The organism is Microbacterium sp. SLBN-111, from assembly GCF_049739645.1.
Taxonomy (GTDB): Bacteria; Actinomycetota; Actinomycetes; order Actinomycetales; family Microbacteriaceae; genus Microbacterium.
Genome location: NZ_JBMGQH010000001.1, coordinates 965351 through 1021260, shown reverse-complemented (window position 1 = coordinate 1021260; position 55910 = coordinate 965351). Strand labels below are relative to the sequence as shown.

Here is a 55910-nt window from a genome sequence, read left to right as displayed (position 1 = left end):
CGAGCACCTCCACGCCCTCCGGGAGGGGCTGCAGATCGTCGCGGAGCTGGGCGGTGGGCACGGACACGATCAGCGAGGAAGTCACCCGGCCCACGCTACCCGCGGGTCCGGCGACCGCGGCCGCTCCCGAAACTGTACGGAAGAATGCCGTACACTGTCCCCATGGGCACATCCCCGAAGGACGCACGGATTGAGCTCCGTGTCACCGCCGCTCAGAAAGAGGCCATCGAAAGCGCCGCCGCAATCTCCGGGCGGACGGTCACCGCGTTCTCCACCGAGGTCCTCACCGAACGCGCGCAGGAAGTCATCCAGCAGGATCGTCGGCTGCGCGTGGATGCCGAGGCCTTCGACGCCTTCCAGTCGGTGATGGACCGCCCGCCCCGGTCCGTCGATGGTCTCCGGAACCTCCTCACGCGGACGAGCGTCTTCGTCGACGGTGACTGAGTTCCTGACCCCTCGGCCCATCGCGGCGGGGGACAAGCTCTCGGAATTCCGGTCGGGGGAAGACGTGCTCGACGTGTGGCTCCGCACGCGCGCACGCAGCAACGAGAAGACCGGCGCCTCTCGGACGAGCGTGTCGGTGACGCGGGGCGAGCAGCGGGTCGCGGGGTACTACTGCCTCTCCTCCAGCTCGCTCGAACGCGAGGACGGTCCCGCGGAGCTCACCGCCCGGATGCCGTCGAGCGTTCCGGTGGTCCTGCTGGGTCGACTCGCGATCGACCGGGAGTTCCACGGGATGGGCCTGGGCTTCTCGCTCCTGCAGCATGCGACGCTGAGGGCGCTCGAGGCCGCCGAGACCATCGGCATCCGTGCGATTCTCGTCCACGCCCTCGGCGAGAACGTCGTGCCGTTCTACGAGAAGTTCGGCTTCACGCGGTTCCCCGGGCAGAGTCGCACTCTCTACCTGCTGACCAAGGACGCACGCGCAACACTCGGCGAGCTCTGACGCTCACCGCCCCTCGGTTCAGCCGGCAACCTCCGCCGGCACCGGCCGCCGCCCGATGTGCACGCCGACCGGGACGTCGTAGGCGAGGTACTCCGCCATCAGCGCGTCGGCGTCGCGGGTGAACAGCCGTCGCGACAGCGCCGCGGCGAGCTTTGTCGCGCCCCCGACGAGCCCCGGGATCTGGTGGCTGAGCATGCCCTGGCTGATCCGCGCGCCGTGGTTGAACATGTGGATGCGCGACAGCGCCGACCCCGCCGCCGTACTCCGGCTGACGAGGCCGAAGTCGTCGTCGAGGTACGGGAACGCGGCGAGCCCGGGGTTCTCCGCCACCTGCGCCGGGGTGAGGCGATCGCTCCAGAGCGTGGCATCCGGAGCCACCGTCGACAGCTCCGGGCGACGCGAGAGATCCGCCACGATCCCGGTCGCGGCGATGACGACGTCATACCGATGGATGCCATGCGGCGTCGTCACGACGACGTCGGTGCCGTCCCACTCGACGGACTGCCACGGCGACGACGTCAGGAAACGGAAGCCGTCGAAGGCGTGCGCACGCCAGATCGCGTTCTGCGTCGCGGGCTGGTCGACGGCGGAGAGGTGCACGTTGAACGTCCACTTCTGCGCGTCGGTGAGCGAGCCGTAGTTCTCGATGAGGCCCGAGAACTCCATCCACCGGTAGGGGCTGACCTGCGGCATCGCGGGGCGCCGCATGTGCACGTCGACCGCGGCCGCCCCGTGCTCGAGCGCGGTGGCGGCGTTGTCGAACGCACCCGTGCCGGCGCCCAGGATGCCGATGCGCTGCCCGGCGAGGGCGGCGAAGTCGATCGCGTCGTGGGTGTGGTGCACGCGGTCGGCGGGGAGTCCGTCGAGCAGCGCCGGCACGTACCGCCCGCCCGCGCCCTCGATGCCGGTGGCGAGGACGATGTGCCGGGCGAGGAGCACCCAGGAGCCGTCGGGTCCCTCGAGGTGCAGGCGCAGGGGGCCGTCAGCATCCGGCGGGGTTATCGACGTGACGGCGGTGGAACCGACGACCTCGATGCCGGCGACCGTGCGGTACCACTGCAGGAACCCCTGCCACGCGACGGTCGGGAAGAAGGCGATGTCGTCCCACGCCGCCTCGCCGTACACGGCCTCGAACCACGCGCGCGGACTCACCGCCGGCACGCCCCACGTCGGCCACGCGATGTCTTTCGGGGTGCGCAGCGTGTGCATGCGGGCGTATGTGGTCCACGGTCCGGTCGCGTCGACCGGGGCAGCGTCGAGCACGACGACGTCCTCGATCCCGCGGCGGCGGAGGCCCCGGGCGAGCACGAGCCCGGCCTGTCCGCCGCCCACGATCACGACCGGGTGTTCGCCGTCGCGTTCGCCGACCCACGACCGTCCGTCGCCGGCGCTGAGCGCTTCCTGGTGCGCGGCCTCGCGTTCGAGGGCGGCCAGGCGGGCGCCCGCGTCGGCGAGCGGGGTGAGCGCGCTCACTCGACGACGACGCGCACGCCGTAGGCGTCGTCGAGCCGGAAGTTGTGGTGATCGGTGACGTTCGTGTCGTCGAGCTCGAGATTCACGAAGTCCATGCTCGGCTCGGCGAAGAACGGTCCCGCGTGCCACGTGCCCTTGAGCATCGTGATCGCGGTGCGCGGCGGGATACGGAACGCCCGCAGATCGTCGAGCGTCGGCTCGTCGATGCCCGCGGGCGCGACGGCGATCGTCCACTCGACGTCGCCGACGGCCATGAGCGTCTGGGTCGTCTCGAGGTGCCGCGTGACCCGGACGAACTCGGGCGTCTTGTCGTCGAGCGACATGAGATAGAAGCGCGGGATGCCACCGGACACGTCGAGCACGGCCTCCTCCGACGTGAAGGGGGTGCCGTCGGCCATGGGCGTCAGGATGACGCCGAACGGGGCGAAGTTCTCAGCGGTGACCGTCGCGGCGGTCAGCGAGTGGGCGGGAAGCGTCTCGGTCATACCCCGACCGTATACCTGTCAGACAAGTTGAAGGCCTGCTTGTCGGACACGTTCACGACCTCGTTACGCCCCCGAAACGCTCCGATCGTGGCGCACCCGCCGGATCAGCGCGTTGCGCAGTCCCGCCGGCGCCGACACCTGCACCTCACGCGACCAGTACCCCACGTCGTCGCCCGTCCCGTACCCGCAGTAGGTCATCTCGACCACCGGGATCCCCGCTGCCGCGTCCAGCAGTCCGGCGCGCTCGGCGTCCAGGCTGACCGCGTCGACCCACAGCGTCTCCCACGCGACCCGGATGCCATTGGCCGCCTCCGCGAGGTCGAAGACCGGACGTTCGGGGTCCAGGTCGACCTCGCGCGCCAGCGGGACGAGATCCTCCGCGAGCGCGTAGGGCACCCCGTCGACCCGCCACATCTTCACGGTGCGGAAGACCCGCGTCCCGTCGGGAAGGTCGTCGAAGCGTGCGGGGTCTCCGCCCTGGAGCACGCGGACCCCGGATGCCACGACCTCGAGCCGCGGCTCGTACCCGGCGCCGCGGATCGAGAGGGAGTGGTCGAACTGCTCGTCGATGCGGCGGCCGACGTCGGGCAGGCGACGGTTCGGGGTCGTGCGCGTGCCCTGCGTGCGGTGCACGTACCCGCGCTCCTCGAGTCGGACGAGCGCTTCGCGCACCGACGCGCGAGACGCCCCCGTCAGTTCGGCGAGCCGTGGCTCAGAGGGGAGCGTCTCGAGGTCGCCGCTCCAGAGGGCGAGGATCCGGTCGATGACGGCATCCTGGTCGGTCGCACCTGTCGTGCCGCGCGGAGTCACGAGAACACGGTACCCGGGCGGGTCAGTCGTCCGGACGCTGCAGCAGCTCGACGGCATCCTCTCGACTCGAGACCCCGAGCTTGCTGTAGATCGACCGCACCTGGGACTTCACGGTGTTGAGCGAGACGTTGCGGGCGCGCGCGATGTCGGACAGGCCGAGGTTCGAGGTCAGCAGGTACGCGAGTTCGCGCTCGGTCGTCGTGAGAACGGCGAACGCTCCCGATCCCTTGGATCGTGCGGCGATCATTGGGAGCATCTGCCGCATGATCGTGACCGTCGGGCCGAGGTCGGGGGTGTGTTCCGCGACGAGGTCGAGCAGGCGTTCGGTGTCGTCGAGAGGAATCATCAGGAACGGCGTCACCGAGCCGCCGGTACGACCGATCAGCCGCACCACGGACTCCATGCTCTGCACGGCTCGTCTCTCGCTTCCGAGCCGGAGGAAGGCGACGGCCCGGCGGGTCAGCAGCGGCGTGAGGGTGCGGAGGCAGTGCTCGTCGAGCAGCGTGACGCACGCGTTTGTGCTGTCGATGACCTCGCGTTCGCGACCCATTTGGAGCAGGATTCCCGCACGCTGCATCGGAAAGCAGACCGCGTGCCCCGGATGCGTGACGGCGGTCGAGAGGACGGTCAGCGCTTCGTCGTATTCGCCCTGGCCAGCGAGCATGTCGGCGTGCAACCCGAGGAGAAGGTCTCGCGTGATACGGAAACTGCGGGTCCGTCCCGAGCCGTGGAGGAGCTGCCTGCTCTCCGCGAGCCCGGCGGTGAAGTCCCTCTCGATCAGCATGATCGTCACGCGGATCATCGAGACGCTGAAGCGCCAATAGGGGTCGTCGGGCTGCGCCCGATGCAGCTCGTCCGCGATCTCGCGCAAATGATCCAGGTCCGCGCTGCTCACCGCGACCAGTCCGTCGCCGAGGAGCAGGCAGTGCGAGGTGTCGGCGTGTGGCCACCCCTGGTCGGTGAAGAGGGTTCGGGCCTCCTCCACGGCCTGCGCCGCCGCGGGGTATTCGGCGTTGAGGGCGAGGTTCAGCGCTTGAACGCTCAAGGCTCGGTAGCGCTGCGCGGGAGTCTCGGCGAACAACAGGGCTTCGGCGGCGTAGTGCCCCCCGATCTGCGGCCACCCGATCGCGGCGCAGTACTCCGCAACGCTGGCGAAGAGCCCCGAGCGGACCGGGCCCGAGAGGGCGGCGGGGCGGACGAGCCGACCGGTGTCGAAGTAGCGCTCGACCAACTCGAGGCCCGCGCCGAGTGCGTCATTCCGCCCTCGGGCCACCAGCATGGCGGAGAGGAGCGTTGCCCGCGTATCGGTCCACACCAGCGGCGCCGGCCCGGGATCCGCCTCCGCCAACAGGGACAAGTGCCGGGCCAGGGGCTGCCCGTGTCCCGGCTCCAGTCGCAGAGCCGTGTGGGCGGCCGCTGCGCGCAGGGCAACGCTGGGCTCGATGGAACCAGTGGAATCGCTCATGTGACCTCCGCCGGACGAGCGAAATCCGCAGCGGAAGCGTGCACGGCGATCGCGTCGTGGATTGACAGACACCCAGGACGGGCGGTCGGACGCGGTTTCGGGTTCGCGGGCGGCCGCTGGAACCGCCTACCCCCGGGAAACGATTCCATTCACGAGGATATGACAAATGTCCAGCTTTCGCCCGCGCCGTTACCCCGAAATGGGGACGGTCGTCACCCGCGGGCGGGTGTGGAGGAGGGGCCTTACGCGGCCGCGGCGACCACGGCGGAGATCGCCGACGTGAAGAAGCCCAGGCCATCGACACCGGAGCGCATCGCGGCGGAGGTGCCGGGGCCGAAGCCGGGTTCGACGGCGTGCTCCGGGTGCGGCATGAGGCCGACGACGTTGCCGCGATCGTTCGTGAGACCCGCGATGTCGTCGAGCGAGCCGTTCGGGTTGACGCCCAGATACCGGAACGCGACGAGGCCCTCACCGTTCACGCGGGCGAGGGTCTCGGCATCCGCGATGTATCCGCCGTCGGCGTTCTTCAGCGGGATGACGATCTCGTCACCCTCGTCGAAGGCGCTGGTCCACGCCGTGGAGGCGTTCTCGACGCGCAAGCGCTGGTCACGGCGGATGAACTGCTGGTGGGCGTTGCGGATCAGGCCGCCGGGCAGCAGGTGCGCCTCGACGAGCATCTGGAAGCCGTTGCAGATGCCGAGGATCGGCATGCCCTTGGCGGCGGCATCCTTCACCTCGGCCATGATCGGCGCGAACGCGGCGATCGCGCCGGCGCGCAGGTAGTCGCCGTAGCTGAAGCCGCCGGGGAGGACGAGGGCGTCGACTCCGCGCAGGTCGTGCTCCCCGTGCCACAGGGCGACGGGCTCGGCGCCCGCGAGGCGGATCGCGCGCTGCGCGTCGCGGTCGTCCAGCGACCCCGGGAAGGTGATGACCCCGATGCGCGTCGTCACTCGACGACCTCGATGTTCACGACGTCCTCGATCACGGCGTTCGAGAGCATCTCGTCGGCGAGCTCACGGGCGCGGGCCAGCGTGGCCTCGTCGACCTCGCCCTCGACGGTGAGCTCGAAGCGCTTGCCGATCCGCACGTCCGAGAAGCGGTTCTCGCCCAGTCGGGACAGGGCGCCGGCGACGGCCTTTCCCTGGGGGTCGAGAAGCTCGGCCTTGGGCATGACGTCGACGACGATGGTGGGCATTCCAGCTCCAGGTGTCGGAAGGGCAATGGATGCCATTCTACGCAGGCGCCCGACCCGACTCCGGTTCTGTGCGGACGCACCGCGGACGCTGCTCGATCGGCGCTCGCGGCGGCGCGCGTAGGGTGGCCGCGTGGAGATCCTGCGTGTGCCGCTGAGCGGCGACGTCATCCGGTCCATCGTGGCGACGGCTCGCACCCGCACGGAGTATTTCTCGGTCGTCTTCGATGCGGACGTGGAGGCCATCAACCGCGCCGCGCGGCGGGAGATCCTCCCCACCGAGCACTTCGCGGTGATCCCCGATGCCGGGATCGAGATGCCTTATACGGCGCAGCGCGAGGACGTACCAGGGGCCATGCTCGGAGAGCGGACGTTCCGCGGCATGTCCGACGAGGCGATCACGATCTGGGATGCCGTTATACCCGAGTCCGCGCGAGCCGATCCCGTCGCATGGTTCGACGGCAACGAGCTGCGCGACCCGCCTCCGCCGATCCGGATGGACGCGACGCACCTCGACGCGTTGCCGGATGCCGAGTTCTGGTCGGTGATCGACGAGCTCGGTGGCCGCCTGTGGGCGCGGACCATCGACGCGGAGGCGGCGCGATTGGCATCCGCCCCCGAGGGGGTCATCCTGCGTTGGGCGCAGACCGCGGGCGAGAAGGCGGCCGCCATCGCGGACGCGCTGGCGCGCGCCGGCGTCGCGCCGTCCTGGCAGATCAACGCGATCGGCGCGGTCCTGGGAAAGGGGCAGCGCGCGTACGACGCGGTTCTCGCGCGACCGGAGGAGTTCGAGCGCGGATGGATGACGGACGGATCGCCGCAGGTCATCTGGCTGGCCGACCAGGCCCTCGCGCGGAAGGCCGGCCGGAAAGTCCATATCGTGACGGCGTTCACGGCGCGACAGCGCGAGATCGCCGCCGAAGCGGCTCAGGAAGTGGCGGCATATCAGCGCGAGAACGGTGTCGAGCCCAGACCCCGCGAGCCCGGCTTCCGTGCCGCGCGCGCGGTGGTCGAGGTGTCGGGGGTCGTGAGGGAGCGGATCGTTCTCGTGCCGGACGGGAGCGCCATGGACGACGCGGCGCTCGTCGCCCTGACCGCCGACGGCGGTGCCGTGATCGCCGGACCGGAGTTCGCGAACCAGCAGGGAATCGGCCTGTGGGGCGGTGAAGCCTTCGTCATCAAGAGGCGGACGAGCATCGCTTTCGACGAGTACGTGCGGCGCTACGTGACCTTCCCCGAACGCTGACGCGCCTGCCGGCCGGCGCGCGGCGACCGCCCGCTGCGTCCCGCGGCGGTTCGTGGGAGCGCTCTCTTGACACTTTGGGAGCGATCCCATAACGTCGTGCGAGATCGGTGAGAGCGCTCCCACGATTCAGAGGTCGAGGGGCGTCGCGCACAGGAGCACACCGATTCATCCACCACGAAGGAGTGTTCTGTGAAATCACGTGTCCTGCGTCGTGCCGCGGTCGTCGCGGCCGTCGCCTCCACCTCCGCCCTCGTCCTCGCCGGGTGTTCCGGCAGCGGGAGCACCGCATCGCCCGACGGCGACGTCACCCTCACCATCGCGACGTTCAACGACTTCGGGTACACCGACGCGCTCCTGCAGGAGTACATGGACGCGCACCCGAACGTGAAGATCGTCCACAACAAGGCGGCGACGAGCAACGACGCCCGCGAGAACTACTTCCAGAAGCTGGGCAAGACCGGCCTCGCCGACATCGAGGCCATCGAGGTCGACTGGCTGCCCGAGGTCATGCAGTACGCCGACCTCCTCGCCCCGGTTCCGGACGACCTGAAGAGCCGCTGGCTCGACTACAAGGTGAAGGCCGCCACGAGCCCCGACGGCCACCTCATCGGCTACGGCACCGACATCGGTCCCGAGGGCGTCTGCTACCGCTCCGACCTCTTCGCCGCCGCGGGCCTGCCCACCGACCGCGCCGAGGTCGCGAAGCTCCTGCAGGGCGACTGGTCCACCTACTTCGCGCTGGGCGACAAGTACGTCGCGGCTACCGGCAAGGCGTTCTTCGACTCCGCCGGCGGCACGTACCAGGGCGCGATCAACCAGGTCGAGGCCGCGTACGAGAACCCCGACAACGGCGAGATCACCGCGACGAAGAACCCCGAGGTCAAGAAGATCTACGACCAGGTCCTCAAGGCCAGCGCGACGCAGTCGGCGCACCTCGGCCAGTGGTCCGACGACTGGTTCGCGGGTCTGTCCAACGGCGCGTTCGCCACGATGCTCTGCCCCGGCTGGATGCTCGGCGTCATCTCCGGCAACGCCCCGGACGTCAAGGGCTGGGACATCGCCAACGTCTTCCCCGGCGGCGCCGGCAACTGGGGTGGGTCGTACCTGACCGTCCCCGCCAACGGCAAGAACGTCCAGGCCGCGCAGGAGCTCGCCGACTGGCTGACGAGCCCCGAGACGCAGGTCAAGGCGTTCGAGAACGCGGGCACGTTCCCGAGCCAGAGCGACGCGCTGAAGGCGGACACGCTGCTCAGCAGCACCAACGAGTACTTCAACAACGCGCCGGTCGGCGAACTCCTCTCCGAGCGTGCGCAGGCCGTGAAGGTCTCGCCGTACAAGGGGAAGTTCTACTTCCAGATCAACGACGCCATGCAGAAGGCGCTGACCCGTGTCGAGGACGGCACGCAGAACGCGACCGACTCGTGGCAGCAGTGGGCGACTGAGGTCGACGCCCTGTCCTGACCCCAGCGAACGGATGCCAGGGGCTGCGGCTTCGCGCTCCTGGCATCCGTCGCCCGTCCCCCTTCTCGCGTGAGAGGTCAGAATTTGTCGCTTCTGCCCCGTCGCAGGCGACAAATTCTGACCCCTCACGCGGCAGAAACGGAGCACAGACCGTGACCAGCACACTCGAACGCCCCACGGGGGACGCGGCGCCGGAAGCGCGCGCCCGCGAGCCCCGGCGGGTGGGCTTCAGCAAGCGCCGCAGCGCGTGGGACCTGAAGCTCTCGCCGTACCTCTACATCTCGCCGTTCTTCATCCTGTTCGCGATCACCGGGCTCTTCCCGATCGCGTACACCGCGGTGATCTCGTTCATGGACTGGGATCTGGTCCGCAATTCGGGGCACTTCATCGGCTTCGACCAGTACGCGTGGGTGCTCAGCCAGCCGAAGTTCTGGATCGCCCTGCGCAACACCTTCAGCATCTTCCTGCTGTCGAGCGTCCCGCAGCTGATCCTCGCGATCTTCATCGCCGCGATGCTCGACCAGAACATCCGCGCCAAGACGTTCTGGCGCATGAGCGTCCTGATCCCCTACGTCATGGCGCCCGTGGCCGTGGCCCTGATCTTCAGCAACATGTTCGGCGACCAGTACGGCGTCGTGAACACCACGCTGCAGAGCCTCGGTCTCCCCGCCGTCCCGTGGCACTCGGACGCCTTCGCCAGCCACATCGCGATTGCCACGATGGTCAACTTCCGCTGGACGGGCTACAACACCCTCATCCTGCTCGCGGCCATGCAGGCCGTGCCGCGCGAGTACTACGAGGCCGCGACCGTCGACGGCGCCGGCAAGCTGCGGCAGTTCTTCTCGATCACGCTCCCGAGCCTCAAGCCCACGCTGATCTTCGTCATCATCACCTCGACGATCGGGGGCCTGCAGATCTTCGACGAGCCGCGCATGTACGACCAGTACGGCACCGGTGGCGCGGACAACCAGTGGCTCACCGTGACGCTCTGGCTCTACAACGTCGGCTGGGGCGAGTGGAACTTCGGCCGCGCCGCGGCGCTCGCCTGGATCCTGTTCCTCATCATCCTGGCCATCGGCGTCATCAACCTGTTCATCACCCGCTCCGTCGTGCGCGACGAGGGTCGCCGCGATGCGCGGTCCCGTCGCGAGATCCGCGCCCAGGCGCGTGCCGCGAAGAAGGACCTGGAACGGGATGCCACGACCCCGCGCACCCGCACCGCCAGAGAGGAGGCGGGCCGATGACCGCCGTCAACGCCGCCCCCGTCCCGATCGCCGACCCCGATCTGCCGGCTCCGCGGCGCCGCCGCCCCGTGCGCGGCTCCCGCCCCGGGTGGTTCGTGTACGCCGCGCTCGGCGCGGTGCTGCTCGCGAGCGTGTTCCCCTTCTACTGGTCGCTGCTCATCGGGTCGGGCGACTCGTCCACGATCCGCGACGCGAACCGGTCGTGGCTCCCCGGGGGCAACTTCTTCGCCAACGCCGCCGCCGTGATCGGCGACCCCGCGGTCAACTTCTGGCCCGCGCTGATCAACTCGATCATCAGTTCCGGGTTGATCGCGGCATCCGTCGTCTTCTTCTCCACCCTCGCGGGGTGGGCGTTCGCGAAGCTGAAGTTCCGCGGAGGACCGTGGCTGCTCGTCTTCGTCGTGGCGACGATGGCCGTGCCGACGCAGCTGGGCGTCGTGCCGCTGTACATCCTGTTCAGCGAGCTCGGGTGGACCGGGCAGCTCGGCGCGATCATCATTCCGGCGCTCACCAGTGCGTTCGGCGTGTTCTGGATGACGCAGTACCTGCGTCAGGCGGTGCCCGACGAACTCATCGAGGCGGCGCGCGTCGACGGCGCCAGCTCGTTCCGCACGTTCCTCACGGTGGGGGTGCCCGCGGCGCGGCCCGCCGCGGCGATGCTCGCGCTGTTCACGTTCGTGAGCGCGTGGAACAACTTCTTCTGGCCGTTCATCGTGCTCGATCGCCAGAACCCGACGCTGCCGGTGGCGCTCTCGCTGCTGCAGTCCAACTACTTCGTCGACTACTCCATCGTGCTCGCGGGCGTGCTGCTGTCGACGATCCCGCTGCTGCTGCTGTTCGTCTTCGCGGGCAAGCAGCTGGTCAGTGGCATCATGCAAGGGGCGGTCAAGGGATGACGCTTGCGCCCACGGAAGGAACCCGACACATGTCCCATTCCCGAGCCTTTCCCGAGGGCTTCCTCTTCGGTGCGGCGACCGCCGCGTACCAGATCGAGGGAGCCGCGTTCGAGGACGGGCGCACGGCCTCGATCTGGGACGCTTTCAGCCGGGTCCCCGACGCGGTGATCAACGCCGACAACGGCGACGTCGCGTGCGACCACTACCACCGCTACGCCGGCGACGTGCAGGTCATGAAGAGCCTCGGCCTGCAGACCTACCGCTTCTCGACCTCGTGGTCGCGCGTGCGACCCGACGGCGGCGCGCTCAACCCGAAGGGTGTCGACTTCTACAAGAGGCTCGTCGACGAACTCCTGGATGCCGGCATCCTCCCGTGGCTGACCCTGTACCACTGGGATCTTCCCCAGGCCCTGCAGGACCGCGGCGGCTGGACCGTCCGCGAGACGAGCGACCTCTTCACCGAGTACGCGCTCGACATGCACGACGCCCTCGGCGACCGCGTGAACGTGTGGACGACGCTCAACGAGCCGTGGTGCTCGTCGTTCCTCAGCTACACCGCCGGTGCCCACGCGCCCGGCCACTACTCGCAGGCCGAGGGCATGCTCGCCGCGCACCACCTGCTGCTCGGGCACGGCCAGACCGTCCGCGAGCTGCGCGCCCGTGACGCCTCGCTCAACCTCGGGCTCACGCTGAACCTGACCGTCGCGGATGCCGTCGACCCGAAGAACTCCGCCGACCTCGACGCCGCGCGGCGCATCGATGGGCAGTTCAACCGTTGGTTCCTCGACCCGGTGTTCCGGGGCAGCTACCCGTCCGACATCATCCAGGACTTCCGGAACGTGGATGCCGACGCCGTGCGGCGCTGGCAGGAGGCCGTCCAGCCGGGCGACCTCGAGGTCATTTCGACCCCCATCGACACGCTGGGCGTGAACTACTACCACGGCGAGTTCGTCGGCGGCACGCCGCCGCTCGTGAACCCGCCCGGGGGAGACGCTCCGACGGTGCGTCCGATCGCGTCGCCGTTCCCCGCGCACGCGAACCTGTACTGGCACGAGCGGGGCCTGCCCCGCACGACGATGGGCTGGGAGGTCCAGCCGGAGGCCCTCACGGGTCTGCTCGAGCGCGTGAGCACCGAGTACACCGCCGAGACCGGCGTCGCGCTGTACATCACCGAGAACGGCGCCGCGTACGACGACGTGCCCGTGGCGGAGGACGGCGAGACGCGCATCCACGACATCGAGCGGGTGGAGTTCGTCGAGGCCCATCTCGCGGCGATCCTGGATGCCATCGACAAGGGCATCGACGTCCGTGGCTACTTCTATTGGTCGCTGCTGGACAACTTCGAGTGGGCCTGGGGTTACGACAAGCGGTTCGGCATCGTGCACGTCGACTACGCGACGCAGGTGCGGTCCGTGAAGGACTCGGGCCTGGCTTACGCCCGCGTGATCGCGGACCGGGCGCTCGCTGTGGCCCCGGCCGACGCGCTGCCTGCGGCCTGACGCACCACGACGGTGCTCACCGCCCCGGGAGTGGTTGGGGGGAGGCGGTGAGCACCGTGCCGCTCGTCGGGACGCGAGCGCCCCAAGGGATTGGGTTTCAGCAGGCGGTGAGCGTGTTGAAGGTCACGTAGGCGTTGTTGTTGTAGAACGCGGCTACGGCGTTATCGGGGTCGACTTCCGCCATCGCATTCAGTGCGGTGATGTTGGTTTGGTCGACCCAGAGGTCGTTCGCCGGGCTGACGCGGACGTTCCAGCCGATGACCTTCGAGCCCGTCGGCACTTTGGGGGTGGCATACGGGGTTCCGGTGCCGACAACGCACCAAGACACACCCGTGGTGTCGTTGAACGTGGTGTAGCTACCCGTGCCGCTGAGAGTCGAAAACGCATTGTCCGGATCGACCTTGGCCATCCCGTGGGCTGCGGTGATGTTGGTCTGGTCGACCCAGAGGTCGTTCGTCGGGCTGATGCGGGCGTTCCACCCGATGACTCTTGACCCCGTCGGCAGCTTGGGCGTTTTGTACGGTGTCCCCGTGCCGGTCACGAGCCACGACGCCCCGGTGGTGTCATTGAATGTGGTGTACGCGGTGTTGTTGTAGAGGTCGGCGATTGCGTTGTCAGGGTCTACCTTCGCCATTCCGTAGGTTGCTGTGATGTTGGTCTGGTCGACCCAGAGGTCGTTCGTCGGGCTGACGCGGACGTTGTAGCCGATGACTTTGGAGCCCACCGGTACGTTGGGCGTCTGTATGGGCGCCCCTGTTCCATCGACGCACCACGAGACCCCAGCAGTGTCGTTGAACGTGGTGCGGGAAGTGTTGTTGTCGAATGCTGTGATGACGTTGTTGGGGTCGACCTTTGCCATTCCGTAGGTTGCTGTGATGTTGGTCTGGTCGACCCAGAGGTCGTTCGCCGGGCTGACGCGGACGTTCCATCCGATGACCTTGGAGCCCGTCGGGACCTTCGGTGTGACGTACGGGGTTGCGGTCCCGGGCAGGCACCACGACACCCCGTTCGAGACCGCAGAAAGCGTGGACGCCGACGCCGATGATCCGGTGCTCGCCAAGATGCCCGCAGTGCCGCCGTTGTTCGGCACCTTGACCGGAGCGACATTCATTCGACCGGTACCGTCGGAGGCCCCGCTGAATGAAGTCGTTCCGTCAGAGAATGTGTAGTCGCCTGTCAGATTGACGGTGATCGGAGCATTGCTGACTGGTACCCCGCCGTTCGTCACCGTGACGTAGGCACCCGTGATGGTCGAGCAGGCCGTACCTGTGTAAACGGCCTTGTCGAAAGTCAGCGTCAGTGCCGCGCTGGCGGCGGCTACGGGCGCGGTCGCGGCAGTCGCGATCACGGGAATGCTCCACGCCGCACCGGCGAGGATGGTGCGGCGGGCGATGCCGTCGTCGGGCGCGGAGGCGCGCGAAAGGTCGGTCATGAGGGCTCCTTCGGTTCGGGTTCGGGGTGCCGTCCTTCATGAAGCCAATGACTGTCGCGAAATCGCATTATCGTGTCGCGTGAGCGTCGGGGTTGTCGCCCGGCTGACGCCGCGGGTGACGGTGAGGCCACCGACTTTCGACTCCCAGGGTGACCGGGAAAGGGCGACCCACCGGCATCGCTCGCGGGTGCGCCTAGATTGTCGTGACCGCGCCCGCGGTCGAAAATCGAAGGTCCGATTCCCATGCCCGAAGCCCGTTCCTCCCGCTCGCCGTGGAAGGTGCGTCGCATTCCTCTCGAGGGTCGAGAGGTCGGCGAATGGTTTCGTCTTCGCGGATGGACCGTCGTCGGCGGCGATTCCGAAAGCTCCCACGCCTTCGTCGATGAGGCTTTCGTCGGCGACGTCACCGTTCGGCGCGTATGGCACACGGCACTCACGCTCTCTCTTTCGGCGCCGCGCACGCAGGCGGGGTCGGAAGGAGACACGCTCATCATCCACGTGGCCGGAAGCGGTGTCATCGATCTCGGCAACCGGGGGTCGACGCCGCTCGGCGCGAATGACGTCATCTTCGTGCCCCACCATGTCGGGCTGATGTATCGATCCGATGAGCCGCTCGCGCGCATCGAGGTCGACCACGTGACACGCGCCCGTTCCGACGAAATGTTTCATGCCGACAGCGATCTCATCTCTTCGGTGCTGATCACTTCGGCGGTGAACGCGCTCTTCCATGCCCACGATTCGCGGGGGCAGAGTGGATTCATCGCGGCTCCTGCGGTGGCCGCGGCGCTCAAGGCGCTCACCTCTGCCGTGCGAACGGAGGCATCCCATTCGCCATCCTCACGAATGCGATCCCGTCCGGCCGAGGTGAGCAACGAGGAGCTCTATCAACAGGCGCGCACGATCCTCGAGGCGGAAGCCGTGCGGCACGACCTGTCGATCGACGCGATCGCAGGCCGGCTTGGCACCGGACGACGTCGTTTGGAGCGGGCGTTCCAGGCCCACGGCGAGTCGCCGATCGAGGTGCTCCGCTCCCACCGTCTCCGTCTCGCTCGGACGCTCGTCGAGTCCCAGCGCGATCTGGAGATGACCGAAATCGCGTACCGGACCGGATTCCCCTCCGGGCGCGCGGTCAAGACCGCCCTGAAGAAGCATGGAGTCCGGCTCCCGCCGCAGCACTGACGAACCGGCTCACCCGGCGCGCGAGTTCCCGCGGTACGTCGTCAGCAGGTGCTGGTGTGGGCGAGCGTCCACCAGCCGAGAGACTCGGTGCCCGTCGAAGCGACTCCGGATGCCAGCACGGACCCGTTGACGACGGAGATCAGCCGGCCATCGGGCGCGAGGACGTACACGCCCGTCGCGGGTGTCGAGTTCGCGGGGAGTCCGGAGACACCGGCGCGGTAGGTGTTGCTGCTGTCGACGTAGCCGTAGGTTCCGTCGGTGTTCGCCAGAGCCCACGATCCTTGAGAGGGGCTGCCGAACGCGGCGACGCCGGTGCGAAAAGGCGAACCGCCGCCCGCGGAGATGAGGTTCCCGCTGGGCGTGAGGAGGAGGCCGCCGGGTGCCGGTGTGCAGTTGGCGGGAAGGCCCGCGGCGCCCGCGTGGTAGGTGGTCGCGGCATCCATGTATCCGTAGGTGCCGTCGGTGTTCACGATGGTCCACCAGCCCAGCGACGCCGCGCCGAAGGAGGCGACGCCGGTGCGAAGGGTGGCGCCGGTGACGGACGAGATCAGGCTTCCGCCTGGGGTGAGCAGGAGGCCGCCCGGAGCCGGCCTGCAGTTCGCGGGGAGTCCGGCCAGAGCTGCGTGATACGCATTGTTGTCGTCGATGTACCCGTAGGTGCCGTCGGTGTTCGCGACAGCCCACCATCCCTGCGAGGCGCTGCCGAAGGAGGCGACGCCGGTGCGGACGGCGGGGCTCCCGTCGGAGGGGATGAGGTCTCCGGCGGGGGTGAGGAGCAAGCCGCCAGGGGCGGGCTTGCTGTTGGCGGGGAGCCCCGCGACACTCGGGTGGTACACGTTCGTCTTGTCGACGAATCCGTAGCCGATGGCGGACAGCGTGGCGGATTTGGTCGATCCTCCGCCACTCGCGGTGACCGTGCCCGATGTCCCCGAACCGTCGAGGCGGATATCGGGAACGGAAAACGTGCCGTTCGAACCGGAGTAGCCGGAGACGGAGTTCGAGCCGCCGACGAAGGTGTATCCGGTGGACAACGAGATCGTGATCTGCAGGCCGGCCGCCGGAGCCCCGGAACTGGTGGCCGTCACGGTGATCCCGGTGATTGCCGCGCAGGTGTCGCCGACGTACCCCGTCTTGTCGAAGCTGAGCGTCGCGGCGACGGACGCGGTGGCGGCGGGAGCTGTCGTGGCGGCCGCGATAGCGGGGAGCGTCCAGGCAGCCCCGAAGAGGACGGTTCGTCGAGTGAGCCGGCGGCCGTCCGAGTCGGCCTGCCGCAAAGGGTCGGTCATGGTGGGGCTCCTGTCGGTCGGGTTCCGTATGTCGCCCGGTTGATGGAGCCCCGGGACGACGGGAGCAGAGTAGCGCCGCCCCCGCCCCTTCCTCGGCGGAGCCGGGGCGGGGCGGGGGCGGGTGAGTGGGCCGGGCGGCGGGGTGAGGCGCGGCGGATGTCGGTCTGAGCGCCGCCCTGGCCACGTCCTGCGGCCGCGGGTGGCGATCATCTCGGTCATCTTGCGTTCAGCGCCTGGTACGAATTGCTCTCGCTCTCCACCTCACCGCTTGTGGCGTCGCCACAGCGTGAGTGAGTTGGGTCTCAACATCGCGGCAGGTCGGTCCAGGAGACGGCTGCTGCGTTGTCGGGGGTGATCTGGGAGATGGCGTTGTTGGGGTTGACGCCTGTTTGCCTGCGTGATCCTTGGACCCAGAGCTCGCCGTCGGAGGAGACGCGGGCGTTGTATCCGATGACTTTTGCTCCGTCGGGGGCGTCAATTTGGACCGCGGTTTGCCCGACGATGTAGTTCCAGGCCTTGCCGCTGAAGTCTGTCCAGGAGACGGCTGCTGCGTTGTCGGGGGTGATCTGGGAGATGGCGTTGTTGGGGTTGACGCCTGTTTGCCTGCGTGATCCTTGGACCCAGAGCTCGCCGTCGGCAGACACGCGGGCGTTGTATCCGATGACTTTTGCTCCGTCGGGGGCGTCAATTTGGACCGCGGTTTGCCCGACGATGTAGTTCCACGCCTTGCCGCTGAAGTCTGTCCAGGAGACGGCTGCTGCGTTGTCGGGGGTGATCTGGGAGATGGCGTTGTTGGGGTTGACGCCTGTTTGCCTGCGTGATCCTTGGACCCAGAGCTCGCCGTCGGCAGACACGCGGGCGTTGTATCCGATGACTTTTGCTCCGTCGGGGGCGTCAATTTGGACCGCGGTTTGCCCGACGATGTAGTTCCACGCCTTGCCGCTGAAGTCTGTCCAGGAGATGGCGGCCTCGTTCGTGGGTGTCAGCTCAGCGACCGCGTTGTCGGGATTGACGCCGGTCTGTCTGCGGAGGCCTTGGACCCAGAGCTCGCCGTCGGCAGACACTCGGGCGTTGTATCCGATGACTTTTGCTCCGTCGGGGGCGTCAATTTGGACCGCGGTTTGCCCGACGATGTAGTTCCACGCCTTGCCTGACTGCGGTGCATCTAGGATTGCGGTCGCTGACGCCGCTGTCGACGACGCGATGACAGTCGCAGACCCTCCCTGCCCCGGGATGGAGATGGCCTGTAGGGGGAATCGGCCGTTGCCGCTCGTCGACCCTGTTTGGCTGTTGGAGCCGGTCGTTGTGAAGACGTAACCATCGGACAGCGAGATAGTAATCGGTACTCCGACCGCCGGCACCCCACCGCTGGTTGCTGTCACATAGGCCCCTGTAATCGTGGAGCACGCCGTGCCCGCGTACGTGGCCTTGTCGAACGTAAGTGTCAGGGCGGCGCTGGCGGCGGCTGCGGGCGCGGTCGCGGCGGTGGCGATCACCGGGATGCTCCACGCCGCGCCGGCGAGGATGGTGCGGCGGGCGATGCCGTCGTCGGGCGCGGAGGCGCGCGAAAGGTCGGTCATGAGGGCTCCTTCGGCTCGGGTTCGGGGTGCCGTCCTTCATGAAGTCGCGAAGTGACGCATTCGCGCCCGTCCGTGTCGCAAACGCGGCGGCAGTGTCGGCGCCTCGGCGTCGCGGGTGACCCGACGCGGGCCAGACGAAGGCGTGCGGGTGACCGACGGGCCTCCCGACTGGCGACACCCCGGATCGCCCTGGGACCGCCCCTAGAGTGTCCGGACCCGTCCCGGCATCCATTCCGTCGGAGGTTCACTCATGCCCGAGCCGCGGTCGCCGTGGCGTGTCCGCCGCATCCCGCTCGAGGGGGCCGAGGTCGCCGAATGGTTCCGTCTCCGCGGGTGGGTCGTGGCCGACTCCGCGGCATCCCATGCTTTCATCGACGAAGCCGTCGTGGCCGACGTCGCGATCCGGCGGGTGTGGCACACGGCGCTGACGCTCTCGCGACCCGCCTCGCGCGAGATCGACCACGACACGCTCGTCGTCCACGTCGCCGGCGAGGGCACTGTTCAGATCGGTGACGCGGAGCCCGCCGCCCTTCTGCCCAACGACGTGCTGTTCGTCTCGCGCCGCGTCTCCGTGACGTATCGCAGCGACCAGCCGATCGCGCGCATCGAGATCGATCACGGCTCGCGCGAGCGCGCGGGCGAGATCTTCCACGTGCAGGGCGAGCTCGTGTCGGCCGTCATGATCACCTCCGCCGTCAACGCCCTCTTCCACGCCCATGATTCGCGGGGGGGGGGGGGGGGTATTCAGCGCTGCCGCCGCGGTGGCAGCTTCCCTTCGAGCGCTGATCGCCGCCGTCCGGGCGGAGGCGTCGACGATTTCTGGACCCCGGATGCCACGCCCGCCGGGTGAAGCCGACTACGACCGCCTCTACTCCCACGCGCGCACGATCCTCGACGCCGAAGCGTCGCGAAGAGACCTCACGATCGACACCGTCGCCGCTCGCCTGGGCACGGGACGTCGGCGCCTCGAACGCGCATTCCGGGCGCACGGGGAGTCTCCGGCCGACGTGCTCCGCACCCATCGGTTGACGCTCGCCCGCGCTCTCCTCGCCGCGGAGGGCGATCACGGCCTGGCCGAGATCGCCGAGCGGTCCGGCTTCGCATCCGCTCGCGCGCTGAAGGACGCGCTGTCCAAGCACCGTGCGACGGAATCTCACGGGTCGGGAGGAGTACGCTCGCAACGTCGCCGCGAGTGAAGCGGCGGCTCCAGTCGGTCGTGTTCTCAGTCTCCTCGGGTGAGGTGCGCCGCAGGGTCACGGGAGAACTGAGACGCTGCCCCGCCCCCGTCGGTCGGAGCAACGGGGGCGGGGTGGTGACCGGATGTAGCGGGGAAGACCGCGGGTCCAGTCCCTGACCAGCCTCAGTCCTGAGGGCGGATGAGTCTTGCCCCCGGCTGAGCAGATCGTGCTCGGCCGGGGGCGGAGCCGGGCTGTACTCGCATCCCTGTCGTTTTCCTGACGGAGAAAGCAGCGGACCTCTTTTCCTAACAGTTCTCGGTGACCCAGTTGCTCCAGTAGGCGACTCCGTTCTGCATCTCGCCTGCCGCGGACTTAACTTTGCTCGTAATCTTCTGCGACTGCCCCTGGTACAAATCTCCGCTGGGTGTCAAGAACAGATAGCTCCCGCATGCGATCGTGCCAGCGGGGAACGTGACGTCGACTATTGATCCATTCGAAAGTCGGTGGCCGCCCGTCCCGTCGGATCGCATGAAAGTTACAAACCACCCCACATTCGTCTCACCGTGGCTGACTACCGATGTGACGTCGGAAGCCACATGGTCAAAATACAAGTAGAGTTCACGGTCGGGCGTCAAGAAGGTCATCGGTGATGGGCATATCGTTCGGGCGGGAAAGGAATGGGTGCTGACGACGCCGTTGATTTCTGTCAGTGAGGCGGAGCCGGCTGCCGTGATCCAATTGGTCCAGTAACCTACCCCCTGCTGCATTTGGCTCGCCGCGGAGAATACCTGAACGTCGATCCTCGCCGATTGGCCCCGATAAAGCTCTCCGAGCGGGGTGAGGAACAGGTAGTTGCCGCAAGCGGTCGTACCGCTCGGGAACGTTACGTCGATGGTCGTGCCATTCGAGAGGCGGTGCCCGCCCGTGCCATCTGATCGCATGAAGGTCACAAACCAGCCGACGTTGGCCTCGCCGTGGCTCCTCACCGACGTGACGTTCGAGGTGACTAACGAATTGTACAGATAGAGGTCTCGGTCCGGAGTCAGATACGTCATGGGCGCTGGGCAGGTTGTGCCTTTCGGGTAGGACATTGTCGAATAGTTAGGCGAGTTATCTGACAAGCCCGCGTTCTTGACGATGGGTGCGACGGCGCTGGCGGTGGCGGAGCTCGAGTCACTCAGGCTCGCAATGGTCGCGGTGCCGCCTGTGTTCGGAACGTTAATCGTCGGCAGTGCGACCTGGCCGTTACCGCCGCTGAGCTGCGTGTTGCTGGTCGTCCCATCGCTGAACGTGTAGCCGCCGCTTAGGTTCGTCGTGACACTGCGGCCCGGCGTGGGAATCCCGCCGACGGTCACTGTTATGTAGGCCCCGGGAATGGTTCCGCACGCGATGCCACTGTATGTGCTCTTATCGAAGGTGAGTACCGCCGGGGTGGAGGCGGCGGCCGCAACGGGCGCCGCTGCGGTGACGGCAATGGCGGGAATGGTCCATGCAGCGCCCTGCAGGATGGTACGCCGATCTACGTCAGCGGGGGGGGGGGGGGGGGGGGGGGGGGGGGGGGGGGGGGGGGGGCAGAGAGCGAGTGCTGGTCGCGGGTAGTAGTCATGGCGATGCCCTTCGGGTGGTCATTGCTGGCGGAACTTGGGTTGTCGATTGTCATCCCGTGCGGGGGTGACCGGACGGGCCGCTGTCTGCGCAGGAGGGATGGTGAACTGGCCCTCGATTGCTGGGTAACGGCGGTACAGTTCGGAGGCTGGCGATGCGACGGTGTGCGAGCCCCGCTTTCATCTAGGGGTTGAGATTGACCGGGGCAACCCGACAGGTAGCCCCGGAACCGTAAACAATCACCAGCTCAACCCGCCACCTGTGGGTTGCAGTCCGCGTCTTCGCAGCTAGTGCCGCGATCTGCGGCTTCGCGTCACGTGCACCCTTGCCTCACCTGCCGAGATCGCCGAGCGGTCCGGCTTCGCATCCGCTCGCGCGCTGAAAGACGCGCTGTCCAAGCACGGTGCGACGGAATCTCAAGGGTCGGGAGGAGTACGCTCGCAACGTCGCCGCGAGTGAAGCGGCGCGGTCGCTCATCCCGGAGGAGCCCGATGTCGCTGACCCCCGTACGCGGCACCGCGACCATCGAAGAGGTCGCCGCACGAGCAGGTGTGTCCCGTTCCACCGTGTCGCGCGTGGTCAACGGCTCGACCGCGGTGTCGCCCGCCGCGCTCGAAGCTGTGCGGCGCGCGATCGACGAGCTGCAGTACGTGCCCAACCGCGCGGCCCGCTCCCTCGCCAGCCGCCAGACGCGGGCCATCGCCCTCGTCATCCCCGAAGACACGGACCGCTTCTTCGGCGACCCGTTCTTCGGATCGATCGTGGCGGGCATCGGCGAGGTCATCGGCGAGTCCGACTACGTCATGAACATGCTGATCGCCAGCGACGACGCGAGCGCCAAGGCCCTCGGCTACCTGCGGAGCGGCAGCGTCGACGGCGCGATCGTCGCGTCGCACCACACCAGCGACACGTTCGTGGACCGCCTCGCCGACACCGTTCCCGTCGTCTTCGGCGGACGCCCCGCTCGCGTGCGCTCCACTGATCACTACGTCGACGTCGACAACGTCCAGGGCGGGCGGGATGCCACCCGCTACCTCCTCGATCGTGGTCACCGCCGCATCGCGACGGTATCCGGACCCTCCGACATGCCCGCCGGTATCGACCGGCTGCAGGGGTTCCGCGAGGTGCTCGACGAAGCCGGGCTCGAGCCGGTGGCCGTGGAGGACGGCGACTTCACCGAGGTCGGCGGTGCCGAGGCGATGCGCCGGATCCTGGCATCCGGAGATCTTCCCGACGCGCTGTTCGTCGCGAGCGACCTCATGGCCCGTGGCGCGTACACCGCGCTGCGCGAGCACGGCCACGAGCCGGGGCGCGACATCGCCGTCATCGGGTTCGACGACTCGGCGGTGGCGACGTCGCTGGTGCCCGCGCTCACTACGGTGCGTCAGCCCTCGCACGACCAGGGCCGTCAGATGGCGACGATGCTGCTCGACGTGCTCGCGGGGAGGGCGACCGCGAACGCCGCGATCCTGCCGACCGAGATCATCGAGCGCGCGTCCGCCTGAGACACGGGCCTCGGTCACCCGCTAGGGTGGGCGCACCGCGCCGCCCACACCCGCATTCGCGCGCGCGCCGAGAGGACCCGCCATGCCTCGATGGAGAAGCGCTGCCGTCGCCGCGGCCGTGATCGCGATCGCCGGTCTCGCCGGCTGCGTTCCCGAGCCGGCGACTCCCGTCGCGACCGAGACCGCGACGCCCACGGTGACCGTCGCGACGCCGACGCCCGCGGCCACCCCCACGCCCACCGCGTCCGAGACCTCCACCAGCGTGGCGGCCCGGGTCCCGGCATCCTGCGACGAACTCGGCACCGCGAGCAGCCGGGCCGAGACCGTGGGCGGCTTGACCGCGCAGCACGCCGACGGGTTCGTCCGTCCCTCGCCGCCGAACGCCACCACGAAGCTGTCGTGCAACTGGATCCAGGAGGAGGCGGCGGCCGTCCTGCTCATCGTCAGCACCGCGACCCCCGCCGATGTCAACGACGGCCTCCAGCAGCTGGCATCCGAGGGGTATCAGTGCCAGGCCGCGCAGGACTTCGGGGCGCAGTACTGCATGCGCCCGGGCGACGCAGCCAGCAGCGAAGACGTGGTCGTCGCGCGCGACGACGTGTGGATCTACCTCGAGACCGTGAACGTCAACGCGCGCGCGTGGCTGTCCGACATCGCGGCGCAGATCTTCGGCTGACCCGGCTCGCGATCAGCGGTCGCGGGGAAGCGGCTGCTGGTACACGTCCGGGATGTCGTCGCCGTCGGCATCCACCTCTTCCTCCGCCGCGAGCTGCTTGTAGCGACGGTTGCGCATGAGCAGGACGCCGGCCGCCAGGAGGGATGCCAGGAGCGACGCGACCATGATCGCGATCTTCGCGTCGTCGGTGTGCTCCGAGCCCGCGGGGAAGCTGAGTTCCGCGATGAGCAGCGACACCGTGAACCCGATGCCCGCGAGGAGGCCGACGCCGGCGAGGTCGATCCACCTCAGCGCCGGGTCGAGGCGCACCTTCGTCACGAGCGTGAGCACGCGGACCCCGAGCAGGATGCCGATCGGCTTACCCAGCACGAGGCCCGCGACGACGCCGATCGTGACGGGGTCCATCACCGCACGCGCGAGGCCTTCGCCGCCGCCGATCGCGACGCCCGCCGCGAAGAACGCGAAGATCGGGACCGCGACGCCGGCCGACAGCGGACGGAAGCGGTGCTCGAACTGCTCGGCGAGGTCCATGCCGCGGATCTCGGGCTGACGCTTCGACGGGGCGACCGGGATCGTGAACGCCAGCGCGACACCCGCGATCGTCGCGTGGACGCCGGACGCGTGCAGGAACGCCCACGCCGCGAAACCGATCGGCAGCAGCACGACCCACGCGGCCCACCCGTGCCGTGCGAACCACGCACGGCCGAGGTGCGCGATGACGCCGTAGATCGCGACGAGGACCGCGAAGATCGCGAGCGGGAGGAGCGAGATGTCGCTCGTGTAGAACAGGGCGATGATCGCGATCGCGATGAGGTCGTCGACCACCGCGAGGGTCAGCAGGAAGATGCGCAACGGACCCGGCAGGTGTGACCCGACGAGCGCGAGCACGGCCACCGCGAACGCGATGTCGGTCGCGGCGGGGATCGCCCACCCGGCGAGCAGGCTCGGCTGCGACGACGTCACCAGCACGTAGATCAGCGCCGGCACCGCGACGCCCGCCGCCGCGGCGGTGATCGGCACGATCGCGGTGCTGAAGCGGCGCAGGCTCCCCGCGACGATCTCGCGCTTGAGCTCGAGCCCGACCATGAAGAAGAAGATCGCCAGCAGCCCGTCCGCAGCCCAGGACCCGACACTCAGCTCGAGGTGCCACGGCTCGTACCCGAACCGCAGGTCGCGCAGCGCGAAGTACGCGTCCGAGGCGGGGGAGTTCGCCCAGATGATCGCCGCGATCGCGGCCACCACCAGCAGCATCCCGCCGACCGATTCGCGGCGCAGCAGCGTGGTGACGCGGTGGACCTCGCGGTAGCCCGGCCAGCTCGGCGCGCGCACGGGGGTTTCGTTCATGGCATCCCTTTCGGGGTCGTCGACACGATCGTCGACCAGACTTCCCGACACGCCGCGTCCAGTTTACCCGGGGCGGGCGGGCTGTTCCGCGTGTCCGGCGCGGCGGTGGAGTGCGCGAGGTGGGCGCCAGATCACGTGAAGTGGCCGAGCGTACGGGCTATGGCCGGTCATGGCGTGTACGTTCGGCCAGATCACGTGAAGTGGCGGCCGCAGCGGCGGCGGGATGCCACCCGCCCGGCGCGTCAGGACGGGTCGCCGCCCAGCGGACCCACGGCGGGGATGGGGCCGCCGTCGTCGGCGCCGGTCTTGCGGGCGCGGGCGATCGCGTTGCCGAGGTGGTAGATCAGCAGGGCGGCGACGGCGCCGAGCACGATCGCGCCCAGCTGGAAGTCGCCCCACTGCATCGTGAACCCGGCGATCGCGAGCACCAGCGCGACGGCACCCGTGTACTGGTTGACCGGGCGCGAGAAGTCGACGCGGTTGTCGACCCAGATCTTGATGCCGATGATCCCGATGAGGCCGTACAGCGCGGTGGTCACACCGCCGAGCACGCCCGCCGGGATCGTGTTGAACACCGCCCCGATCTTCGGCGACAGGCTCAGCACGATGGCGGTGAGGCCGGCGACCCAGTACACCGCCGTCGAGTACACGCGGGTCGCGGCCATCACGCCGATGTTCTCGCCGTACGTCGTGGTGCCCGAGCCGCCGAACGTGCCCGCGAGCGTCGTCGCGACACCGTCGGCGATGAGCGCGCGTCCGGTGGAGCGGTTGGCCGTGGCATCCGTCATCGCCGCCACACCCCGCACGTGCCCGACGTTCTCGGCCACGAGCACCAGCACGACGGGGAGGAACATCGCGATGACCGACCAGGTCTGCGGCGTCGCGAAGTTCGCGACCTCGAAATGGGGCAGACCCACCCACGGCGCGGCCTCCACCGGGGCGAAGTCGATGAGTGTCTCGCCCGACGCGGCCTGGATCAGCACCGTCGCGACGTACCCGACGATCACGCCGAGGAAGATCGAGATGCGGCCGAGGAATCCGCGGAACAGGACGCTGAACAGGATCACCGCGACGAGCGTGATCGTGCCGGGCAGCGGCTGCTTCTGGAAGTTGGACCACGCGACGGGCGCGAGGTTGAAGCCGATCAGGGCGACGATCGCGCCGGCCACCACGGGCGGCATGACGCGGTCGACCCACCCGAGACCGACGAACTGCACGACCACACCGATGATCGCGAGCAGGATGCCGACGGCCACGATGCCCGCGAGAGCCGACCCCGTTCCTCCGGTCGCGGTCGCCGCGGTGACGGGCGCGATGAACGCGAACGACGAGCCGAGGTAGCTGGGGAGCCGGTTGCGGGTCACGAGGAGGAACAGCAGCGTCCCGACACCCGAGAACAGCAACGTCGTAGACACCGGGAAGTCGGTGAGCACCGGCACCAGGAACGTCGCGCCGAACATCGCGATGACGTGCTGCAGCCCGATGGCGATCGTGGCGCCCCAGTTGAGGCGTTCGCCCGGGGCGACGACCGCGCCCGGCGCGACCGTGCGCCCGTTCCCGTGCAGCTTCCAGCGGAACATGTGGTCTCCTCGCGGTGGGGTGGGGGGTGGATGCCGAGTGCTCGGTGCATCGGTCGGCTCAGGCTCGGCCAGATCACGTGATCTGGCCGAGCGTACGGCTTGCGGCCGTCCCTGACGCGTACGTTCGCCCAGATCACGTGATCTGGCGCACAGGAGCAGGACCCGGGCCCGGCCGGGCCGCGGGCCTCAGGACGTCAGGCGCTCGAGCAGTTCGGCGTAGCGGGCGCGGGTGCGCGCCACGATGTCGTCGGGGAGCGCGGGCGGCTCGCCCTGCTTGTCCCAGTGGGCGGCGAGCCAGTCGCGGACGATCTGCTTGTCGAAGCTCGCCATCCGTTCGGCGGGGGTCGTGCCGGTGCGCCAGGCCTCGGCATCCCAGTACCGGGACGAGTCCGACGTCAGTACCTCGTCCGCGAGCGTCAGGACTCCCGCGGCGTCGTAGCCGAACTCGAACTTCGTGTCGGCGAGGATGAGCCCGCGCTTCTCGGCGATCGCGGAGGCGCGACGGTAGATCTCGAGCGACAGGTCGCGCAGGGCGGCGGCGGTGTCTTCGCCGACGAGCTCGACCGAACGCTTGTACGTGATGTTCTCGTCGTGCTCGCCCATCGGCGCCTTGTAGGCGGGGGTGTACAGGGGTTCCGGCAGCCGGTCGCCGTCGCCGAGTCCCTCGGGAAGCGGGATGCCGCACACCGTGCGCGACTCCTGGTATTCGGCCCAGCCCGATCCGGTCAGGTACCCGCGCACGACGCATTCGATCGGCTGCATGTCGAGCGACCGGACGAGCATGGCGCGTCCGCGCACGGCATCCGGGATCAGCTCCACCGCATCGTCCCCCTCGAGCACGTGGTCGGCGGCGAGATGGTTCGGGATGCCACGACCCCCGTCGGCACCCGCGAGACGGTCGAACCACCACAGGCTCAGCGTCGTCAACAGGACGCCCTTGTCGGGGATGCCGGGGCTCAGCACGTGATCGAACGCGCTGACCCGGTCGCTCGCGACGACCAGCAGGTGCGCCGGCGTGGCACCCTCGGCGGTGTCGGCGGGGACGTAGAGGTCGCGGACCTTGCCCGAGTAGACGTGGCGCCAGCCGTCGAGGACGAGGGGGGAAGCGGGGATCACCCGCTCATTATCGCGGGTCGGCTCGCGCGCCGATGGCCGCGCGGGCAGAGATTTTGTCACATCGCGGCTCCGCGCGCCCGCCCCCCTGCGGTGTCGGACCCGGTCGCTACGGTCGAAGGATGACCGAGGCGACCCCCGACACCGCGGCATCCATCGATCCTCCCGACGGAAGCGCCCACCGCCACACCCTGCGCGGCTGGGTGTTCTGGCCCGCCGCTGCGATTGCGCTCGCGTTCATCGCGTTCGCGCTGATCTTCCCGAATGCCGCCGAGACGGCCTTCGGCACTCTGCAGACGGCGATCGTCTCGGCGTTCAACTGGTACTACGTGCTGATCGCGGCGTTCTTCGTGGCGTTCGCGCTGACGATGGGCTTCAGCCGGTTCGGGCGCATCAAGCTCGGCCGCGACGACGACGAGCCCGAGTTCTCGACGCTGTCCTGGTTCTCGCTGCTCTTCGCGGCGGGCATGGGCATCGGGCTGGTGTTCTACGGCGTGAGCGAACCGCTCAGCCACTTCGCCTCGCCGCGCCCCGGCGTCGAGGGCACGGCGACGCAGCTCGCGCAGCAGGCGATGTCGCAGACGTTCCTCCACTGGGGTGTGCACGCGTGGTCGATCTATGTCGTGATCGGGCTCGCGCTCGCCTACGCCTTCCACCGCCGCAAGCGTCCGCGGACGATCCGGTGGGCGCTCGAACCGATCCTCGGTGCCCGGCTCGTGCAGGGCGGATGGGGCAATGCGATCGACGTGGCCGCGCTCGTCGGCACGCTGTTCGGTGTCGCGACGTCGCTCGGTCTTGGCGTCATCCAGATCAGCGCTGGCCTCGAGTTCCTCGATGTCGCGCCGACGACGCTCGTCAGCCAGGCGGTGCTGATCGGCGTCATCACGGCGTTCGTGCTGTTCTCGGTGCTCTCGGGCGTCGGGCGCGGCATGAAGTGGCTGTCGAACTTCAACCTGGTGCTCGCCGGTCTGCTGATGCTGTTCGTGCTCTTCGCGGGGCCGACCGAATTCCTCCTGAGGGATGCCGTGCAGTCGATCGGCAACTACATCCAGAACTTCGTCGGACTCTCGTTCACCACGAGCGCCTACTCCGGCGACGCGGGCGTCGCATGGCAGGGCACGTGGACGGCGTTCTACTGGGGCTGGTGGATCTCGTGGGCGCCGTTCGTCGGCATCTTCATCGCGCGCATCTCCCGCGGACGCACGGTGCGCGAGTTCGTCACCGGAGTGATCCTGGTGCCCACGCTCGTCGGCATTCTGTGGTTCACGGTGCTCGGCGGCTCGGCGATCTACGCCGAACTGACCGGCTCGGCGACGTTCGTCGGCGCGGACGGCACGATCGACGTGTCGACGGCGCTGTTCCAGCTGCTCGAGACGATTCCCGGGTCGGTGTTCCTCGTGATCGGGTTCCTGGTGCTCATCGGGATCTTCTTCATCACCTCGGCCGACTCCGGTGCGCTCGTGATGAGCATGATCGCGACGGGCGGCGAGGAGGAGCCGCCGCGATGGACCCGCATCTTCTTCACTCTCGCGACCGCGGTCATCGCGTTCGCCCTGTTGATCGCCGGCGGGCTCACGGCGCTGCAGACGGCGGCGATCAGCATCGCGCTGCCGTTCAGCCTCGTGCTGCTCGCGATCTGCGCGGCCACGGTCGTCGCGTTCCGTCGGGAGCTGAAGGCCTACGACCGTGTCGAGCGCGCGCAGCTGCGCGACCAGATCGGCGAGCACTACGGACTCGAGGTCGAGGAGGCCAACCAGCGCGGCATCTTCGGCCTCCCCGCCCGGTGGCGGCGGCGTCGCACGGCGGACGCGGACGCGCCCGCGGGGTAGCGCCGGGGCGGGGGCGGGGGCCTGCGGCGTTGCGGGGCTGCGGCTGCACCGGGGGCTGCGGCTGCGCTGGGGCTGCGGCTGCGCTGGGGCTGCGGCGTTCCGGGGCTGCGGCTCGACCGGGGCTGCGGCTGGACCGGGGCTGCGGCGTTCCGGTCGCCTTGCCGCCGGGGTCGTGGCATCCGGGGTTCTCGGCAGCCCGTTGAGTGTCCAAGACACGCGGATGGTGCGGCGGTGCGTCCGCGTGTTCTGGACACCGCATGCTGTGGGTCCTAGCGACGTCGCGTCGACCGACCGCTTGAGTGTCCAAGACACGCGGATGGTGCGGCGGTGCGTCCGCGTGTTGTGGACACCGAAAGTTTCGCCTGGGGCCCGGGCTACGCGAGCCTGACGTGCGCTATAGTCCATGTGGACTAGTCGACACGGACCAAGGAGACGGATGCCGGACATCACGCGCCTCACCCCGCTCGCGGTCACGCTGCTCGCGACCCTGCGCGAGGGCGACATGCACCCGTACGAACTGCTGCGTCTCCTGCGCGAACGCGGCGACGATCGGCTCGTTCCGCTGCAGAAGGGCACGATCTACCACACCATCGCCCGCCTCGAGCGTGAGGGACTGATCGCCGAGGTCGGCGTGGATCGCGACGGCAACCGCCCCGAGCGCACGACCTACACCCTGCTCGACGCGGGCAAGGATGCCGTGGACGCCTGGGTCCGCGCGGAACTCCCGCGGATCGACCGGCCCGGCGAATTCCGCGTGGCGCTCGCCGAAGCGCACAACCTCGATCGTGACGACGTCGTCGCGCTCCTCGACCGGCGGCGGGAACTCCTCGTCGCTTCCCGCGACGTGCACCGCGACGGGCTGTCCCGCGCGAACCGACGCGCGGTCCCGCACCAGTTCATGGTCGAGGTCGAACGGCAAGCCGTTCTCCTCGACGCCGAGCTCGCCTGGCAGGACTCCCTGCGTCAAGGCCTGGCCGATGGCTCCCTGCCCTGGGGGATCGACGGCCTCCCCGACCACATCAAGAACAGACACCGCCTCTCGAAGGAACCTCTCGTATGACCGACTCCCGCACCGCGTCCGCGGTATCCGCTCCTCCCGAACGCAGCCCGTGGCCGGCCCTCTGGGCCCTGGTCATCGGGTTCTTCATGATCCTGGTCGACACCACGATCGTCTCGGTGGCGAACCCCGCCATCAAGGCCGCGCTCGATCCGTCGACGAACAACCTCGACAACGTCGTGTGGGTCACGAGCGCGTACCTCCTCACCTACGCCGTTCCGCTGCTCGTGACGGGCCGTCTCGGCGACCGCTTCGGTCCGAAGAACGTCTACCTCGTCGGCCTCGCGATCTTCACGATCGCATCGCTCGCGTGCGGCCTCGCGTCGTCGCTCGAGGTGCTGATCATCGCCCGTGCCGTCCAGGGCCTCGGCGCCGCCCTCATGACGCCGCAGACCATGGCCGTCATCACCCGCACCTTCCCGCCCCAGCGGCGCGGTGCGGCCATGGGCCTGTGGGGCGCGACCGCCGGTGTCGCGACGCTCGTCGGCCCGCTCGCGGGTGGCCTGCTCGTCGACGGACTCGGGTGGGAGTGGATCTTCTTCATCAACATCCCCGTCGGTGTCATCGGCTTCATCGCCGCGCTGATCCTCGTGCCGCAGCTGCCGCAGTCGACCCACAAGTTCGACTTCCTCGGAGTCGCGCTGAGCGCCGTCGGCCTCTTCCTCATCGTGTTCGGCCTGCAGGAGGGCGAGCACTTCGACTGGGCCGCGTGGATCTGGGCGATGGTCGCGGCCGGTGTCGTCGTCATGGCGCTGTTCGTGTGGACGCAGGCGCGGAGCAAGACCGAGCCGCTCGTGCCGCTCGACCTCTTCCGCGACCGCAACTTCTCGGTCTCGAACCTCGCGATCGCCGCGGTCGGTTTCACCGTGACGAGCATGGCGCTGCCGCAGATGTTCTACCTGCAGCTCGCCCGAGGCCTCACTCCCACGGAGTCGGCGCTGCTGCTCGTTCCGCTCGCGATCCTCTCGGGCGTGCTCGCCCCGTTCGCGGGCAAGCTCCTCGATCGCACCGACCCGCGGGTGCTGCTGGTCCCCGGCTTGCTGCTCGTGGGCGGATCGCTGGGTCTGTACACGGCGCTCATCCTGAACGACGCACCGATCTGGGCGTTCCTCATCCCGTCCGCGTTGATGGGTATCGGCAACGCCGGCATGTGGGGACCGCTGGCCACGACGGCGACGCGCAACCTGCCGCCGCGACAGGCCGGAGCCGGCGCCGGCATCTACAACACGACCCGTACGGTCGGATCGGTGATCGGCTCGGCATCCATCGCCGCTTTCATGCAGGCGCGCCTCGAGGCCAACCTGCCCGGAGCGGGGGATGCCACGGAGAGCTTCGGCTCCGGATCGCTCCCGCCGCAGGTCGTCGAGGGCTTCACGAACGCCATGGGTCAGTCGCTGTTCCTGCCGATCGGTGTGATCTTCGTCGGACTCATCGCCGTGCTGTTCATGAAGCGCCCGTCGGTGATCCGTCCGCACGGTGCTCCGCGCGACGCGGCCCCCGCCGCGCAGGCGGCGCCGGCGGCCGCGGGGGAGTAACCCGCTCCCGGCGCGTCTCGGATCGCCGAGACTGCACGCGCCTGACATCTCGGTTGCAGACTGCAGCGGGGATGTCGGGCAGTTGCAGTCTCGGCGATTTCGCGCGCGGGGCGGAGCGGCGGTGGGCCGGGAGGCGGCGAGCGGTCGCCGGGCCCCTGCCGCGGCGTCAGGGAGTGATGGCGTCGACGAAGCGGTGTGCCTCGTCGATCAGCGCGGCCCAGGTCTCGGTGGCATCCGGCGAGATCTCGGCCCACTCCCGCAGCGGGCGACCCCGCATGATCATCGGGGCACCGACGCCGTCGGCGGTGAGCTCGCCGATGCGCTGCTCCGGCAGCTTCACGACCAGCCCGCCCTCGTGCGCGACGAACGCGAAGACCTTCCCGCGCACGCGGATGCCGTCGGTCCCGAACATGCGCCCCATGTCGACGTCGGACAGCGCGCACAGGCTCTCCGCGATCGGGTCGAAGATCGCGTGTGCTCGGGCCATGGCATCCCGGTCCACCATGCGCACACGGTAGCCCGGAACCGGATGCCAGGGCGAGGGGCGAGTCGTCGATCAGCGCCGAGACTGCAGTGCGCTGACATTTCGGCTGCAGGCCGCGGGGGAGATGTCAGCAGGATGCAGTCTCGCGGACCGGAGACGGCGAGCCGCGGCGCGCCCCGCGCGGAGTCAGTCCTCGAGGACGCGGGCCGCGATGTCGGTGCGGTACTGACCGCCCTCGAGCCCGATGCGGCTGAGCGCTTCGTAGGCGGCGGTGCGGGCCTCGCGGAACGTCGTGCCGAGGGCCACGACGTTCAGCACGCGCCCGCCGGTGGCGAGCAGCCGGCCGTCGTGCAGCGCCGTCGCGGCGTGCGCGACATGCACGGCCTCGACCTCTTCGGCCTCGTCGAGCCCGGTGAGCGGGCGACCCGTGATGGGCGCCTCGGGGTACCCCTCGCTCGCGAGCACCACCGTCACCGCTGTGGCCTCGGCGAACGCGGGACGCGGCTGGTCCTCGAGCGTGCCCGAGGCTGCGGCCATGAGCAGCGTCGACAGCGGGTCGACGAGCCGCGGCAAAACGACCTGCGTCTCGGGGTCGCCGAAACGCGCGTTGAACTCGATGACCTTCACGCCGGCCTCGGTCAGGATCAGTCCGGCGTAGAGCAGTCCGATGAACGGGGTGCCCTCGGCATCCATCTGCCGGATCACCGGCTCCGCGATCTCGCGCGTGACGTGGTCGACGAACTCCTCCTCGCCACCGAACCGCTCGAGCAGCCACGGCAGCGGCGAGTACGCACCCATGCCGCCCGTGTTCGGGCCCTCGTCGCCGTCGCGGAGGCGCTTGAAGTCCTGCGCGGGGCTGAGGGGCAGCACGCGGTCGCCGTCGCTGAGGAAGAAGAGCGAGACCTCGGGGCCGGCGAGGAACTCCTCGATGAGCACGGGGCCGGTCGGCAGATACGTTTCGGCGTGGGCCAGGGCGGCGGCGCGGTCGGACGTCACGATGACGCCCTTGCCCGCGGCGAGCCCGTCGGCCTTGACGACGTGCGGGGCGCCGAGCTCGTCGAGCGCCGCGGCGACTCCCGCGAGATCGTGCGCGCGCAAGGCCCGGCCGGTCGGCACGCCCGCGGCATCCATGATCCGCTTGGCGTACGTCTTCGAGCCCTCGAGCTGGGCCGCGGCCTTGCCCGGACCGAACACCGGGATGCCGCGCTCGCGCAGCGCATCGGCGACGCCGGCGACCAGCGGAGCTTCGGGACCGATCACGACGAGGTCGATCGCCTCGGTCTTGGCGAACTCGGTGACGGCGACGGGGTCGTTCGCGTCGAGGTCGACGACGTGGGCGTCGCGGGCGATACCGGCGTTGCCGGGGGCGGCGTAGATCGCGTGCGAGACCTCTTCGGAGCGCAGGGCGAGGATGATGGCGTGCTCGCGCGCGCCCGAACCGAGGACCAGGATTCTCACGCCGCCAGCCTACCGAGCGCCTCCGACACCGCCCGACCCCTCGGTGCCGTCCCTTCTTCGGTGTCCAGGACACGCGGGCGGCACGTCGTCGCCATCCGCGTGTCTTGGACAGCGAAGCGACCCCCCCGGCCGCCCCGACCGGAATGTCGGACCCCGCGAGTACCGTGGATGCCATGCCTCCCCGCCGCATCGACACCGGAGACGGCCGCGCCGCGCTCGCCGTCGTGGCCGCGGGCGACGCGCCGCGCCCGGCCACCGCTACCGCCGTGCGGTACCTGCTGCAGCTGCTGGTCGAGAAGGCGCCGGGCAACTCCGTCGAGATGCGCGTGCCGCCGTTCGGGGCGGTGCAGGTCATCGAGGGTCCGCGGCACACGCGCGGAACCCCGCCGAACGTCGTCGAGACCGACGCCGCGACCTGGATCGCCGTCGCCACCGGGGCTGAGAGCTGGGCGGATGCCGCGGCCTCGGGCCGGATCGTCGCGTCCGGTGTCCGTGCCGACCTCAGCGCGCTGCTGCCGCTGCGGCCGTGACCCCGTCCTGCCGTGATCTCGACGTCGGAGCATCGGCGACCCGCGAACACCGCCGCGGTGGGACAATGTGAGCATGGCTGAGCAGCCCGCCCCCGAACGCAAGCCCCTCGTGCACGAGGAGATCGTGACGCTGCGCGTGCGCCGCGCTCCGAAGTACGGCGTGTTCCTCGCTGCCGGTGCGCTGCTCGGCATCCTGGCCGCCCTCATCCTCACCGTCGTGATCGACGGTGCCGATCTCAGCCCCTACACGAACGTCGTGTACTCGCAGCTGCAGGTCTTCATGTTCACGGCGCTGATCTTCGTCGTCATCGGCGTGGCTCTCGGGGCGATCGCGGCCCTCATCTCCGAGCGGGTCGTGGGCGGGAAGGTCCGCGACGTCGCCGTCGACCACGAGCGCTACCGCTACTGATCCGGCCGATCACGCCAGCTCTTCTCACGCGAGTTCGGCGATGATCGGATGGATGGCGGTGTCGAACGCGACGACGTCGCTGCGCAGACCGTCGGTGACCGCCACGGTCAGTGATCCGATCCACCACACCCCGCGCTGAGCGAGCGGCAGTACTTGCACGTTGAGTTCGAACGAGTGCGCCCGCCGACCGACGCGTCGCTCGTGCTCGGCGATCGCGCTCGCGTAGGCGCGATACGAGACGCCGGGGCGCGCGGCGCGGTCGGACCGATACCTCGCGTGGGCATGGCGGGCGAACTCCAGGGCCGCCGCGGCGTACGGAGTGACGACCGCGCGGAGGGCCTCGGCCCGCCCCACCGGCAGCGCGAGCACGTCCTCGAAGCCCTCCACCAGCTCGAGCGGCACCGGCGACGGGTGCGCGAGCGGCTCGACGCTCATCGCCCACAGCTCGCGCCACTCCCGTTCCAGCAGCGACTGCTCGTCCTCGGAACGCGGGATGCCGTCATACGCGGGGACGCGTCGGAGGGCGGGGAGCTCCTCCGGATCCCGGATGCCGCAGACCTGACGCAGATAGAGCGCGACGAGCACCGGGATCGCCGCGTCCTCGCGGATCGTCCACTCCGGCTGGCCGCCCGTCATGGCGCAATTGTAGAGACGGGCGTGCCCCGGGTGGGCGGGCCTTGCGCGCGGGGTCGCGTCTACCGGGCTTCTCTTCTCCTAGCTCGTTGCCTCGTTTCTCCGTGAGGACCGGAGGGCATGGGGCGAGGGGAGGGCGATACACCTTCCGGCATCCTCCGTAGCTCCCAACTCCTCCGCTCGTCCCGCGGCATCCACGGACGGACTCCGGACGACGGTTCCTCCCCAGTCGCCGAGTCCGTCATTCCGTCCGCAGAAGGGCGATGTCGCCGGACGCGCTCGTGCCGAATCGCGCACAGTATGTGGATGCCAACTCACCGCGCCGATCCCGTCGACCTCGCTCGCCGAGCCGGCGGAGTGGTGCGCGGCGTGCGACTCGCAGAGGCGGGAGTCTCATGGCGCGCGGTGGCCGATGCCATCGACCGTGGCGAACTCGTGCGGGTGCGTCGCCGGTGGTTGGCCCTGCCCGACGCCGATCCCTACGTCACCGCCGCGGCGCGCGCGGGCGTGATTCTGACGTGCGTCACGGCCGCGGTGCATCACGGCCTCTGGGTTGCATCGCACACCGAATCGCACGTCGCCGCCGGGCCTCACGCGGGACGGGTGGACGTTACGCCGGGCACGCGCGTCCACCGCACGCGCCCGCTGATCCCGCGGCATCCGGACTCGCTCGTCGATGGAGTCGGCAACACGCTCGTCGCCGTGGCATCCTGTCTTCCCCGTGACGACGCGCTGGTCGTGTGGGAGTCGGCATTGAACAAGCGGCTCGTCTCGCTGGAGGAACTCTCACGCCTGCCGCTCCCCGCAAGAGCCCGCGCGCTCGCGGAGGTTGCGCAACCCTTCGCGGACTCGGGACTGGAGACGTATCTCATCGCGCGACTCCGGTGGCTCGGGCTTCGGCTGATTCCTCAGGCCTGGATCCTCGACCATCGCGTGGACCTCCTGATCGGAGATCGGCTCGTTCTCCAAGTCGATGGAGGCCATCACGTCGACGCTCAGCGTGAACAGGACAACCAGCACGACGCACTGCTCACCCTTCACGGGTACCACGTCATACGCGTCGGGTACCGCCAGGTGATTCAAGACTGGCCCCAGGTGCAGATGACCGTCATGAATGCGGTAGCCCAGGGTCTTCACCGCGCCCGCGACTAGTCACTTCCCCGCGTCGCGCCCGTGACGGGCGGGAGGAGGGGAGGGCGTGGGAGGAGGGGAGGGTGCCGTGAGGCCGTGGCATCCTCCCTCCGTCCCAGGCCCTCCGTTCGTCACGGGCACGATCGCCGCGGCCTCCACTGTGGCTCGACGCCCCGCCCCCGAACCCCTGCTGCGCGGGAGGAGGGGAGGGCGTGGGAGGAGGGGAGGGTGCCGTGAGGCCGTGGCATCCTCCCTCCGTCCCAGGCCCTCCGTTCGTCACGGGCACGATCGCCGCGGCCTCCACTGTGGCTCGACGCCCCGCCCCCGAACCCCTGCTGCGCGGGAGGAGGGGAGGGCGTGGGAGGAGGGGAGGGTGCCGTGAGGCCGTGGCATCCTCCCTCCGTCCCAGGCCCTCCCTTCGTCACGGCGCCTCCACCCCGGTCCCAACCGGCCCCGCACACCCCCGCGAAGCGCAGAGGCGGGAGGCGTGTCGGATCCTGCGGGTAGTCTGTTCCGGTGGCCTCTGCTCCCCACGAAAACCCCTACTCCGCTGCCGGCGTCGACACTGCCGCGGGTGACCTCGCCGTCGAGCTGATGAAGTCGGCCGTCAAGCGCACCCACGGCCCCGAGGTGCTCGGGGGAGTGGGCGGTTTCGCCGGCCTCTTCGACGCCTCCGCGCTGCGCGACTACGCGCGTCCGCTCCTCGCGACCAGCACCGACGGCGTCGGGACGAAGGTCGCGATCGCGCAGGCGATCGACAAGCACGACACCATCGGCGAAGACCTCGTCGGCATGGTCGTCGACGACATCGTCGTGGTCGGCGCGCGCCCGCTCTTCATGACCGACTACATCGCGTGCGGCAAGGTCATCCCCACCCGCATCGCCGACATCGTCGCGGGTATCGCGCGCGGCTGCGAGCTGACCGGCACGGCACTCGTCGGCGGCGAGACGGCCGAGCACCCGGGCCTCCTCGGCATCGACGACTACGACGTCGCGGGTGCCGCGACCGGTGTCGTCGAGGCCGACCGCGTCCTCGGCGCCGATCGGGTCCGCGGCGGCGACGTCGTGCTGGCCCTGGCCTCCAGCGGTCTGCACTCCAACGGCTACTCGCTCGTGCGTCACATCGTCGCGGGCCGCGGCATCGCGTACGGTGCGGCTTCGGCCGAGCTCGGCGGCACGTGGGGCGAGGCGCTCCTCGAGCCCACGCGGCTGTACACCTCGCCGCTGCTGCGCCTGCTCGGCGACGCGGCGGTGGGCGCCGGCATCCATTCGCTCAGCCACGTCACGGGCGGCGGGATCGCGGCGAACCTCGCGCGCGTGCTGCCGCAGAACACGTGGGTCGATGTCGACCGGTCGACGTGGAGCCCGCCGCCGGTGTTCCGGGTGCTCGCCGACCTCGGCGACCTCGAACTGACGGCCACAGAGGGCACCTGGAACCTCGGCATCGGCTTCCTCGCCGTGGTCGCCCCGGAGGTCGTGGATGCCGCGATCGCGGCGCTGCGGGCCGACGGCATCGACACCTGGCAGGTCGGTGTGGTGCGCGACGACGCGCGCCCCGACGGAGAGTTCGAACAGGGCGCGAAGGGCGTCGACGGGGGCGCGGTGCGTCTGGTCGGCTCGTACGCGGATGCCGGCTTCCCGGCGAACGGAGCGAAGTAACACCCCATGTGCGGCATCGTCGGCATGGCCGGGCAAGGCCCGGTCAACCAGGAGATCTACGACGCGCTCCTCCTCCTCCAGCACCGCGGCCAGGACTCCACCGGCATCGCGACGGCCGAGGCGAGCGGCGTCTTCCACATCCACAAGGCGCGCGGGCAGGTGCGCGAGGCGTTCCGCACCCGCGACATGCGCGCGCTGCTCGGCGACATCGGTCTCGGCCATGTCCGCTACGCGACGAAGGGCACGGCCTCCAGCGAAGAAGAGGCGCAGCCCTTCTACGTCAACGCCCCGTACGGCATCGTCCTGGTGCACAACGGCAACCTCACGAACACCCGCGAGCTCACGAGCGAGCTGTTCCACAAGGACCGCCGGCACCTGAACACCAGCTCCGACACCGAGCTGTTGGTGAACATCCTCGGCTCCGAGCTGCAGTCCGAGATCTCCGGCCCCGACCTCGACCCGGCCCAGGTGTTCCGCGCGGTCGCGCGCGTGCACGAGCGCGTCGAGGGTTCGTACGCGTCGATCGCCCTCATCGCGGGCTACGGACTCCTCGCATTCCGCGACCCGTTCGGCATCCGCCCCCTCATCCTCGGCAAGCGCCCGGCGGGCGGCAGTGGCGGTCGCGAGGAGTGGGTCGTGGCATCCGAGTCGCTCGTGCTCGAGAATGCGGGCTTCGAGGTCGTCCGCGACGTCGAGCCCGGCGAGGCCGTGTTCATCACGCTCGACGGCACGCTCCACGCACAGCAGTGCGCGGCGAACCCGACGCTCGCGCCGTGCTCGTTCGAGTACGTGTACCTCGCCCGTCCCGACTCCGTGATGAACGGCATCTCGGTGTACGAGGCGCGTCTGCGCATGGGCGAGCGCCTCGCCGACACGATCGCGAAGTACACCCCGCACGGCTCGATCGACGTCGTCATGCCGATCCCCGACTCCTCGCGTCCCGCCGCGATGCAGGTCGCGCGCAAGCTCGGCATCGAGTACCGCGAGGGCTTCTACAAGAACCGCTACGTGGGCCGGACGTTCATCATGCCCGGGCAGGCGGTCCGCAAGAAGAGCGTGCGCCAGAAGCTCAACGCGATGTCGACCGAGTTCCAGGGCAAGAACGTCCTGCTCATCGACGACTCGATCGTCCGCGGCACCACCAGCCGCGAGATCATCCAGATGGCTCGGGATGCCGGGGCGAAGAGCGTCACGTTCGCGTCGGCCGCTCCGCCGGTCCGGTTCCCCCACGTCTACGGCATCAACATGCCCTCGCGCCACGAGCTCGTCGCCCACGGCCGCACGATCCCGCAGATCGCGGAGGAGCTCGGCTGCGACTACCTCGTGTACCAGGAGGTCGAAGACCTCAAGGCCGCGATCATGGAGGGCAGCGACCTCGTCGACCTCGACATGAGCTGCTTCGACGGCCGCTACGTCACGGGCACCGTGTCGGAGGAGTACCTCGCCTGGGTCGAGGGCAGCCAGGAGTCTTGACCTCCCGCCGCGCGGGAACGGTCGTGTGGGCGGCGGCGGCCATCGTGCTGCTCGCCCTCACGCTCCGCATCGCCGTGGCGTCGCTGTCACCGCTGCTGACGGCGATTTCGCGCGACTTCCCGCTGCCCGCGGCGGTGGTGGGCCTCATCGGGATGGCACCGCCCGTGGCGTTCGCGCTGTCCGCGGTCGTGACCCCGGCCATCGAGCGGCGGGTCGGTCTGGAGCGCCTCGTCCTGATCGCCGCGGCGACCGCGGCGGCGATGCTCGGCCTCCGGGCCGTGGCGGTGGATGCCGGGACGCTCCTCGCCGCGACGGCGGGCGTGTTCGCGGCGGTAGGGGTGGCGAACGTGCTGCTCCCCGCCGTCGTGAAGAAGTACTTCCCCGACCGCGTCGGCCTGATGACCACCGTCTACTCGACGACGATGGCGGTCGCGACGTTCACGCCGCCGCTCGTCGCGGTGCCGCTGTCGGAGGCGATCGGCTGGCGCGGCTCGTTCGCGGTCTGGGCGTTCGTCGGGGTCGCGGCCGTGGTGCCCTGGGTGGTGACGGCCGTGCGGGCTCGGGCGGGTCGCGACGACATCGTCGAGGAGCCGCGCGCGTCGGTGCTGTCGCGCGTCGTGCGCGTGCCGCAGACCTGGGCGCTCGTGATCACGTTCGCCGTGAACTCGTCCGTGGCGTACGGCATGTTCGCGTGGATGCCGGCCATCCTCATCGACATGGCGGGTGTCGACGCCGCGACCGCGGGTGGACTGCTCGCCCTGTTCTCGTTCATGGGCCTGCCGGTGGCGCTCGTCGTCCCGGTGCTCGTGGCGCGCCTGCGCCGGACCGCGCCGTTCTACGCCGTGGCCGTGGTGAGCGGGCTCGCCGGGGTCGCGGGGCTGCTGTTCGCCCCCGCGGCTGCGCCGGTGCTGTGGGTCGTGCTGATCGGCCTACCGCCGCTGATGTTCCCGATGGTGCTCGTTCTGTTCGGGCTGCGCACGCGATCGCACGAGACCGCCGTGGCGCTGAGCGGGTTCGTGCAGGCGGCCGGCTACGGGCTCGCCGCGCTCACGCCGCTCGCGCTCGGCGTGACGCACGAGATCAGCGGGGGCTGGACCGCCGGGCTGCTGGTGCTGGGCGCCGTCATCGCGATCGTCATTCCCGCGGCCGTCGTGATGGCACGGTCGGAAACGATCGAAGCGGCGTGGGAACGCCGCCACGGTCGAGCGTGGTGAGAAGGGTTACGCCTTCTCGTCCTCGTACTCGTCTTCGTACTGGTCGGCCCACTTGTCGACGTACGCGTCTTCACCCGAAGCGGGTGCGCCGAGTTCGCGCTCGAGAGCGGAGTAGTTCACCGAGTAGGTGTCGTACTTCAGCTCACGGGCGATCTTGGTGTTCTTCGCCTTCTGACGGCCACGCCCCATGCGAGACCCCCTCACGATCGACGTCGAGGGCCGTGCTGCGGGCCCTGCGTATTGCGGTTCCGGACCGAGCCGGTAAGAGTAACAGCCAGGATATCACGGTGCTTTCTGACCCCGACTGCCGGCTGCCGACCGCCGGTGGTCGGAGCGAGGTCGGGCCGCGCGAGCAGAGGAGCCCTCTATGGCAGACAACACCCCCGCCCCGAAGCGCGCAGGAGCCGTGATCGCGGGCGTCGTCCCCGGGCAGTCGCCCCGCGTCCTGCGCGCCGCCGCTCGTCAGGCCGCCCTGGCGGGAACCGACCTCGTGATCGCGCACGTCGACACGACGCGCTTCGTCGCCTTCGAAGACCCGGACGGCTACGTGAACCCCTCCACGGTCGACCTCGCCGGGGCGGCGGCCCGCGCCGCCCTGATCGAAGTCCAGGCGGCCGCGGACGCGGCGCTCGCGGGCGAGACCGTGTCGTGGAGCGTGCGGCAGGTGATCGGCGACCCGGCGCTCGCGCTGATCCACCTCGCGGACGAGCTGGACGCGTCGCTGCTGGTCGTCGGCACGCGCAAGCGCGGGCTGGGGGAGTCGTTGCGCGAGTTCCTCACCGGTTCCGTCGCGGCGCGGCTCACCCACCGGCAGCACCGTCCCGTCCTGGTGGTCCCGCTGGGTGAGCCGCTCGCGCCCGAGGAGGAGCTCGTCTGGGAGTGACGCTCAGCCGCGCAGTGCGCGGGTGACCGCGTCGGACGCCTGGCGCAGCGCCGACTCGATGGCATCCACACCGGATGCCGTGAGCTCGCCGCCGCGAGCCACGTGGGAGCGCAACTCCGCACGGGCGCGCCCGCGGAACTCGGTGATCGCGGCGTCGGCGCGGTGCAGCTGCTCGCGGCTGCGTGTGCGCGAGTCGTCCGCGGGCTCCTTCTGCGCCTGCTCGCGTTCGTCGCGCGAGGCGGCGGCGAGATCGGCGCGGAGGCTGCGCATGGCATCCCGCACGCTCCCGCGGACCTCGTCGGCGATCAGCCGCACGCTGTCGGCGAGACCGGCCTGGATGCCCTCGAGGTCGCCCTCGCGCGCAGTGACCTCGGCGCGCCCGGCATCCGTGATCTCGTAGACGGTCTTGCGGCCGTCGACGGTCTTGGTGACCAGGCCCTCCTCCTCGAGCTTCGCGAGGCGGGGGTAGATCGTGCCGGCGGACGGCGAGTAGGTGCCGCCCGTGCGCTCGGTGAGCGCCTGCATGAGGTCGTAGCCGTGGCGGGGTCCCTCGGCCAGCAGGCTCAGGATGTAGAGGCGCAGATCGCCGTGCGAGAAGACCGGGGCCATCACCACTCCTCCTCTCCGGCGAGTTCGTCGGGGCGCAGGCCCGAGACGCCGCGACGGAGGACCGTGATCTCGCCCGAGACCGTGTTGGCGCGCACGTCGACGAACGATCCCGCGAGGGCGCCGGTCGACCCGGTGAAGTTCGTGGGTCCGTTGCCGGAGCGCACGTGTCCGTCGATCTGCACGCGTCCGCTCACCGAGCGCGCGACGTAGTTCGCGGGCAGCCCACGGTCGAGGCGGATCGTCGCCGAGCCGCTCACGGAGTTCAGGCTGATCGACTGCACCGTGCCGGTGGAGTCGACGAGCAGCGCGCCCGCGACCGTGTCGACCGAGGCCTTCGTGACGGCGCCGGTCGCGGCGATGTCGCCCGAGACGCTGTTCGCCGTAAGGGCACCCTGGAGCTCGCGCACCTGCACGTCGCCGGACACGGCGTTGAGGCTCACGTCGCCGACGAGCCCGTCGACCATGATGTCGCCCGAGACGGTGTTGAGCTTGGCATCCGTCCGGAGCCCCGACACCAGCGCACTCGCGCTCACGACGCCGAGCGTCAGGGCGACGGTGCGCGGGACGGCGACGCTCACCTCGGCCTTGGGGCCGCCGGCGCCGAAGTTGCGGAACACCTCGAGGAAGTTGTCCCACCGCAGCTGCGGGTGGTCGATCTCGAGGCGGCCGTCGTTCATCTCGATGCGCAGGTCTTTGACCGTGACGCCGTGCACCTCGATGCGGGCGCCGGGGTCGTCGTGCGCAATGACGTCGACCTGGCCTCCGACCAGGCCGATCTTCAGTTCACGCAGCCCGTCGACGTCGATGACCCGCGTCTCGCCCGGGTGGACGATCCATTTCTCCATGGCGATCTCTCCTCACTCACGATATATCGCGTTGTGTCGAGTATCGCGATATATCGTGAGTTCGTCAAGGGACTTTGGTCCGTTGGTGTGGCCCGGGCGCCGGGGCATGGCATCCAGATCACGTGAAGTGGACGACCGCACACGCGGTGGCCGTTCGCGACCTGTCCGCTCGCCCAGATCACGTGAAGTGGTCGACCGCACACGCCGTGGGTGTTCGCGGCGTGTCCGCTCGCCCAGATCACGTGAAGTGGATCACCGGCCGCCCCGGAAACGCCGGATGCCACGCCCTGGGGGAGGGACGTGGCATCCGGGGCGGGCGTACCCGCGGGGGGATGAGGGGAGTCGCGCACCCGAAACGCAGGCGCCCCTCTTCGGGGGTTAAACCGGCTTGCGACCGCTGATCAAGCGGAACAGCAGCACGATGAGCGCGATGAGGCCGACGATGATCGCGATCCAGAGGAGGAAGCTCGCGGCCTGGCTCAGTCCGCTGACGATCGCGATGACGATCGCCGCGACGATGATGATGATCAGGAAGATGTTCATGGGGGGCTCCTTGCTGTTTCCGCTGACGCGGCAACCGGCGAGTGGTTGACTTCAACGTTCCCACCCGGGCACGAGGATGGCCGGGGGGTTGACGTTTCTGGAAATTCGCTGTTAGTCCGTCGGACCGCTTGACCGGAAGACCCCGGATGCCACCTGTCAACCCCGCGCGTGAGCCGCGACGGCGCGTCGTAGCGTCGGGGCATCCGACGGAAGGAGACGGCCATGCCCCAGGGGCGAGGATCGAACAGCCTGAAGGACCCCGATCTGTACGAGGAGCTGCGGAAGCAGGGTGACTCGAAGGAGAAGGCGGCGCGCATCTCGAACGCGGCCGCCGCGCAGGGGCGCGGCAAGGTCGGCGCCCGCGGCGGCCACGCGGAGAACTACGAGGACCGCACCGTCGACGAGCTCAGGAAGCGTGCGAAGGAGCTCGGGATCACCGGGTACTCCGGCAAGAAGAAGGCGGAGCTGATCGACCTGCTCCGCAACCACTGACAGTGGCGCGTCTCATCCGGGTCCGTCCGTACGAGGATCCCGGGTTCCGCCGCGTCCGCTCCGGGTCCGGGTTCCGATTCGTGGACCATACCGGTGCCGCGGTGCCGGAGCGCGAGGCGGAACGGGCGCGGAGCCTCGTCATCCCGCCCGCCTGGCGCGAAGTGTGGATCGCGAAGCAGCCCAACGCGCACATCCAGGCGGTCGGAACCGACGAGGCCGGGCGGCGGCAGTACACGTATCACGCGGACTGGTCGAAGGGCCGCGACAAGGGCAAGTTCTCGCGCGCCCTGCAGCTGGCCGAGGCGCTGCCGCGGGCCCGCGCCCGCGTCACTCAGTCGCTGCGCCGCTCCGAGGCCGACCGGGAGCGCGTGCTGGCCGTGTCGTTCCGGCTGCTCGACCAGGTCGCCCCGCGCGTCGGGAACGCCCGCTACTTCGTGACGAACGGCAGCCGCGGGCTCACGACGCTGCAGCGGAGGGATGCCACGGTCGAGGGCGACCGCATCCGGTTGTCGTTCCCCGCGAAGAGCGGGAAGCGTGCCGAACTGTCGCTGCAGGACGCCGAGGTCGCGGCACTGATGTCGGAGCTCGCGACGGGACGTTCGCGTGCGGCCCTGCTCAGCTACCGTCGCGGACGCCGTCGCGTGCCCCTCACGCCGGGCGACGTGAACGCCTACGTGCGCGCGCTGACCGGTGGACCGTTCAGCGCCAAGGACTTCCGGACGCTCCGCGGCACGATCCTCGCCGCGGAGGCGCTCGCGAAGGCCGGAGTCGCTCCGACCAAGAACGAGCGCAAGAAGGTCGAGCTCGCCGCGGTCCGGGCCGCGGCGGAGGCCCTCGGGAACACCCCGGCCGTCGCCCGCTCGAGCTATATCGATCCGCGCGTGTTCTCCCTCTACCGGCGCGGTCACACGATGGAGCTGGGTGGGTCGAAGGATGCCGCGATCCGGCGCCTGATCCTGGGGGAGTGACCGCGCGCGGGCGCGTAGGGTGTCGAGCGTGGTGTCCTGGCGCGATCTCGTCTCGGTGGCCGTCGGTGGCGCGATCGGGACGGCGGTGCGTGCGGGCCTGACACTCGCGCTCGCGGGCGATCTCGGCCCCGCCCTCGTGCCGATCATCAACGTCGTAGGTGCGTTCGCGATCGGCGTCCTGTTCGGGATCCGGGCCCGGATGCCGATGTCGACCCGTGCCCAGAGGGCGCAGCTGTTCTTCGGCACCGGCGTGCTCGGCGGCTTCACGACGTACAGCTCGCTCGCCGTGGAGTCGGCCGACCTGTCGCTGCTGTGGTGGGGCGCGGTCACCGTGGTCGTCGGGACGTTTGCCGCGTGGCTCGGCGTGCTCCTCGGCCGGGGGCACCGCGTGCGCTGATCGGCTGCATGCCGTGGACTCCCGCGGGCGCTGAGCGCTCCGACCCTTGCCGCACCCCCGGTCAAGATGGTACAAATGTGCCACTTGCCGACGTGGGCCCGCTGCGCCGGTGCCGACCCGGAGGCTCAACGATGACCGCCGTCCCCCGAATCGTCACGCTCGGAGCCCACGTGCTCGACACGATCGTCCAGCCCGTCGACGAGATCCCGCCCGGGCAGGGCTCTCTGCTCGTCGACGAGATCGTGATGTCGGCCGCCGGCCCCGCCGGAGGAACGGCGCTCGTGCTGAACAAGCTCGGCGCGCGCGTGATCACGAGCGGCGCCGTCGGCGACGACGTCGCGGGACGCGTGCTCCGCGGACTGCTGGCCGACGCCGGAATCGCCGTGGAACACCTGCGCACGGGGGAGCTGCCGACCTCGGCATCCGTTCTCCCCATCCGCTCGGACGGCTCGCGTCCCGCGCTCCACGTCGTCGGGGCCAACGCGCTCGCCGCCGATGTGGTGCCCTGGGAGGCACTCGCCGCCGCTGACCACGTGCACGTCGGGGCGCCCGAGCTCCTCGGACCCGAGAACGTCATCGAGATCCTCGACCACGCGCGCGCCAACGGGGCGACGACGTCGCTCGACTTCCTCATCGGCGGCGAGCAGGCGTTCTACGCCCTCATCGAGCCGCTGCTGCCATACACCGACTACATGCTTCCCAACGCGGAGCAGGCTCTCGGGTGGACGGGCGCCCCCGATCTGCACGCTGCCGCGCACGTCCTCGCCGAGGCCGGTGCACGCGTCGTCGCGATCACGAACGGCGGTGACGACATCGTGCTCGTCGAGGGCGACGACCTCGTCGACATCCCGATCGTCCCGGCCGTCCCGGTGGACACCAGCGGCGGCGGCGACGCGTTCTCCGCCGGGTTCGTCTTCGCGAAGCTCCGCGGACAGACCTCGGTCGAGGCGGCGCGCTTCGGCTCGGCCGTTGCGGCCCAGGTCGTCGCGGGCGTCGGCACCGACCACGGCACCTACGACGCGGCATCCATCGACGCGCTCCTCTCGGAGACCGCGCGGTGACGCCGGACGCCCGCGCCGCGATCGCCGACGCGTGCCGCGCGCTCGCGGCGGACGGGCTGGTGAAGGGGACGGCGGGCAACGTCAGCGTGCGCGTCGACGACGGGATCGCGATCACGGCGACCGGGGTGGTGTTCGCGCAGGCGACCGTCGACGACGTCTCGGTCGTCGACCACGACGGGCGGGTCGTGGTCGGTTCGCTCGCGCCGAGCTCCGAGCTCGGACTGCACCTCGCCGCGTACGCCGACGACGCCGTGGGGGCGGTCGTCCACACGCACGCGCCGGCCGCGATCGCCCTGTCGCTCGTGAGTGACCGCCTGCCGTGCATCCACTACCAGCAGCTCACTCTCGGCGGTGAGATCGAGGTCGTCCCGTTCGCGGTCTTCGGGTCGCCCGAGCTCGCGGCGAGCACCGGCGCGGCGCTGACGACGGCGAACGCCGCGATCCTCGCGCACCACGGCGCCGTCACGACCGGTCGCGACCTCGCCGATGCCGTCGCGAACACCGCGCTGCTGGAATGGGCGTGCGACATCTACCTGAGGGCGCGGGCCGTGGCAGCGCCGGCGGAACTCAGCCCCGAACAGCGGGCCGAGGTCGTGGCCGCCGCCGTCGCGACCGCCTACGGCCAGAAGCGGACCGTGTGAAATGGATGCCATGACCGCCACCACGTTCGACTCGCTCAGTCCGCTGGACGGCCGCGTCGTCGGAACGTTCCCCGTGCAGGGCGCGGACGAGGTCGCCGCCACCGTCGACCGCGCCCGCCGCGCCGCGGAGGAGTGGCGCGCCCTCGGGTTCTCGGGGCGCCGTCGGGCGCTCGACGCGTGGCGCCGCGACATCGTCGCGCACCTCGACGAGCTCATCGCGCTCGTGCGTGCCGAGACCGGCAAGCCCGCGGGTGACGCGCGTCTCGAGATCATGCTCGCGCTCGACCACCTCGCGTGGGCCGCGTCCCACGCCCGGCGGGTCCTGCGGCGGCGGTCGGTCTTCCCGGGGCTGCTGATGCTCAACCAGTCCGCCACCCTCGGGTACCTGCCGTACGGCGTGGTCGGCGTGATCGGTCCGTGGAACTACCCCGTCTTCACGCCCATGGGCTCGCTCGCGTACGCGCTCGCGGCGGGGAACGCCGTGGTGTTCAAGCCCAGCGAGTACACCCCCGCGGTCGGCGTGTGGCTGCGCGAGGCGTTCGTGCGGGCCGGGGGTCCGGCCGACGCGTTCGCCGTCGTCACCGGCCTCGGGCCCACGGGGGCGGCCCTGTGCCGCGCCGGGGTCGACAAGGTCGCGTTCACCGGTTCCACGGCGACGGGCAAGGCTGTCATGGCCGCGTGCGCCGAATCCCTCACGCCCGTCGTGATCGAGGCCGGGGGCAAGGACGCGCTCCTCGTGGACGAGGATGCCGACCTGGATGCGGCGGCCGAAGCGGCCGTGTGGGGCGCGTACTCGAACGCGGGCCAGACGTGCATCGGCATCGAGCGGGTGTACGTCCATACCGCCGTCGCCGGTCGGTTCGTCGACCGGGTCGCCGAGCTCACGGCGGACCTGCGGGCGGGCGTGGACGATGCGGCGCGCCTCGGCCCGCTCACGATGGCGCGGCAGGCCGACGTCGTGCGCGCACACGTCGCCGACGCGGTCGCCGCCGGCGGCCACCTGCGTGTGGGCGGCCTCCCGCCCGAGGGCGCGGTGATCCCCCCGATCCTCCTCACCGACGTCGACGAGCGCTCGACGGCCGTCCGCGAGGAGACCTTCGGGCCGACGCTGGTCGTGAACCGGGTGGCATCCATGGACGAGGCCATCCGGCGGGCGAACGCCGTCCGTTACGGCCTCTCCGGATCGGTGTTCTCGCGCCGACGCGGGAAGGAGCTCGCGATGCGCCTGCGCGGCGGCATGGTAGCGATCAACGCGGTGATCGCGTTCGCCGCCGTCCCGGCGCTGCCGTTCGGCGGCGTGGGCGACTCGGGTTTCGGCCGTATCCACGGCGCCGACGGCCTGCGCGAGTTCGCCACGGCGAAGGCCATCACGCGGCAGCGGTTCCGGCTGCTGACCCTGACGACGATGCGGCGCAGGCCCGGCGTCGACCGGATCGTGGACCGCATCATCCGCGCGCTGTACGGCTGAGCGGAGCGGCGGATTCAGAAGAGCTTCGCGTCGAGCGTCTTGAAGTACCCGCGACGAAGAGAGCGTTCCGCGCTGAGCTTTTCCGTCGAGAAGAAGTCTCGCTCTGTCGCCGAAAGGCCCTGCGCCTCGATCTTCGCCCTCAGAAGAGCGAGCGTGCAACACAAGTCGGCAGCCTGGAACAGGCTGTAGTCCGCAGGCGAGACTCTGCGCACCTCGGCGGAGCCGAGCAAGGCGCTCAGCACGCTGTTCACCAGGTTGGTGATCTCCTTCTGGCCGTTGTCGTAGTAGACGACGATGCGGTCCCAGGAGGCGAAGAAGTCGTAGTGCTGCCGTACGAAAGCTCCGAGTTGTCGGGACATCTCGGTGATCAATCGGTCGGAATCGGCGAGGTCACGTTTTGAGAACACCCATGACGTGTGTTGGATCTTGCAGAGCCTCACGAAGTCCACGAGTACGCGGAAGATCGAACGGCGGTCTTTCAGGTCCATCCACCGATAGTCCTGTTCGCGGCGGATGAGGGGGCCCGTGTGTATCGCGTGATCCAGTGGAAGTCCGCGATCGATCAATGCGCCATGGATCTTGTCCAGGTGGGCGCCGATGTCTTCATCCTGATCGTGAAAGACCATGCTCAGGACGTAATAGGGCGAGTGTCTCTCGTAGGGTCCGAAGTCGCCGGACTCGTCGATGAAGATGCTCAGCTCGCGCACATGGCCCCCAAAAACTTCAGGCGGGCATCGCCCGCCTGAAGTGTGTGACGAGGGATGTCCCCGTCTAAAGGGTGGACCACGGCCTCGCGGCCAGCCCAGGCTCGCACTCTAGCATCCCCCGGGTGAGGGGCCTCAGCGCACCGAGCGCACCCGCAGGATCATCACCGAGCCCACGATCCCGGCGATGCCGCTCGCGATGAACAGGCCCGTGAAGCCGCCGAACAGCACGACGGCCCCGGCGCCCAGGAGCGGTCCGAACGCCTGCGGACCCGCCTGCGCGATGTTCATCAGGCCGACGTCCTTGCCGCGACTCTCAGCGGACGGCAGCACCTGCGTGGCGAGCGCCTGGTCGACCGCGAAGAAGCAGCCCTGGCCGAGTCCCAGGAGCACCGCCCCCACGATGGCGGTCGCCTCCGCAGGCGCGACCGCGAGCAGCAGCGCCGCGAGCGACTGGGCGATGCCGGAAGCCAGCACGAAGACCCGCCGCCGACCGAGCACGTCGCTGAGCTTCCCGAACCCCAGCGACGCGACGATCGTCACGACCATGTAGATGACCGTCGTGAAGACCAGGAACCCGGTCGGGTCGTCCATTCGCAGGGCGAAGGTGAAGAAGTACAGCAGCATCGTGGTCGCGATCGCGTTGCTGAGGTTGATCAGGACGCGACTGACCACGGTCCACACGAAGTCGGGGTGCTGGCGCGGGTCCACCCAGATCGACGACAGGATCGCGCCGAGCGTGAGCGGGCCGAGCATCGCGGCCTCGTCGGGCGTCAACGGCACGTCGTGCAGGCGCAGCAGGAACGGGATCGCGAGCACCACCGCGCTCACCGCGAGCGCGAGGTACCCCGACGCCGTGGTCGTGAACACCGCCGTCACCAGCACGATCCCCAACAGGATGCCGAAGGCGTTCGGCGCAGAGATCCAGCCCGACACCAGTCCGCGCTGGTTCTCCGGCACGCGGTCGGCCATGACCGCGGTGAGGGCGGCGGATGCCATGCAGAAACCGAGCATCGTCACGGTCCACCAGATCACGGTGCCGACCGTTTCGGTCTGGATGCCGAGGAGCGCGAGGCCCGCCCCGACCAGCAGCACGCCGGCGAGAATCCACGGTCGGCGGCGTCCGAACCGCGAGCGGGTGCGGTCGCTCAGCGCGCCGACGATCGGGTACGCGACGACGACGAACGCTCCGGCGATCGCGCTGACGATGCCGTAGGCGACGAGCGACGCCAGCCAGTCCTCGGAGGTGTTCTGTGCCTCGATCTGCAGCGGCAGCAGCACCTGCACGGGAACGAGCTGAGCCATCCACAGGCCGAGCCAGACGCCGGCGAAGGCGGCGATCCAGCCCGCACGGACCGGACGCGTCGGTTCCGCGTAGGCCCCCAGCGTCGAGTGGTGCTCGGCGGCGGTCATGACAGACCGAGCCGTCGGGCGCGCCGGGGAGGACGGCGGGAGTGGTGGGAGCGGATCACGGGCGGCCCTTCTGTCGATCACGGCATCGGGATCAACTATTGGGTCACTTTATTGCACAAACGTGCGGCCTTTTGTATCGAGAGTGTGAATTCGCCTCGCGGTCTCGAAATCCGGACCGAGAAACCTGTACATTTGCGCCAACTACTCGGTGATCGGTGCCGCGTCGCCCAGGGAAGAGGTGGCGGCGAGGGACACGAAGCCGATGAGGGCCGCGCGCAGGGCGTGCGCGAGCGACTGATACTGGACGACCTCGGAACGGGCGATGCGATGCAGGGTGTAGCCGTCGATCAGGGCCACCACCGCGGCGGCGGCGTGGGGATCGTTCACGCCGTGCGTGCGCAGGACGGCGCCCGCGATCTGGCGGGTCTCGTCGAGGATGCGTTCGACGTGGACGCGCAGCGCCGGATGCCGCGACGCGAAGAGGTAGATCTCGAACTGCGCGACGGCGTTCTCGTCGGACTGCTGCCGAACGATCTCCACGAACTCGTCGATCGCGGCGCCCGTGCCGCCGGTGTTCGTCTCGAGCAGGGCCCGGAACTCCTGGAGGCGCTCGAACTCGGCGGCCATGGCGTGCGCGACCGCTTCGCCGATCATGTCGTCGAGGGAGTCGAAGAAGTACGTCGTCGACGAGTGCGGCACCCCGGCGGCCGCGGCCACCGACCGGTGCGTGACGGCCGAGATGCCCTTCTCCGCGATGATCTCGAGCGTCGCGTTCAGCAGCAGCTCACGGCGTGCGCGCCCCCGCGCGCGCATCGATCGCGTCGTCGTCTCGCTCACCGCGTCCTCCTCGTCGACCTCCTCGGCCGACCTCGCACCCGAATTGGAGCAAGCCTATGACCGCTGCCGTGACTCGCCCCGAACCCGAGGTCGACGTCGTCATCGTCGGCGCCGGCCTGTCCGGGCTGACGGCCGCCCACCGTCTCCGGCAGTTCGGTCTGTCGGTGCGCGTGTTCGAGGCCGCCTCCCGGGTCGGCGGGCGCGTGGCATCCGCCGATGTCGACGGGGTCCACGTGGATCTCGGCGGCACGTTCGTCGGTCCCACGCAGGATCGCATCCTCGCTCTCGCCGACGAGATGGGGGGTCGCGCGCTACCGGACCTACGCCGCGGGCGAGAACGTCATCCGCTGGCGCGGGCGCCACCGTCGCTACCGGGGCACCGTTCCGCCGGTGGGGGCCGGGCTGCTCGACGTCGGCCGCATCCAGCTGTCGCTGGACCGCCTGGCTCGGACGGTTCCGCTCGGCGATCCGGCCGCCGCTCCCCACGCGGCCGACCTGGATGCCGAGAGCCTCGGTTCGTGGCTGACCCGCTCCCGCGCGTCGGCCGCCGCGCGCGACCTCATCGCGATCGCCGGGCGCACGACGTGGGGGTGCGAGCCCGAGGAGATCTCGCTGCTGCACGTCCTGCACTACATCCACCAGGCCGGGGGCCTGTCGTCGATGCTCGACACCGAGGGCGGCGCGCAGGAGGAGCACTTCGTCGAGGGGTCGCACGAGATCGCCGCCCGCCTCGCGCGCGGACTCGGGTCGGCGCTCCGCCTGGATGCGCCGGTCCAGCGGATCGAGACGTCCGCGGAGGGTGTCGTCGTCGCGACCGCCGACGAGAGCGTCGCGGCGCGCACCGTCATCGTGGCCGTGCCGCCGGCGCTCCGCGAGCGCATCCGGTTCGCGCCGGCTCTGCCGCCTCGCTACGCGCAGCTGTCGCAGCGTTGGCCCGCCGGAGTGCTGTCGAAGGCCTACGCGATCTACGACGAGCCGTTCTGGCGGCGGCGCGATCTGTCCGGCCAGGGGCTCTCCGACACGGGACCGGTGTTCATCACGTTCGACGCGAGCCCGCCCGGCGACAACGTCCCGGGCGTGCTCCTCGGCTTCATCGGCGCCCGTTACGCGCGCGAGTGGGACGACCTGCCCCCGGCGGAGCGTCGCGCACGCGCCCTGTCCTCGTTCGCGGATCTCTTCGGTCCTCGGGCCCTGGATGCCACGGGCTACGTCGACCAGCGCTGGGGTGCCGAGCCGTGGGTCGGGGGAGGGCCGACGGCGGCGCCGGGGCCGGGCGTGGTCGCGCCGTACGCGTCCGCGCTGGCGGAGCCGGTGGGGCGCATCCTCTGGGCCGGCACGGAGACGGCGTCCCGGTGGACCGGCTTCCTGGACGGGGCGGTGCGCGCGGGGGAGCGCGCCGCCCTCGAGGCGCGGCGGATCGTCGACGCCTCCGCGAGTGACACCGACACGACGGGAGACGCCGCATGATCTGGCGCCGCGAGTACACGCACCTGACCACCGCGACCGCCGAGGCGGTGTGGAAGCGGTGGACCACCCCCGAGGACTGGGCGATCGACGACCCCGACCTCCGCGAGGCGACGTTCCCGGTTCCGGTCCGCGTCGGGGCCGTCGGTCGCGTCGTGAACCACGGCACTCCACCGCAGAAGATCGTGTTCACCGAGCTGCAGCCCGGCTTCGCGATGAACTTCCGCATCGGTCTGCCGGGGGCCTCGCTGTCGTTCCCGCACCGGATGCAGGCGACCCCGAACGGCCTGTCCGTCACGCACGCCGTCGAGATCTCGGGTCCGCTCGCGCCGGTGTTTCGGGTTCCTGGTCGGCCGCTCCATCGCGGCCGGGCTGCCCGCGGTGGTGCGACTGGTCACGACGAACGCCCTCGCGGATTCGGGCGAGATCGCCATCGAATGACGGCACATTTGTGCAACAATAGCCGCGAGTGACGACGACGTCACCGGAGCAGGAGATGAAATGGCCGCGCGATACGACCTGGCGAAGGTCAAGCTGGGCGCCCTGATGACCGACCCGGATGCCGAGGCCATCATCCTCGACGTCATCCCCGATCTGAAGAAGAGCCCGACGTATCTCGTCGCGCGCACGCTCACGGCGAGCGCCGCGCTGCAGCTCGCCGCGGCGCAGCTCGGGGCGGAGAAGGCGGCAGAGCTCCGCCGCCGCGTCGAGGCGCTCGAAGCCTGACGTCGCGCCCGCACGGTCGGCGCGCGGCGTTCGCGTAGATTGACGGCGTGACGCCCCTCGTCTTCCTCGCGGTCGTCGTGGCCGGTGGACTCGGCGCGGCCACGCGCTTCGTGCTGGACGTCGTCGTGCGACGCCGAACCGGTGATCGGTTCCCGTGGGGGATCCTGGTGGTGAACCTCACCGGCGCGTTCGCGCTCGGGCTGGTCACGCCGCTCGTCGTGGACGAGGCGTGGCGATGGATCGTCGGCACCGGTTTCCTCGGCGGGTACACGACGTTCAGCGCGGTCGCGGTGACGACGGCGCTGCTCGCGGAGGAGGGGCGCACGCGCGCCGCGACCTCCTACGCGATCGCCTCCTTCGCGGGATCCGTCCTGGCGGCCGGACTCGGCCTCGCCCTGGGCCACCTTCTGTAACGGGTCGCTGATAGCGGTCTCGCGGCCGCCGGTGCGCCCCGGAGCGCGTGGGATACTGAGGCTCGATACAGTCCTGTATCGGACGGGTGCCCGTGGCATCCGTCGTCGGCCGACCGAAGGGCCTCCGCGTGTCGTACCTGGCCGTGCTCAGCCTGCGCAACCGCGCGCTCATCGCCCTCGTCACGATCGTCGCCGCCGTCTTCGGCGGCCTGGCGCTGACGAACCTCAAGCAGGAGCTCATCCCCTCGATCGAGTTCCCGCAACTCGCGGTCGTCACGACCTACCCGGGCGCCTCGCCCGAGGTCGTCGAAGCCGACGTGTCGACGCCGATCGAGGGCGCCATCCGCGGGGTCGAGGGTCTCGAGTCCACCACCGCGACGAGCACGACGAACTCCTCGATCGTGTCGGCCTCCTTCACGTACGGCACCGATCTGGCCGCCGCGCAGCAGAAGATCCTCGCGGCGATCGCGCGCATCAAGGACCAGCTCCCCGACTCCGCGGACACGACCGTCGCGTCGGCCAGCATCGACGACTTCCCCGTCATCCAGCTCGCCGTCACGGGCTACTCGGACGCGCAGAACATCCAGTCGACGCTCGAGACGGTCGTCGTCCCGGCGCTCGAGGACGTGAAGGGGGTCAACGCCGCGCAGGTGGTCGGTGGCACCGGTCAGCGCGTCACCATCACCCCCGACCCCACGCGCCTGGCAGAGAAGGGCTTCAGCCAGCAGGCGATCAACGACGCCCTCGAAGCCAACGGCGTGCTGTTCCCGGGCGGCTCGATCACCGAGAACGACCAGACCCTCACGGTCCAGACGGGCGCCAAGCTCACCAGCGTCGACGAGATCTCCGCACTTCCGCTCGTCCCGACGGATGCCGCACAGGCGGCCGCCGGCGCGACGACGATCGCCGATGTCGCGAGCGTGGCCCAGCAGTCCGACCCGGTGACGACCCTCTCGCGGGTGAACGGCCAGCCGGCGCTCACGATCGCCGTGACCAAGCTCCCCGCCGCCAACACCGTCGACGTCTCGAAGGCCGTGCTCGCCGCGATCCCCGACCTCGAGTCGTCGCTCAACGGCGCCACCTTCACGGTCGTCTTCGACCAGGCGCCGTTCGTCGAGCAGTCGATCGAGGCGCTCGCGCAGGAGGGTCTCCTCGGACTCGCGTTCGCCGTCCTCGTCATCCTGATCTTCCTCATGTCGGTGCGCTCGACGCTCGTGACGGCCATCTCGATCCCGACCAGCGTCCTGGTGACCTTCGTCGGGCTCCAGGCCTTCGGCTACTCGCTCAACGTACTCACCCTCGGGGCGCTCACGATCGCGATCGGACGCGTCGTCGACGACTCGATCGTCGTCATCGAGAACATCAAGCGGCACTACGTCGGCGACGCCGAGAAGATCCCGACCATCGTGCGCGCTGTGCGCGAGGTCGCCGCCGCGATCACGGCATCCACGATCACCTCGGTCGCCGTCTTCCTGCCGATCGCGTTCGTCGGTGACGTCACCGGTGAGCTGTTCCGCCCGTTCGCGCTCACGGTCACGATCGCGATGACCGCTTCGCTCCTGGTGTCCTTGACGATCGTGCCCGTGCTCGCGTCGTGGTTCCTCAAGCCGGGGAAGGTGATCCGGGATGCCGAGGGCGCCCCCGTCGACCCCGAGTCGCCGACCGCGCCGCCCTCGCGTCTGCAGAAGGCGTACGTCCCGATCCTCAGCTGGACCCTCCGGCACTCGTGGGTGACCCTCGGCCTCGCCGTTCTCGTGCTCGCCGGGACCGTGGCATCCGTCCCGCTGCTCAAGACCGACTTCCTCGGCGACTCGGGCCAGAACACGTTCACCGTGACGC

The 55910-nt window shown here is 69.8% G+C and carries 57 protein-coding genes and 1 pseudogene (2 of these 58 running past the window's edge); 34 read left to right on the top strand and 24 right to left on the bottom strand.

The features are described 5' to 3' along the window. Positions 1-85, bottom strand: partial view of an NAD(P)-dependent oxidoreductase gene (locus RKD05_RS04840; RefSeq protein ID WP_424708386.1) — the beginning only. 839 nt of this gene lie to the left of the window's left edge; 85 of the gene's 924 nt are visible here — the first part of the coding sequence; it begins with the start codon at positions 83-85; the stop codon falls past the left edge of the window. Positions 86-162: 77 nt separating this feature from the next. Between RKD05_RS04840 and RKD05_RS04835 the strand changes: the two genes are divergently transcribed. Continuing rightward, a complete protein-coding gene (locus tag RKD05_RS04835; RefSeq protein WP_424708384.1) occupies positions 163-444 on the top strand; it encodes a DUF1778 domain-containing protein in 282 nt (93 codons plus the stop codon). Further along, positions 437-946, top strand: coding sequence for a GNAT family N-acetyltransferase (locus RKD05_RS04830; protein WP_424708383.1), 510 nt, complete (start codon positions 437-439; stop codon positions 944-946). The genes RKD05_RS04835 and RKD05_RS04830 overlap by 8 nt, the downstream gene beginning before the upstream one ends. 18 nt (positions 947-964) lie before the next feature. Here RKD05_RS04830 and RKD05_RS04825 read toward each other — a convergent pair whose 3' ends face one another. The 6 genes from RKD05_RS04825 to purS form a co-directional block, all read right to left on the bottom strand. Beyond that, positions 965-2419: an FAD-dependent oxidoreductase gene (locus tag RKD05_RS04825; RefSeq protein ID WP_424708382.1), complete on the bottom strand. Its 1455-nt coding sequence runs from the start codon at positions 2417-2419 to the stop codon at positions 965-967. Beyond that, positions 2416-2904 carry an ureidoglycolate lyase gene (locus RKD05_RS04820; protein ID WP_424708381.1) on the bottom strand — a complete coding sequence of 163 codons (489 nt, stop codon included), beginning with the start codon at positions 2902-2904 and terminating at the stop codon, positions 2416-2418. The genes RKD05_RS04825 and RKD05_RS04820 overlap by 4 nt, the downstream gene beginning before the upstream one ends. A 63-nt stretch (positions 2905-2967) precedes the next feature. Further along, positions 2968-3714, bottom strand: a complete 747-nt coding sequence (locus RKD05_RS04815) for a GntR family transcriptional regulator (protein ID WP_424708379.1) — start codon at positions 3712-3714, stop codon at positions 2968-2970. Positions 3715-3736: 22 nt separating this feature from the next. Further along, positions 3737-5179, bottom strand: a complete 1443-nt coding sequence (locus RKD05_RS04810) for a response regulator transcription factor (RefSeq protein WP_424708378.1) — start codon at positions 5177-5179, stop codon at positions 3737-3739. A gap of 242 nt (positions 5180-5421) precedes the next feature. Further along, on the bottom strand, positions 5422-6129 hold the full coding sequence (gene purQ / locus RKD05_RS04805; RefSeq protein ID WP_424708376.1) for a phosphoribosylformylglycinamidine synthase subunit PurQ: 708 nt from the start codon (positions 6127-6129) through the stop codon (positions 5422-5424). After that, entirely contained in the window at positions 6126-6374 is a 249-nt protein-coding gene (gene purS / locus RKD05_RS04800) for a phosphoribosylformylglycinamidine synthase subunit PurS (RefSeq protein ID WP_022878640.1), read from the bottom strand. Before purS ends, purQ begins: the two co-directional genes overlap by 4 nt. Positions 6375-6504: 130 nt before the next feature. Between purS and RKD05_RS04795 the strand changes: the two genes are divergently transcribed. The 5 genes from RKD05_RS04795 (at position 6505) to RKD05_RS04775 (ending at position 12717) form a co-directional block, all read left to right on the top strand. Continuing rightward, complete coding sequence (locus tag RKD05_RS04795; RefSeq protein WP_424708375.1) at positions 6505-7617, top strand: hypothetical protein; 1113 nt, start codon at positions 6505-6507, stop codon at positions 7615-7617. 189 nt (positions 7618-7806) lie between these two features. After that, the gene (locus tag RKD05_RS04790) at positions 7807-9078 is read left to right on the top strand and encodes an extracellular solute-binding protein (RefSeq protein ID WP_424708374.1); all 1272 of its coding nucleotides are present in this window, start codon (positions 7807-7809) and stop codon (positions 9076-9078) included. A 152-nt stretch (positions 9079-9230) separates the two neighbouring features. Continuing rightward, on the top strand, positions 9231-10322 hold the full coding sequence (locus RKD05_RS04785; protein WP_424708373.1) for a carbohydrate ABC transporter permease: 1092 nt from the start codon (positions 9231-9233) through the stop codon (positions 10320-10322). Next, positions 10319-11218, top strand: coding sequence for a carbohydrate ABC transporter permease (locus RKD05_RS04780; RefSeq protein WP_424708372.1), 900 nt, complete (start codon positions 10319-10321; stop codon positions 11216-11218). The genes RKD05_RS04785 and RKD05_RS04780 overlap by 4 nt, the downstream gene beginning before the upstream one ends. A gap of 29 nt (positions 11219-11247) precedes the next feature. Further along, positions 11248-12717: a glycoside hydrolase family 1 protein gene (locus RKD05_RS04775; protein WP_424708371.1), complete on the top strand. Its 1470-nt coding sequence runs from the start codon at positions 11248-11250 to the stop codon at positions 12715-12717. 97 nt (positions 12718-12814) lie between these two features. On the opposite strand, the gene RKD05_RS04770 is transcribed toward RKD05_RS04775, so the two are convergent. Further along, positions 12815-14149, bottom strand: coding sequence for a hypothetical protein (locus RKD05_RS04770; protein ID WP_424708370.1), 1335 nt, complete (start codon positions 14147-14149; stop codon positions 12815-12817). Between the two features lie 243 nt (positions 14150-14392). On the opposite strand from RKD05_RS04770, the gene RKD05_RS04765 reads away from it, so the two are divergent. After that, positions 14393-15328, top strand: coding sequence for a helix-turn-helix domain-containing protein (locus tag RKD05_RS04765; protein ID WP_424708368.1), 936 nt, complete (start codon positions 14393-14395; stop codon positions 15326-15328). Positions 15329-15369: 41 nt separating this feature from the next. Here the strand turns inward: RKD05_RS04765 and RKD05_RS04760 are convergent, their stop codons facing one another. Both RKD05_RS04760 and RKD05_RS04755 read right to left on the bottom strand, forming a co-directional pair. Then, a complete protein-coding gene (locus RKD05_RS04760; protein ID WP_424708367.1) occupies positions 15370-16614 on the bottom strand; it encodes a hypothetical protein in 1245 nt (414 codons plus the stop codon). A gap of 302 nt (positions 16615-16916) precedes the next feature. After that, positions 16917-18194 (bottom strand): hypothetical protein, encoded by a 1278-nt coding sequence (locus tag RKD05_RS04755; RefSeq protein WP_424708365.1) that lies wholly within the window; start codon positions 18192-18194, stop codon positions 16917-16919. Between the two features lie 250 nt (positions 18195-18444). Between RKD05_RS04755 and RKD05_RS04750 the strand changes: the two genes are divergently transcribed. Next, positions 18445-19044 carry a hypothetical protein gene (locus tag RKD05_RS04750; RefSeq protein ID WP_424708363.1) on the top strand — a complete coding sequence of 200 codons (600 nt, stop codon included), beginning with the start codon at positions 18445-18447 and terminating at the stop codon, positions 19042-19044. After that, positions 19025-19390 carry a helix-turn-helix domain-containing protein gene (locus tag RKD05_RS04745; RefSeq protein ID WP_424708362.1) on the top strand — a complete coding sequence of 122 codons (366 nt, stop codon included), beginning with the start codon at positions 19025-19027 and terminating at the stop codon, positions 19388-19390. Before RKD05_RS04750 ends, RKD05_RS04745 begins: the two co-directional genes overlap by 20 nt. A gap of 287 nt (positions 19391-19677) precedes the next feature. Here RKD05_RS04745 and RKD05_RS04740 read toward each other — a convergent pair whose 3' ends face one another. Then, positions 19678-20727 carry a hypothetical protein gene (locus tag RKD05_RS04740; RefSeq protein WP_424708361.1) on the bottom strand — a complete coding sequence of 350 codons (1050 nt, stop codon included), beginning with the start codon at positions 20725-20727 and terminating at the stop codon, positions 19678-19680. A gap of 741 nt (positions 20728-21468) precedes the next feature. Between RKD05_RS04740 and RKD05_RS04735 the strand changes: the two genes are divergently transcribed. Continuing rightward, positions 21469-22482, top strand: coding sequence for a LacI family DNA-binding transcriptional regulator (locus tag RKD05_RS04735; RefSeq protein ID WP_424708360.1), 1014 nt, complete (start codon positions 21469-21471; stop codon positions 22480-22482). 82 nt (positions 22483-22564) lie between these two features. Beyond that, positions 22565-23158: a hypothetical protein gene (locus tag RKD05_RS04730; protein ID WP_424708358.1), complete on the top strand. Its 594-nt coding sequence runs from the start codon at positions 22565-22567 to the stop codon at positions 23156-23158. A gap of 12 nt (positions 23159-23170) precedes the next feature. Here RKD05_RS04730 and nhaA read toward each other — a convergent pair whose 3' ends face one another. The 3 genes from nhaA to RKD05_RS04715 form a co-directional block, all read right to left on the bottom strand. Beyond that, a complete protein-coding gene (nhaA, locus tag RKD05_RS04725) occupies positions 23171-24502 on the bottom strand; it encodes a Na+/H+ antiporter NhaA (RefSeq protein WP_424711769.1) in 1332 nt (443 codons plus the stop codon). 242 nt (positions 24503-24744) lie between these two features. Next, positions 24745-26082, bottom strand: coding sequence for a uracil-xanthine permease family protein (locus RKD05_RS04720; RefSeq protein WP_424708357.1), 1338 nt, complete (start codon positions 26080-26082; stop codon positions 24745-24747). A gap of 186 nt (positions 26083-26268) precedes the next feature. Next, complete coding sequence (locus RKD05_RS04715; RefSeq protein WP_424708356.1) at positions 26269-27198, bottom strand: phosphoribosylaminoimidazolesuccinocarboxamide synthase; 930 nt, start codon at positions 27196-27198, stop codon at positions 26269-26271. A 119-nt stretch (positions 27199-27317) separates the two neighbouring features. Between RKD05_RS04715 and RKD05_RS04710 the strand changes: the two genes are divergently transcribed. The 3 genes from RKD05_RS04710 to RKD05_RS04700 all read left to right on the top strand — a co-directional run bounded on the left by RKD05_RS04710 (position 27318) and on the right by RKD05_RS04700 (position 31616). Beyond that, positions 27318-29024, top strand: coding sequence for a BCCT family transporter (locus RKD05_RS04710; RefSeq protein WP_424708355.1), 1707 nt, complete (start codon positions 27318-27320; stop codon positions 29022-29024). Positions 29025-29460: 436 nt separating this feature from the next. Continuing rightward, positions 29461-30084, top strand: a complete 624-nt coding sequence (locus RKD05_RS04705) for a PadR family transcriptional regulator (RefSeq protein WP_424708354.1) — start codon at positions 29461-29463, stop codon at positions 30082-30084. After that, a complete protein-coding gene (locus tag RKD05_RS04700; RefSeq protein WP_424708352.1) occupies positions 30081-31616 on the top strand; it encodes a DHA2 family efflux MFS transporter permease subunit in 1536 nt (511 codons plus the stop codon). The genes RKD05_RS04705 and RKD05_RS04700 overlap by 4 nt, the downstream gene beginning before the upstream one ends. 166 nt (positions 31617-31782) lie before the next feature. Here RKD05_RS04700 and RKD05_RS04695 read toward each other — a convergent pair whose 3' ends face one another. Then, a complete protein-coding gene (locus RKD05_RS04695; RefSeq protein ID WP_424708351.1) occupies positions 31783-32121 on the bottom strand; it encodes a TfoX/Sxy family protein in 339 nt (112 codons plus the stop codon). A gap of 165 nt (positions 32122-32286) precedes the next feature. Then, a complete protein-coding gene (purD, locus tag RKD05_RS04690) occupies positions 32287-33558 on the bottom strand; it encodes a phosphoribosylamine--glycine ligase (RefSeq protein WP_424708350.1) in 1272 nt (423 codons plus the stop codon). Positions 33559-33731: 173 nt separating this feature from the next. Here purD and RKD05_RS04685 point away from each other — a divergent pair, with 173 nt between their 5' ends. Beyond that, the gene (locus tag RKD05_RS04685) at positions 33732-34088 is read left to right on the top strand and encodes a sterol carrier family protein (RefSeq protein ID WP_424708349.1); all 357 of its coding nucleotides are present in this window, start codon (positions 33732-33734) and stop codon (positions 34086-34088) included. A 73-nt stretch (positions 34089-34161) separates the two neighbouring features. Beyond that, positions 34162-34497 carry a potassium transporter Trk gene (locus tag RKD05_RS04680; protein ID WP_424708348.1) on the top strand — a complete coding sequence of 112 codons (336 nt, stop codon included), beginning with the start codon at positions 34162-34164 and terminating at the stop codon, positions 34495-34497. Between the two features lie 24 nt (positions 34498-34521). On the opposite strand, the gene RKD05_RS04675 is transcribed toward RKD05_RS04680, so the two are convergent. Beyond that, positions 34522-35133, bottom strand: coding sequence for a zinc-binding alcohol dehydrogenase (locus tag RKD05_RS04675; protein WP_424708346.1), 612 nt, complete (start codon positions 35131-35133; stop codon positions 34522-34524). A gap of 303 nt (positions 35134-35436) precedes the next feature. Here RKD05_RS04675 and RKD05_RS04670 point away from each other — a divergent pair, with 303 nt between their 5' ends. From RKD05_RS04670 to RKD05_RS04655, 4 genes are all read left to right on the top strand, one after another. Beyond that, positions 35437-36282: a DUF559 domain-containing protein gene (locus RKD05_RS04670; protein ID WP_424708345.1), complete on the top strand. Its 846-nt coding sequence runs from the start codon at positions 35437-35439 to the stop codon at positions 36280-36282. A gap of 495 nt (positions 36283-36777) precedes the next feature. Next, positions 36778-37920: a phosphoribosylformylglycinamidine cyclo-ligase gene (gene purM, locus RKD05_RS04665; protein ID WP_424708343.1), complete on the top strand. Its 1143-nt coding sequence runs from the start codon at positions 36778-36780 to the stop codon at positions 37918-37920. A 6-nt stretch (positions 37921-37926) separates the two neighbouring features. Further along, positions 37927-39393 carry an amidophosphoribosyltransferase gene (purF, locus tag RKD05_RS04660; protein WP_424708342.1) on the top strand — a complete coding sequence of 489 codons (1467 nt, stop codon included), beginning with the start codon at positions 37927-37929 and terminating at the stop codon, positions 39391-39393. Beyond that, positions 39390-40607, top strand: coding sequence for a CynX/NimT family MFS transporter (locus RKD05_RS04655; RefSeq protein ID WP_424708340.1), 1218 nt, complete (start codon positions 39390-39392; stop codon positions 40605-40607). Before purF ends, RKD05_RS04655 begins: the two co-directional genes overlap by 4 nt. Before the next feature lie 6 nt (positions 40608-40613). On the opposite strand, the gene RKD05_RS04650 is transcribed toward RKD05_RS04655, so the two are convergent. Continuing rightward, positions 40614-40796, bottom strand: coding sequence for a DUF3073 domain-containing protein (locus tag RKD05_RS04650; protein WP_022878118.1), 183 nt, complete (start codon positions 40794-40796; stop codon positions 40614-40616). Positions 40797-40974: 178 nt separating this feature from the next. Between RKD05_RS04650 and RKD05_RS04645 the strand changes: the two genes are divergently transcribed. Next, positions 40975-41490 (top strand): universal stress protein, encoded by a 516-nt coding sequence (locus RKD05_RS04645; RefSeq protein WP_424708339.1) that lies wholly within the window; start codon positions 40975-40977, stop codon positions 41488-41490. A 3-nt stretch (positions 41491-41493) separates the two neighbouring features. On the opposite strand, the gene RKD05_RS04640 is transcribed toward RKD05_RS04645, so the two are convergent. The 3 genes from RKD05_RS04640 to RKD05_RS04630 all read right to left on the bottom strand — a co-directional run bounded on the left by RKD05_RS04640 (position 41494) and on the right by RKD05_RS04630 (position 43487). Then, positions 41494-42099 (bottom strand): PadR family transcriptional regulator, encoded by a 606-nt coding sequence (locus RKD05_RS04640; protein ID WP_022878116.1) that lies wholly within the window; start codon positions 42097-42099, stop codon positions 41494-41496. Further along, positions 42099-42950, bottom strand: coding sequence for a DUF4097 family beta strand repeat-containing protein (locus tag RKD05_RS04635; RefSeq protein WP_134125528.1), 852 nt, complete (start codon positions 42948-42950; stop codon positions 42099-42101). Before RKD05_RS04635 ends, RKD05_RS04640 begins: the two co-directional genes overlap by 1 nt. 372 nt (positions 42951-43322) lie before the next feature. Next, positions 43323-43487 carry a hypothetical protein gene (locus tag RKD05_RS04630; protein WP_022878111.1) on the bottom strand — a complete coding sequence of 55 codons (165 nt, stop codon included), beginning with the start codon at positions 43485-43487 and terminating at the stop codon, positions 43323-43325. A gap of 222 nt (positions 43488-43709) precedes the next feature. Here RKD05_RS04630 and RKD05_RS04625 point away from each other — a divergent pair, with 222 nt between their 5' ends. The 6 genes from RKD05_RS04625 to RKD05_RS04600 all read left to right on the top strand — a co-directional run bounded on the left by RKD05_RS04625 (position 43710) and on the right by RKD05_RS04600 (position 48514). After that, on the top strand, positions 43710-43979 hold the full coding sequence (locus tag RKD05_RS04625) for a DUF7218 family protein (protein WP_424708337.1): 270 nt from the start codon (positions 43710-43712) through the stop codon (positions 43977-43979). A gap of 2 nt (positions 43980-43981) precedes the next feature. After that, positions 43982-44947 (top strand): DNA topoisomerase IB, encoded by a 966-nt coding sequence (locus RKD05_RS04620; RefSeq protein ID WP_424708336.1) that lies wholly within the window; start codon positions 43982-43984, stop codon positions 44945-44947. Positions 44948-44975: 28 nt separating this feature from the next. Then, positions 44976-45344, top strand: coding sequence for a fluoride efflux transporter FluC (locus tag RKD05_RS04615; RefSeq protein WP_424708334.1), 369 nt, complete (start codon positions 44976-44978; stop codon positions 45342-45344). A 131-nt stretch (positions 45345-45475) separates the two neighbouring features. Next, positions 45476-46405: a carbohydrate kinase family protein gene (locus RKD05_RS04610; protein WP_424708332.1), complete on the top strand. Its 930-nt coding sequence runs from the start codon at positions 45476-45478 to the stop codon at positions 46403-46405. Continuing rightward, the gene (locus RKD05_RS04605; protein WP_424708331.1) at positions 46402-47046 is read left to right on the top strand and encodes a class II aldolase/adducin family protein; all 645 of its coding nucleotides are present in this window, start codon (positions 46402-46404) and stop codon (positions 47044-47046) included. The genes RKD05_RS04610 and RKD05_RS04605 overlap by 4 nt, the downstream gene beginning before the upstream one ends. 10 nt (positions 47047-47056) lie before the next feature. Further along, positions 47057-48514, top strand: a complete 1458-nt coding sequence (locus RKD05_RS04600) for an aldehyde dehydrogenase family protein (protein WP_424708330.1) — start codon at positions 47057-47059, stop codon at positions 48512-48514. 14 nt (positions 48515-48528) lie between these two features. On the opposite strand, the gene RKD05_RS04595 is transcribed toward RKD05_RS04600, so the two are convergent. From RKD05_RS04595 to RKD05_RS04585, 3 genes are all read right to left on the bottom strand, one after another. Beyond that, positions 48529-49221, bottom strand: a complete 693-nt coding sequence (locus RKD05_RS04595; RefSeq protein ID WP_424708329.1) for a DUF3800 domain-containing protein — start codon at positions 49219-49221, stop codon at positions 48529-48531. Positions 49222-49353: 132 nt separating this feature from the next. Further along, entirely contained in the window at positions 49354-50631 is a 1278-nt protein-coding gene (locus RKD05_RS04590; RefSeq protein ID WP_424708328.1) for an MFS transporter, read from the bottom strand. A 201-nt stretch (positions 50632-50832) separates the two neighbouring features. Continuing rightward, positions 50833-51468, bottom strand: coding sequence for a TetR/AcrR family transcriptional regulator (locus tag RKD05_RS04585; protein ID WP_424708327.1), 636 nt, complete (start codon positions 51466-51468; stop codon positions 50833-50835). A gap of 56 nt (positions 51469-51524) precedes the next feature. On the opposite strand from RKD05_RS04585, the pseudogene RKD05_RS04580 reads away from it, so the two are divergent. From RKD05_RS04580 to RKD05_RS04555, 6 genes and pseudogenes are all read left to right on the top strand, one after another. Next, positions 51525-51719, top strand: a pseudogene (locus tag RKD05_RS04580) (FAD-dependent oxidoreductase); the annotation flags it as partial. After that, positions 51685-52935: a flavin monoamine oxidase family protein gene (locus RKD05_RS04575; protein WP_424708325.1), complete on the top strand. Its 1251-nt coding sequence runs from the start codon at positions 51685-51687 to the stop codon at positions 52933-52935. The pseudogene RKD05_RS04580 and the gene RKD05_RS04575, both read left to right, overlap by 35 nt. Continuing rightward, positions 52932-53405, top strand: coding sequence for a hypothetical protein (locus RKD05_RS04570; protein ID WP_424708323.1), 474 nt, complete (start codon positions 52932-52934; stop codon positions 53403-53405). Before RKD05_RS04575 ends, RKD05_RS04570 begins: the two co-directional genes overlap by 4 nt. 28 nt (positions 53406-53433) lie before the next feature. Beyond that, positions 53434-53658 carry a hypothetical protein gene (locus tag RKD05_RS04565; RefSeq protein WP_134125250.1) on the top strand — a complete coding sequence of 75 codons (225 nt, stop codon included), beginning with the start codon at positions 53434-53436 and terminating at the stop codon, positions 53656-53658. A 47-nt stretch (positions 53659-53705) separates the two neighbouring features. Beyond that, positions 53706-54071 carry a fluoride efflux transporter FluC gene (locus tag RKD05_RS04560; protein ID WP_424708321.1) on the top strand — a complete coding sequence of 122 codons (366 nt, stop codon included), beginning with the start codon at positions 53706-53708 and terminating at the stop codon, positions 54069-54071. A gap of 128 nt (positions 54072-54199) precedes the next feature. Beyond that, positions 54200-55910: the 5' portion of an efflux RND transporter permease subunit gene (locus tag RKD05_RS04555; RefSeq protein ID WP_424711768.1), read on the top strand. Its footprint extends 1454 nt past the window's final position; 1711 of the gene's 3165 nt are visible here — the first part of the coding sequence; its start codon is at positions 54200-54202; its stop codon lies off the right edge, out of view.

Excerpts from the sequence above, each read along its gene's own strand:
- RKD05_RS04735 (WP_424708360.1), top strand. The coding sequence starts at position 21,469 with ATGTCGCTGACCCCCGTACGCGGCACCGCGACCATCGAAGAGGTCGCC.
- RKD05_RS04695 (WP_424708351.1), bottom strand. The coding sequence starts at position 32,121 with ATGGTGGACCGGGATGCCATGGCCCGAGCACACGCGATCTTCGACCCG.
- RKD05_RS04710 (WP_424708355.1), top strand. The coding sequence starts at position 27,318 with ATGACCGAGGCGACCCCCGACACCGCGGCATCCATCGATCCTCCCGAC.
- RKD05_RS04835 (WP_424708384.1), top strand. The coding sequence starts at position 163 with ATGGGCACATCCCCGAAGGACGCACGGATTGAGCTCCGTGTCACCGCC.
- RKD05_RS04775 (WP_424708371.1), top strand. The coding sequence starts at position 11,248 with ATGTCCCATTCCCGAGCCTTTCCCGAGGGCTTCCTCTTCGGTGCGGCG.
- RKD05_RS04680 (WP_424708348.1), top strand. The coding sequence starts at position 34,162 with ATGGCTGAGCAGCCCGCCCCCGAACGCAAGCCCCTCGTGCACGAGGAG.
- nhaA (WP_424711769.1), bottom strand. The coding sequence starts at position 24,502 with ATGAACGAAACCCCCGTGCGCGCGCCGAGCTGGCCGGGCTACCGCGAG.
- RKD05_RS04720 (WP_424708357.1), bottom strand. The coding sequence starts at position 26,082 with ATGTTCCGCTGGAAGCTGCACGGGAACGGGCGCACGGTCGCGCCGGGC.
- RKD05_RS04670 (WP_424708345.1), top strand. The coding sequence starts at position 35,437 with ATGCCAACTCACCGCGCCGATCCCGTCGACCTCGCTCGCCGAGCCGGC.
- RKD05_RS04650 (WP_022878118.1), bottom strand. The coding sequence starts at position 40,796 with ATGGGGCGTGGCCGTCAGAAGGCGAAGAACACCAAGATCGCCCGTGAG.
- RKD05_RS04755 (WP_424708365.1), bottom strand. The coding sequence starts at position 18,194 with ATGACCGACCTTTCGCGCGCCTCCGCGCCCGACGACGGCATCGCCCGC.
- RKD05_RS04745 (WP_424708362.1), top strand. The coding sequence starts at position 19,025 with ATGCCACGCCCGCCGGGTGAAGCCGACTACGACCGCCTCTACTCCCAC.
- RKD05_RS04820 (WP_424708381.1), bottom strand. The coding sequence starts at position 2,904 with ATGACCGAGACGCTTCCCGCCCACTCGCTGACCGCCGCGACGGTCACC.
- purF (WP_424708342.1), top strand. The coding sequence starts at position 37,927 with ATGTGCGGCATCGTCGGCATGGCCGGGCAAGGCCCGGTCAACCAGGAG.
- RKD05_RS04705 (WP_424708354.1), top strand. The coding sequence starts at position 29,461 with ATGCCGGACATCACGCGCCTCACCCCGCTCGCGGTCACGCTGCTCGCG.
- RKD05_RS04645 (WP_424708339.1), top strand. The coding sequence starts at position 40,975 with ATGGCAGACAACACCCCCGCCCCGAAGCGCGCAGGAGCCGTGATCGCG.
- RKD05_RS04685 (WP_424708349.1), top strand. The coding sequence starts at position 33,732 with ATGCCTCCCCGCCGCATCGACACCGGAGACGGCCGCGCCGCGCTCGCC.
- RKD05_RS04780 (WP_424708372.1), top strand. The coding sequence starts at position 10,319 with ATGACCGCCGTCAACGCCGCCCCCGTCCCGATCGCCGACCCCGATCTG.
- RKD05_RS04640 (WP_022878116.1), bottom strand. The coding sequence starts at position 42,099 with ATGGCCCCGGTCTTCTCGCACGGCGATCTGCGCCTCTACATCCTGAGC.
- RKD05_RS04765 (WP_424708368.1), top strand. The coding sequence starts at position 14,393 with ATGCCCGAAGCCCGTTCCTCCCGCTCGCCGTGGAAGGTGCGTCGCATT.
- RKD05_RS04610 (WP_424708332.1), top strand. The coding sequence starts at position 45,476 with ATGACCGCCGTCCCCCGAATCGTCACGCTCGGAGCCCACGTGCTCGAC.
- RKD05_RS04575 (WP_424708325.1), top strand. The coding sequence starts at position 51,685 with ATGTCGACGGGGTCCACGTGGATCTCGGCGGCACGTTCGTCGGTCCCA.
- RKD05_RS04700 (WP_424708352.1), top strand. The coding sequence starts at position 30,081 with ATGACCGACTCCCGCACCGCGTCCGCGGTATCCGCTCCTCCCGAACGC.
- RKD05_RS04770 (WP_424708370.1), bottom strand. The coding sequence starts at position 14,149 with ATGACCGACCTTTCGCGCGCCTCCGCGCCCGACGACGGCATCGCCCGC.
- purS (WP_022878640.1), bottom strand. The coding sequence starts at position 6,374 with ATGCCCACCATCGTCGTCGACGTCATGCCCAAGGCCGAGCTTCTCGAC.
- RKD05_RS04630 (WP_022878111.1), bottom strand. The coding sequence starts at position 43,487 with ATGAACATCTTCCTGATCATCATCATCGTCGCGGCGATCGTCATCGCG.
- RKD05_RS04730 (WP_424708358.1), top strand. The coding sequence starts at position 22,565 with ATGCCTCGATGGAGAAGCGCTGCCGTCGCCGCGGCCGTGATCGCGATC.
- RKD05_RS04565 (WP_134125250.1), top strand. The coding sequence starts at position 53,434 with ATGGCCGCGCGATACGACCTGGCGAAGGTCAAGCTGGGCGCCCTGATG.
- RKD05_RS04570 (WP_424708323.1), top strand. The coding sequence starts at position 52,932 with ATGATCTGGCGCCGCGAGTACACGCACCTGACCACCGCGACCGCCGAG.
- RKD05_RS04675 (WP_424708346.1), bottom strand. The coding sequence starts at position 35,133 with ATGACGGGCGGCCAGCCGGAGTGGACGATCCGCGAGGACGCGGCGATC.
- RKD05_RS04625 (WP_424708337.1), top strand. The coding sequence starts at position 43,710 with ATGCCCCAGGGGCGAGGATCGAACAGCCTGAAGGACCCCGATCTGTAC.
- RKD05_RS04760 (WP_424708367.1), bottom strand. The coding sequence starts at position 16,614 with ATGACCGACCCTTTGCGGCAGGCCGACTCGGACGGCCGCCGGCTCACT.
- RKD05_RS04750 (WP_424708363.1), top strand. The coding sequence starts at position 18,445 with ATGCCCGAGCCGCGGTCGCCGTGGCGTGTCCGCCGCATCCCGCTCGAG.
- RKD05_RS04810 (WP_424708378.1), bottom strand. The coding sequence starts at position 5,179 with ATGAGCGATTCCACTGGTTCCATCGAGCCCAGCGTTGCCCTGCGCGCA.
- RKD05_RS04590 (WP_424708328.1), bottom strand. The coding sequence starts at position 50,631 with ATGACCGCCGCCGAGCACCACTCGACGCTGGGGGCCTACGCGGAACCG.
- RKD05_RS04600 (WP_424708330.1), top strand. The coding sequence starts at position 47,057 with ATGACCGCCACCACGTTCGACTCGCTCAGTCCGCTGGACGGCCGCGTC.